51 protein-coding genes and 2 tRNA genes (1 of these 53 running past the window's edge) are annotated in these 57,671 nt (G+C 71.8%); 27 read left to right on the forward strand and 26 right to left on the reverse strand.

Going from position 1 to position 57,671, the window contains the following annotated elements:
- Positions 1-94: 94 nt before the first annotated feature.
- From CRM73_RS00945 to dnaB, 5 genes are all read right to left on the reverse strand, one after another.
- A complete protein-coding gene (locus CRM73_RS00945; RefSeq protein WP_229586473.1) occupies positions 95-841 on the reverse strand; it encodes a gamma-glutamyl-gamma-aminobutyrate hydrolase family protein in 747 nt (248 codons plus the stop codon).
- Between the two features lie 493 nt (positions 842-1,334).
- Complete coding sequence (locus CRM73_RS00950) at positions 1,335-2,372, reverse strand: alcohol dehydrogenase catalytic domain-containing protein (protein ID WP_229586475.1); 1,038 nt, start codon at positions 2,370-2,372, stop codon at positions 1,335-1,337.
- 46 nt (positions 2,373-2,418) lie between these two features.
- A complete protein-coding gene (locus CRM73_RS00955) occupies positions 2,419-3,366 on the reverse strand; it encodes a helix-turn-helix transcriptional regulator (RefSeq protein ID WP_220183433.1) in 948 nt (315 codons plus the stop codon).
- A gap of 185 nt (positions 3,367-3,551) precedes the next feature.
- Positions 3,552-4,292, reverse strand: coding sequence for an alpha/beta fold hydrolase (locus CRM73_RS00960; RefSeq protein WP_017835040.1), 741 nt, complete (start codon positions 4,290-4,292; stop codon positions 3,552-3,554).
- A 172-nt stretch (positions 4,293-4,464) separates the two neighbouring features.
- Positions 4,465-7,065, reverse strand: coding sequence for a replicative DNA helicase (gene dnaB / locus CRM73_RS00965; RefSeq protein ID WP_229586513.1), 2,601 nt, complete (start codon positions 7,063-7,065; stop codon positions 4,465-4,467).
- A gap of 150 nt (positions 7,066-7,215) precedes the next feature.
- Here dnaB and CRM73_RS00970 point away from each other — a divergent pair, with 150 nt between their 5' ends.
- Together CRM73_RS00970 and CRM73_RS00975 are read left to right on the forward strand one after the other, a co-directional pair.
- Positions 7,216-8,646, forward strand: a complete 1,431-nt coding sequence (locus CRM73_RS00970) for an amidase family protein (RefSeq protein WP_229586477.1) — start codon at positions 7,216-7,218, stop codon at positions 8,644-8,646.
- Positions 8,647-8,811: 165 nt separating this feature from the next.
- On the forward strand, positions 8,812-9,786 hold the full coding sequence (locus CRM73_RS00975) for an ABC transporter substrate-binding protein (RefSeq protein WP_095650059.1): 975 nt from the start codon (positions 8,812-8,814) through the stop codon (positions 9,784-9,786).
- On the opposite strand, the gene CRM73_RS00980 is transcribed toward CRM73_RS00975, so the two are convergent.
- Together CRM73_RS00980 and CRM73_RS00985 are read right to left on the reverse strand one after the other, a co-directional pair.
- Positions 9,783-10,874 carry a patatin-like phospholipase family protein gene (locus CRM73_RS00980; protein ID WP_095650058.1) on the reverse strand — a complete coding sequence of 364 codons (1,092 nt, stop codon included), beginning with the start codon at positions 10,872-10,874 and terminating at the stop codon, positions 9,783-9,785. The genes CRM73_RS00975 and CRM73_RS00980 overlap by 4 nt on opposite strands.
- Before the next feature lie 458 nt (positions 10,875-11,332).
- Entirely contained in the window at positions 11,333-11,641 is a 309-nt protein-coding gene (locus CRM73_RS00985; RefSeq protein WP_017835045.1) for a hypothetical protein, read from the reverse strand.
- A gap of 98 nt (positions 11,642-11,739) precedes the next feature.
- Between CRM73_RS00985 and CRM73_RS00990 the strand changes: the two genes are divergently transcribed.
- Positions 11,740-12,357, forward strand: a complete 618-nt coding sequence (locus CRM73_RS00990; RefSeq protein WP_095650057.1) for a bifunctional 2-polyprenyl-6-hydroxyphenol methylase/3-demethylubiquinol 3-O-methyltransferase UbiG — start codon at positions 11,740-11,742, stop codon at positions 12,355-12,357.
- Between the two features lie 105 nt (positions 12,358-12,462).
- Here CRM73_RS00990 and rplI read toward each other — a convergent pair whose 3' ends face one another.
- From rplI to CRM73_RS01015, 5 genes are all read right to left on the reverse strand, one after another.
- Positions 12,463-12,912 carry a 50S ribosomal protein L9 gene (gene rplI, locus CRM73_RS00995; protein ID WP_095650056.1) on the reverse strand — a complete coding sequence of 150 codons (450 nt, stop codon included), beginning with the start codon at positions 12,910-12,912 and terminating at the stop codon, positions 12,463-12,465.
- Between the two features lie 19 nt (positions 12,913-12,931).
- Positions 12,932-13,168, reverse strand: coding sequence for a 30S ribosomal protein S18 (gene rpsR, locus CRM73_RS01000; protein ID WP_017835048.1), 237 nt, complete (start codon positions 13,166-13,168; stop codon positions 12,932-12,934).
- A gap of 78 nt (positions 13,169-13,246) precedes the next feature.
- A complete protein-coding gene (locus CRM73_RS01005) occupies positions 13,247-13,897 on the reverse strand; it encodes a single-stranded DNA-binding protein (RefSeq protein WP_017835049.1) in 651 nt (216 codons plus the stop codon).
- 111 nt (positions 13,898-14,008) lie between these two features.
- Complete coding sequence (gene rpsF, locus CRM73_RS01010) at positions 14,009-14,314, reverse strand: 30S ribosomal protein S6 (protein ID WP_035924389.1); 306 nt, start codon at positions 14,312-14,314, stop codon at positions 14,009-14,011.
- 186 nt (positions 14,315-14,500) lie between these two features.
- Complete coding sequence (locus tag CRM73_RS01015; RefSeq protein ID WP_035924387.1) at positions 14,501-14,923, reverse strand: TM2 domain-containing protein; 423 nt, start codon at positions 14,921-14,923, stop codon at positions 14,501-14,503.
- 247 nt (positions 14,924-15,170) lie between these two features.
- Here CRM73_RS01015 and CRM73_RS01020 point away from each other — a divergent pair, with 247 nt between their 5' ends.
- The 4 genes from CRM73_RS01020 to CRM73_RS01035 are packed head-to-tail and all read left to right on the forward strand — an operon-like array spanning position 15,171 to position 21,650.
- Entirely contained in the window at positions 15,171-16,199 is a 1,029-nt protein-coding gene (locus CRM73_RS01020; protein WP_229586479.1) for an extracellular solute-binding protein, read from the forward strand.
- Positions 16,196-17,887, forward strand: a complete 1,692-nt coding sequence (locus tag CRM73_RS01025; protein WP_229586480.1) for an iron ABC transporter permease — start codon at positions 16,196-16,198, stop codon at positions 17,885-17,887. Before CRM73_RS01020 ends, CRM73_RS01025 begins: the two co-directional genes overlap by 4 nt.
- Positions 17,884-19,068 carry an ABC transporter ATP-binding protein gene (locus CRM73_RS01030; protein ID WP_229586482.1) on the forward strand — a complete coding sequence of 395 codons (1,185 nt, stop codon included), beginning with the start codon at positions 17,884-17,886 and terminating at the stop codon, positions 19,066-19,068. The genes CRM73_RS01025 and CRM73_RS01030 overlap by 4 nt, the downstream gene beginning before the upstream one ends.
- 23 nt (positions 19,069-19,091) lie before the next feature.
- Positions 19,092-21,650 (forward strand): AMP-binding protein, encoded by a 2,559-nt coding sequence (locus CRM73_RS01035; RefSeq protein ID WP_229586484.1) that lies wholly within the window; start codon positions 19,092-19,094, stop codon positions 21,648-21,650.
- Here CRM73_RS01035 and CRM73_RS01040 read toward each other — a convergent pair.
- From CRM73_RS01040 to CRM73_RS01060, 5 genes are all read right to left on the reverse strand, one after another.
- Entirely contained in the window at positions 21,631-22,752 is a 1,122-nt protein-coding gene (locus CRM73_RS01040) for a hypothetical protein (protein ID WP_229586486.1), read from the reverse strand. The genes CRM73_RS01035 and CRM73_RS01040 overlap by 20 nt on opposite strands.
- Positions 22,753-22,867: 115 nt before the next feature.
- Positions 22,868-23,884 (reverse strand): ABC transporter permease subunit, encoded by a 1,017-nt coding sequence (locus CRM73_RS01045; RefSeq protein ID WP_017835056.1) that lies wholly within the window; start codon positions 23,882-23,884, stop codon positions 22,868-22,870.
- Positions 23,881-24,846 (reverse strand): ATP-binding cassette domain-containing protein, encoded by a 966-nt coding sequence (locus CRM73_RS01050; protein ID WP_229586488.1) that lies wholly within the window; start codon positions 24,844-24,846, stop codon positions 23,881-23,883. Before CRM73_RS01050 ends, CRM73_RS01045 begins: the two co-directional genes overlap by 4 nt.
- A gap of 140 nt (positions 24,847-24,986) precedes the next feature.
- Positions 24,987-26,222 carry a glycosyltransferase 87 family protein gene (locus tag CRM73_RS01055; protein WP_229586490.1) on the reverse strand — a complete coding sequence of 412 codons (1,236 nt, stop codon included), beginning with the start codon at positions 26,220-26,222 and terminating at the stop codon, positions 24,987-24,989.
- 145 nt (positions 26,223-26,367) lie between these two features.
- A complete protein-coding gene (locus CRM73_RS01060) occupies positions 26,368-27,780 on the reverse strand; it encodes a CCA tRNA nucleotidyltransferase (RefSeq protein ID WP_035924684.1) in 1,413 nt (470 codons plus the stop codon).
- Positions 27,781-27,904: 124 nt separating this feature from the next.
- Between CRM73_RS01060 and CRM73_RS01065 the strand changes: the two genes are divergently transcribed.
- The 6 genes from CRM73_RS01065 (at position 27,905) to CRM73_RS01090 (ending at position 34,719) form a co-directional block, all read left to right on the forward strand.
- Positions 27,905-28,405, forward strand: a complete 501-nt coding sequence (locus CRM73_RS01065) for an NUDIX domain-containing protein (protein WP_017835060.1) — start codon at positions 27,905-27,907, stop codon at positions 28,403-28,405.
- An 82-nt stretch (positions 28,406-28,487) separates the two neighbouring features.
- Complete coding sequence (gene murJ, locus CRM73_RS01070) at positions 28,488-30,110, forward strand: murein biosynthesis integral membrane protein MurJ (protein ID WP_017835061.1); 1,623 nt, start codon at positions 28,488-28,490, stop codon at positions 30,108-30,110.
- A gap of 207 nt (positions 30,111-30,317) precedes the next feature.
- Entirely contained in the window at positions 30,318-31,760 is a 1,443-nt protein-coding gene (locus CRM73_RS01075; RefSeq protein ID WP_095650049.1) for a hypothetical protein, read from the forward strand.
- Between the two features lie 133 nt (positions 31,761-31,893).
- Positions 31,894-32,925, forward strand: a complete 1,032-nt coding sequence (gene trxB, locus CRM73_RS01080; RefSeq protein ID WP_017835062.1) for a thioredoxin-disulfide reductase — start codon at positions 31,894-31,896, stop codon at positions 32,923-32,925.
- A 135-nt stretch (positions 32,926-33,060) separates the two neighbouring features.
- Positions 33,061-33,396, forward strand: coding sequence for a thioredoxin (trxA, locus tag CRM73_RS01085; protein WP_058873284.1), 336 nt, complete (start codon positions 33,061-33,063; stop codon positions 33,394-33,396).
- 114 nt (positions 33,397-33,510) lie between these two features.
- Positions 33,511-34,719 (forward strand): peptidoglycan-binding protein, encoded by a 1,209-nt coding sequence (locus CRM73_RS01090; RefSeq protein ID WP_115163285.1) that lies wholly within the window; start codon positions 33,511-33,513, stop codon positions 34,717-34,719.
- A gap of 84 nt (positions 34,720-34,803) precedes the next feature.
- Here CRM73_RS01090 and CRM73_RS01095 read toward each other — a convergent pair whose 3' ends face one another.
- The 8 genes from CRM73_RS01095 to rpmH all read right to left on the reverse strand — a co-directional run bounded on the left by CRM73_RS01095 (position 34,804) and on the right by rpmH (position 41,413).
- A complete protein-coding gene (locus CRM73_RS01095) occupies positions 34,804-36,012 on the reverse strand; it encodes a ParB/RepB/Spo0J family partition protein (RefSeq protein WP_370658508.1) in 1,209 nt (402 codons plus the stop codon).
- A gap of 700 nt (positions 36,013-36,712) precedes the next feature.
- A complete protein-coding gene (locus tag CRM73_RS01100) occupies positions 36,713-37,609 on the reverse strand; it encodes a ParA family protein (RefSeq protein ID WP_109268899.1) in 897 nt (298 codons plus the stop codon).
- Between the two features lie 323 nt (positions 37,610-37,932).
- Complete coding sequence (gene rsmG, locus CRM73_RS01105) at positions 37,933-38,604, reverse strand: 16S rRNA (guanine(527)-N(7))-methyltransferase RsmG (protein ID WP_126349599.1); 672 nt, start codon at positions 38,602-38,604, stop codon at positions 37,933-37,935.
- Positions 38,604-39,254: a R3H domain-containing nucleic acid-binding protein gene (locus CRM73_RS01110; protein WP_229586492.1), complete on the reverse strand. Its 651-nt coding sequence runs from the start codon at positions 39,252-39,254 to the stop codon at positions 38,604-38,606. Before CRM73_RS01110 ends, rsmG begins: the two co-directional genes overlap by 1 nt.
- Positions 39,255-39,339: 85 nt before the next feature.
- Entirely contained in the window at positions 39,340-40,326 is a 987-nt protein-coding gene (gene yidC / locus CRM73_RS01115; RefSeq protein WP_035924361.1) for a membrane protein insertase YidC, read from the reverse strand.
- Entirely contained in the window at positions 40,323-40,763 is a 441-nt protein-coding gene (gene yidD / locus CRM73_RS01120; RefSeq protein ID WP_035924359.1) for a membrane protein insertion efficiency factor YidD, read from the reverse strand. Before yidD ends, yidC begins: the two co-directional genes overlap by 4 nt.
- Positions 40,760-41,173 carry a ribonuclease P protein component gene (gene rnpA / locus CRM73_RS01125; RefSeq protein ID WP_017835071.1) on the reverse strand — a complete coding sequence of 138 codons (414 nt, stop codon included), beginning with the start codon at positions 41,171-41,173 and terminating at the stop codon, positions 40,760-40,762. The genes yidD and rnpA overlap by 4 nt, the downstream gene beginning before the upstream one ends.
- Positions 41,174-41,275: 102 nt before the next feature.
- Positions 41,276-41,413, reverse strand: coding sequence for a 50S ribosomal protein L34 (rpmH, locus tag CRM73_RS01130; protein WP_019181680.1), 138 nt, complete (start codon positions 41,411-41,413; stop codon positions 41,276-41,278).
- Positions 41,414-42,082: 669 nt separating this feature from the next.
- On the opposite strand from rpmH, the gene dnaA reads away from it, so the two are divergent.
- The 10 genes from dnaA to CRM73_RS01175 all read left to right on the forward strand — a co-directional run bounded on the left by dnaA (position 42,083) and on the right by CRM73_RS01175 (position 53,602).
- Positions 42,083-43,666 carry a chromosomal replication initiator protein DnaA gene (gene dnaA, locus CRM73_RS01135; RefSeq protein WP_229586519.1) on the forward strand — a complete coding sequence of 528 codons (1,584 nt, stop codon included), beginning with the start codon at positions 42,083-42,085 and terminating at the stop codon, positions 43,664-43,666.
- Positions 43,667-44,296: 630 nt separating this feature from the next.
- Positions 44,297-45,421: a DNA polymerase III subunit beta gene (gene dnaN, locus CRM73_RS01140; protein ID WP_035924354.1), complete on the forward strand. Its 1,125-nt coding sequence runs from the start codon at positions 44,297-44,299 to the stop codon at positions 45,419-45,421.
- 36 nt (positions 45,422-45,457) lie between these two features.
- Positions 45,458-46,678 carry a DNA replication/repair protein RecF gene (recF, locus tag CRM73_RS01145; protein WP_229586494.1) on the forward strand — a complete coding sequence of 407 codons (1,221 nt, stop codon included), beginning with the start codon at positions 45,458-45,460 and terminating at the stop codon, positions 46,676-46,678.
- Positions 46,675-47,340, forward strand: a complete 666-nt coding sequence (locus tag CRM73_RS01150) for a DciA family protein (RefSeq protein ID WP_229586496.1) — start codon at positions 46,675-46,677, stop codon at positions 47,338-47,340. The genes recF and CRM73_RS01150 overlap by 4 nt, the downstream gene beginning before the upstream one ends.
- 351 nt (positions 47,341-47,691) lie before the next feature.
- Positions 47,692-49,779: a DNA topoisomerase (ATP-hydrolyzing) subunit B gene (gene gyrB, locus CRM73_RS01155; protein ID WP_229586498.1), complete on the forward strand. Its 2,088-nt coding sequence runs from the start codon at positions 47,692-47,694 to the stop codon at positions 49,777-49,779.
- Between the two features lie 90 nt (positions 49,780-49,869).
- The gene (gene gyrA / locus CRM73_RS01160) at positions 49,870-52,575 is read left to right on the forward strand and encodes a DNA gyrase subunit A (RefSeq protein ID WP_109243531.1); all 2,706 of its coding nucleotides are present in this window, start codon (positions 49,870-49,872) and stop codon (positions 52,573-52,575) included.
- Positions 52,572-53,186 (forward strand): DUF3566 domain-containing protein, encoded by a 615-nt coding sequence (locus CRM73_RS01165; RefSeq protein ID WP_136341121.1) that lies wholly within the window; start codon positions 52,572-52,574, stop codon positions 53,184-53,186. The genes gyrA and CRM73_RS01165 overlap by 4 nt, the downstream gene beginning before the upstream one ends.
- Positions 53,187-53,283: 97 nt before the next feature.
- Positions 53,284-53,357 (forward strand) — tRNA-Ile (locus CRM73_RS01170).
- A gap of 33 nt (positions 53,358-53,390) precedes the next feature.
- Positions 53,391-53,513, forward strand: coding sequence for a hypothetical protein (locus CRM73_RS19600; RefSeq protein ID WP_255219369.1), 123 nt, complete (start codon positions 53,391-53,393; stop codon positions 53,511-53,513).
- A gap of 13 nt (positions 53,514-53,526) precedes the next feature.
- Positions 53,527-53,602, forward strand: a tRNA-Ala gene (locus CRM73_RS01175).
- A 142-nt stretch (positions 53,603-53,744) separates the two neighbouring features.
- Here the strand turns inward: CRM73_RS01175 and CRM73_RS01180 are convergent.
- On the reverse strand, positions 53,745-54,617 hold the full coding sequence (locus CRM73_RS01180; RefSeq protein WP_126349597.1) for a hypothetical protein: 873 nt from the start codon (positions 54,615-54,617) through the stop codon (positions 53,745-53,747).
- Positions 54,618-54,776: 159 nt separating this feature from the next.
- Between CRM73_RS01180 and CRM73_RS01185 the strand changes: the two genes are divergently transcribed.
- The 4 genes from CRM73_RS01185 to CRM73_RS19835 form a co-directional block, all read left to right on the forward strand.
- Positions 54,777-55,322 (forward strand): peptidylprolyl isomerase, encoded by a 546-nt coding sequence (locus CRM73_RS01185; RefSeq protein ID WP_017835081.1) that lies wholly within the window; start codon positions 54,777-54,779, stop codon positions 55,320-55,322.
- A gap of 162 nt (positions 55,323-55,484) precedes the next feature.
- Complete coding sequence (locus tag CRM73_RS19830; RefSeq protein ID WP_109221585.1) at positions 55,485-56,285, forward strand: rhomboid family intramembrane serine protease; 801 nt, start codon at positions 55,485-55,487, stop codon at positions 56,283-56,285.
- A 341-nt stretch (positions 56,286-56,626) separates the two neighbouring features.
- A complete protein-coding gene (locus CRM73_RS01195; protein ID WP_017835083.1) occupies positions 56,627-57,319 on the forward strand; it encodes a response regulator transcription factor in 693 nt (230 codons plus the stop codon).
- On the forward strand, positions 57,316-57,671 hold the beginning of the coding sequence (locus tag CRM73_RS19835) for an ATP-binding protein (protein ID WP_126349595.1). Its footprint extends 1,093 nt past the window's final position; 356 of the gene's 1,449 nt are visible here — the first part of the coding sequence; it begins with the start codon at positions 57,316-57,318; the stop codon falls past the right edge of the window. Before CRM73_RS01195 ends, CRM73_RS19835 begins: the two co-directional genes overlap by 4 nt.

The following is a 57,671-nucleotide window of genomic DNA, read 5'->3' on the forward strand; positions in this document are numbered from 1 at the left end:
TCGAGCAGGCCCACCCGCCCGGGCTCCGGCCGCCGCCCCTCCGGTCCGCGCCGCGGCGCGGCGCTCCGCGGCGCGGACCGGAAGACGGACCGGCTCACGCGGCCAGCACGCGCGACCTGGGGGCGCGGCGCCGCCCGGACCCGGCCTGCTCCACGAACGCGGAGAACAGCCGCCCCCGGTCCGCGGCCGAGCCGTGGGAGTCCTCCGGGTGCCACTGCACCCCGACGGCCCAGGTGCGGTCCAGGTGCTCCGTCGCCTCGACCACGCCGTCCTCGGCCACGGCGGTGACGCGCAGCTCGGGGGCCACGACCCCCAGGGCCTGGTGGTGGTCCGACCGGACGGTGAGCCGCCGGGCGCCGAAGACGGCGGCCAGCCTGCTCCCGGGCTCCAGGGCGACCTCCTCCTCGGGGCACACCAGGTCCCCCGGCGCACCGCGGTGTCCGTGGCCGGTGCCGAGATCGGGGACGAGAGTTCCCCCGCAGGCCAGGTTGAGCAGCTGGGCCCCCCGTCCGATCGCCAGCAGCGGGGCGTCGCGGTCGAGGCTCTGCACGAGGAGGTCCACGGTGTAGAGATCGGCGCGCCGGTCGACCCCGTACCCGTTCGGCACGGGCCCGCCCGCCCCGTAGAGGGCAGGGTCGACATCCCCTCCTCCGAGCACCAGCACCGCGTCCGCGGAGGCGGTGACGGCGGGGTCGGGCAGCTCCCGGGCACTGGAGTCGACCAGGATCGGCCGGGCACCGGTGTTGACCAGGCACTGCAGCGCGGTGCGGGTGCGGCGGCGCATCAGATCCCGGGTCTGCGGGGTGAGGCCCGGGAAGTTCAGCGACACCACGGTCGCCACGGTGGGCGCTTTGGCACGGAGGCTCCACAGTCCTACGGGAGTCACCTCGTGCGCATTCAGATGAACGGCCTGTCGGTTCATGCTGTCATCTCCTGTTCGATCATGAGGTCCTCGCTCCGTGCCGGGTGGCGGGCGCACGCGGCGCCGCCGGACCGGCCGGAGGGAGGAGTTCAGGCCCGAAGCGTTTTCGGGGGCACCTGGTGAGTTGTTGCGGAGCTGGACGGTGGCGGTGGAGCCGACCGGGATGGGAGCGGCGGACACCAGGGTGAACGGCGGTCGCCCTTCACGCGATGCACCGGGGAAGTTCGCGTCCCCCGAGTGGTGCAGATCACTCTGCCCGAGCCGCAAGGGGGTGCGCCCCTCTTTTCTGGAAGAACATTGCCGATTCTTCTCGATCGACGAAAATCGGCTGTCGGAATGCGGGGACGGGGCCCGGGCAGCGGCGGGCGGTCCCCGGCGCCGGGGTCGGTCCGCTCGCCGCCTCCGAGCGGGTCTACAACCCGGGATCGATCATCGTCATGCCGGCGACCGTCGCGGTGTCGAACACCGGCAGCAGCGCCGCCGCCTCGTCGAGCCCGATGGTGCGCTCGATGAGCTTCTGGGGATGCAGTGCGCCCTGCTCGATGAGCGCCATCATGGCCGGATAGTCGGCCGCGGCCATGCCGTGGCTGCCGAGCAGGTCCAGCTCCCAGCCGATGACCCGCGCCATCGGCACGCGCGGATGGCCCTCGACCGGCGGCAGCAGGCCGATCTGGACGTGCCGGCCCCGCCGGCGCAGGCTGAGGACCGCGTCGGCGCAGGTCTGCTCGCTGCCCACGGCGTCGACGGCGACGTGGCCGCCCCCGCCGGTGAGGGCGGCGACCGCCGCGGGGACGTCGCGCCCGTCCGCGCGCAGCGTGTGCTCCGCGCCGAGCTCGCGGGCGAGGGCGAGCGCCTCCGGGTTGCGGTCGACCGCGATCACGCGTCCGCCCAGTGCCCGGGCGATCATCACCGTGCTGAGCCCCACCCCGCCGGCTCCGACCACGGTGACCCACTCCCCCTCGGCGAGGCGCGCCCGGTCGGCCAGGGCCCGGTACGCCGTGGCGAACCGGCACCCCAGCGCGGCCGCGGTGGCGAGGTCGACGTGCTCGGGGACGGCCACGAGGTTCGTGTCGGCCCCGTGCAGGGCGACGTACTCGGCGAAGGACCCCCAGTGGGTGAACCCCGGCTGCTGCTGATCGGGGCAGACCTGCGCGTTGCCGGAACGGCACCACTCGCACCGGCCGCAGCCGCAGACGAAGGGGACGGTCACCCGGTCCCCGGTGCTCCACCGGCGCACGCCCGCCCCCACCGCGACGACCACCCCGGCCAGCTCGTGCCCCGGGACGTGGGGCAGCGCGATCTCGTCGTGCCCGGCCCAGGCGTGCCAGTCGCTGCGGCACAGGCCCGTGGCCTCCACGCGGACGACCACCCCGTCGGGCGGTGCCGTGGGCTCGGCGACGTCACGGACCTCCGGCCGGCCCCGGACAGCATCGATCACCACTGCGCGCATGCCCCCACTCTCCCACGCCCGTGCGGCACCGGTCGGCGGTCAGCGGTCAGCGGTCCAGGGTGCGGCTCGGTGTCGTCCCGTAGACCTGCCGGTAGTACTGCGCGAAGCGTCCCGCATGGGTGAAGCCCCACCGGGCGGCGATCCCCTTCACGGTGTCCCCGCGAGCCGGGTCGCCGTCCTGCAGGTCCCGGTGGGCGGCGTCCATCCGCGTCCGGCGCAGGTACTGGGCCGGGGTCAGTCCCAGGGGATGGTTGGCCCGGAACGCCCGCACCAGGACCTTCGTGGTCGTCCGGGCGGCGCGGGCGGCGTCCTCCACGGTGATCGGGTCCGAGGCGTGGTCGTCGAAGAACTGTGCCGCGATCCGGTAGCGGCGGGACTGGGCCTCCATGGACAGGTACCGCGCCTCCCGGTCCCCGAGCAGCGGGAAGCACTCCAGCAGGCCCACGGCCAGGTGGCGGGTCAGGTCGGCGCGCACCATGGGCTCCTCGAAGACCGTCGACCCCAGCATGTCGGCACCACGGCGCACGAGGCCCGCCCAGTACTCGCCGAGCCGGGCGCTGACCGGGGCGGACGAGCTGAAGTCCACCGGGGTCTCGTGGCCGTAGACGGTGTCGGCCGTGGCCTGCACCAGGTCCACCGGCAGGTGCGCCATGGTCACGTCGACGTCCTGCGCCACCACCAGGGACGGGTGCTCGGGGCGGAACAGCACCGATGAGCCCGCAGCCGCGGCGCCGATCTCCGCACGGATCTGCCAGTCGTACCGGACCCCTCGCACGTGGGCCACCGTGAAGACCTCGGTGTCCCCCCACAGGGACATCGTTCCGCCCACGTGCACCGTCGACAGGGCGACCTGGCCGTCCCCGGCCCTCGACAACCGGTAGGAGAACCCCGGATCGGTGGAGCTGTAGCCGAAGCGCATGCCGGTCCGCTCGCCGAGCGCGGGCAGCACCTCGGGATCCAGGATCGTGAGCTCGTGGCGGAACATCTCACCCATGAGTCAGCACCGCCTCCCGCCCAGGGCCCACCCCACGGGGGCTCTGCTCCGAAGGACCATTCTCCAGATCTGCCGGAGGGCCCGCACCATTGTGACCCGACACTTCGACGACCCGCTCGCCCATGCCGCCCAGTTCGCCCCGGACGGCGACGAGGAGCCGGCCTCCGGGATGCCTGCTTCTCGCGTCAGCGCGCTGCGGCCAGGAAGCGGTGGAGCACCTCGTTGTAGGGCGCCCCGGTGCGCTGAACGCTGTGGCCGGCACCGGGCACAACGGCCCGCTGGGCCTCGAGCTCGCGCTCGAGGACGTCGCAGACGGCGTCGAAGACCGGGCTGTGACCGCCGGAGACGACCAGCTTCGGAAAGGGCGCCTCCCGCAGGGCGCCCAGCGGGATCCGGGCCTCGTCGGTGAGGCGTTCGTGCCGGAGGATCTGCGCGTTCTGCAGCAGCGCGGGCGGCAGCGGGTTCGGCGGGGTGACGGCGCTGCCGACGTAGCCGATGAACGCGTGCAGGAACGCGGTGGGGTCGGCCGGGCCCTGGTCCCACAGCTCCCGCAGCCCCCGGGCGTAGTCGCGCACGATCGGGTCGTCGGGCAGCAGGCCGAAGGCCGGCGGTTCGTTGACGGTCAGGGACCGGACCATCCCGGGGCGCTGAGCCGCCGCCAGCAGGGCCACGACGCCGCCGTAGGAGTGCCCGACCAGGTGCATGGGCTCGGTGAGCAGCTCGGCGACGTCCCCGGCGTCGACCTCGAAGTCCTCGACCTCGGCCGGCGGGTTGGGGAAGTAGCCGCGCCGGTCCACCACGATCAGATGCCAGTGCTGGGCCAGGGGGCGCTGGGCGTCCCAGGTCATCGCCCCGCCGGTGACACTGCCGTGGACCAGCAGCACGGGCGGACCGGCGCCCCAGTGCTCGACGTGGATGCTCGGCATGGCAGGCTCCTCGTCTCCGAGATCCGACACCACTATGGTCCCCCCGGCCGGCAGCCCCGACAACGTCCGTTGGGCGATCGTTGGGGACCGATCCCGCGGAGCAGCACGGCCGCGCCGCTCCGCGGGCACCCCGAGGCGAGCAGCCGGGAGCACTCCTCGGCCTGTGTGCGGGTCAGAGCCCCTCGTGCGCCATGTTCGCGAACCGGGAGTAGTGGCCCTGGAACGCCACCACGATCGTCTTGGTGGGACCGTTGCGGTGCTTGGCCACGATCACGTCGGCCTCACCGGCACGCGGCGACTCCTTGTCGTAGACGTCGTCGCGGTGCAGCAGGATCACCATGTCCGCGTCCTGCTCGATGGATCCACTTTCACGAAGATCGGACACCATCGGCTTCTTGTCCTGGCGCTGCTCGGAGCCACGGTTCAGCTGCGACAGCGCGATGACCGGGACCTCGAGCTCCTTGGCCAGCAGCTTCAGGGCACGGGAGAACTCCGAGACCTCCTGCTGGCGGGACTCGACCTTCTTGCCGGAGCTCATGAGCTGGAGGTAGTCGAGCACCACGAGCTTGAGATCGTGCTTCTGCTTGAGCCGGCGGCACTTCGCCCGGATCTCCATGAGGGACATGTTCGGGGAGTCGTCGATGAACAGCGGAGCGGAGTCCATCTTGCCCATCGTGGTGGCGATCTTGGCCCACTGCTCGTCCTGCAGCCGGCCCTTGCGCAGGTCCTGCATGTTCAGCGTGGCCTCGGCGGAGAGCAGGCGCATGGCGATCTCGTTGCGGCTCATCTCGAGGGAGAAGATCACCGTGGTCTGGTTGTGCTTGATCGCCGCGGACCGCGCGACGTCGAGGGCCAGCGTCGAGTTGTGCGTGGGGATGAACGTCCGGCCGGCCAGATACAGGTGCGAGGGATGGTCGATCTCGATGCACCGCACCGGCACGGAGTCGATCGGCTCGACCGAGGTGATGAAGCGCTGAGAGCGTTTCGGCGTAGCCCGCGCGTCTCGCTCCTTGTGCATGATTTGTTTACGACTCAGGCCGAACACCTGATCGGACGTCGAGAACGTCAGAAGATAGGCGGTGGATGAGGCCTCGCTTCGCCCATTGACTCTCTTCTCGGCCCAACCTGATCGGTACCCCAGTGAATGGACCAGTTCACGCACGTCCTGTGCCAGCCGTCGGTTTGTCACCGCGAACTGTACGCATCCTGCATTGGTCACGGTCCCGTCGGTGTCCAACAATCCAGCAAGCAGTTCTCGGCGCTGAGTTTCACTGGCTCGCAGGTACGACATGGGGATGTGCTTGTCGCCGAGCACGCCCAGAGCACGCAGGCGGCCTTGGAAAGATGCCTTTTCCTGGTGACAGACCATGCACCGCAGACCTCCGGTACAGGTACCACCGCAGTCAATGCACGTGGCTCGCACCTTGGTCGCCAGCTCGCCCTTGAGCTTGCCGCCGCAAGTCTTGGAGCACGTTCGGACGTTCCTGTCCGTGTGAGTGAAGGGCTGATCGCAGATTTCGCACCGACCATGCAGAACCCGCTCTTCCGGAGGAAGGCCGATGGCATGAGTTATCCCTGCAACAGGATGAAGCTCGTACCCCTCCGCAGAGACACGCATGAGGATCTCCTCATCGGCGCTGGTGATACGTGCCGCCCTCGAGTGACCGTCACCGAGCCACGCGCCGAGCGTGTACGGCCCAACAGCCAACTCCTGTGGAGCCAACTGCAATGCCGTGACGTTCCTTACGCTGTGGTTGAGCCTGGCTTCCTTGGTGGTGCATCGCAATGTCGAACGAATGTCAGCCGTCGTCCGGATCGCGGCAAAGGTCTGCTGGTTCTTCGCCCGGCCGTAATTGGCGATTGCGGCCTGGGCCGATCTCCGGGACGAGCGTGTATCGGTCAGCCACTGGTGCTGCTCGTCGGCGACGATCTCGGAGCCGTCGTCGAAGCTCACGCGGTAGCAGGGACGTTCGGTCATGACCTCGGTGGCCGCGACCACACGGGACGGCGTGCCGTCCGCGGCGATAACTTCGTCCCCCACCTGGACCTCGCCCATGGTGGTCCACCCCGTGGGAGTGGGAATCGCAGTGTCCAGCGCGAGCGCCTTGCCCATGGCCGGCCTCGCCGCGATGACGATCATCTGACCGCCCTGGAAGCCCTGGGTCAGCTCGTCGAGCTCGATGAAGCCGGTGGGCACGCCGCGCATGCCCTCGCCCCGGGAGCCGGCGGCCTCGATCTCGTCGACCGTGGACTCGATGACCTCCTTGAGCACCGTGTAGTCCTCGGAGGAGCGGCGCTCGGCCACCTGGTAGATCTCGGCCTGGGCGGCGTTGACGATGTCGTCGACCTCGCCGTCGGAGCTGTAGCCGAGCTGCACGATCTTGGTGCCGGCCTCCACGAGCCGGCGCAGCACGCCGCGCTCGCGCACGATCTCGGCGTAGAAGCCCGCGTTGGCCGCGGTGGGCACGGAGGAGATGAGGGTGTGCAGGTACGCGGGACCGCCGACGCGCTCGATCTCGCCGCGCTTGGTCAGCTCGTCCGCCACGGTGATGGCGTCCGCGGGCTCGCCGCGCCCGTACAGGGAGATCACGGCCTCGTAGATGGACTCGTGGGCGGGCTTGTAGAAGTCGACGCCGCGCAGGGCCTCCACCACGTCCGCGATCGCGTCCTTGGACAGCATCATCCCGCCGAGCACGGACTGCTCCGCGACGTTGTCCTGCGGCGGGGTCCGGCCGTACTCCCGGTCGCTCCCGGACGAGCGCTCCGACACCATCGACACCTGGTCCACCTCTCCCCGCGCACCCCGCGGACAGCGGAGCGCGCACACGACGACGCCGCCCCGATCTTCCGGGCAGCCCCTCCATTCTCGCACCGACCGCGGACACCGCTTGCCGCCCGGGCCCGTCCGTGGACACCATGGATCATGACGCTCACCACAGACCTCAGCGGCCCCTGTTCGTGGGACATCAGGACCACCCGGGCGGAGCTGGCCGCGGGCCGGATCAGCCACGTGGAGCACCTCGACGCCCTGCTGGAGCGCCTGCCCACGGCGCAGCGGCTGGGCGCGGTGATCAGCGCGGACCCGGAGCTGGCCCGGGCCTTCGCCCACGCGCTGGACCGCCGGGAGACGCGGGGCCCGCTGACGGGGATCCCGCTGGCGGTCAAGGACATCGTGGACGTCGCGGGGTTCCCCACCACCGGCGGGACCCGGTCGCTCGAGCACGACGTGGTGGCGCGGGACGCCCCCGCGGTGGCCCGCCTGCGCGAGGCCGGGGCCCTTTTCGCCCTGAAGACCAACCTGCACGAGCTGTCCTTCGGCATCACCTCCAACAACGGCGCGTACGGGCCGGTGCGCCACCCCGCCGACCCGGCGCTCAGCCCCGGCGGCAGCAGCGGTGGCTCGGCGGTGGCCGTGGCGGTGGGCCTGGTCCCGGCCGCGGTCGCCGCGGACACCGGGGGCTCGGCCCGCATCCCCGCCGCCCTGTGCGGGATCGTGGGCTTCCGGCCCACACTGGGCCGCTACCCGTCGTCGGGCGTCCTGCCGATCGCCCACTCGCGGGACACGATCGGCCCCATGGCCCGGACCGTGGACGACATCGTGCTGCTGGACGCCCTGCTCGCGGGCGAGCACCCGCTGGGCGCGCCCGGCGCGCGGCACCTGGAGTTCGACGACGAGGGCCCCGGCCCGCTCCACGGCGTCCGGCTCGGCGTGCCCGAGCTGTTCCTCGAGGACCTGGAGCCGGGCGTGGACACGGTCTTCGGCGCGGGCCTGCGAGCGCTGGAGGCGGCCGGCGCGGAGCTCGTGCCGGTCGACGTCCGCCCCGCCCGGGAGCTGGCCGCCACGGCCGGCATGACGATCGCCCTCCACGAGTTCCTGCCCGACCTCCAGGCCTATCTGGAGGCGCGCGGCACGGGGCGCTCCCTCGACGAGGTGCGGGACGGGATCGGCAGCCCGGACGTGCGGCGGATCTGGGAGCTGGCGCAGGTGTTCCGCGCCGCCGACGACGACTACCGCGCGGCCCAGGAGGACCGCCGGCTCGCCCTGCGGCTGTACACGGGGGCGATGCAGGCCCAGGGGGTGACGGCCCTGGTGCAGCCGACGTGCCCGCTGACGGCCCGGCCGATCGGCGACGACGAGACCGTCGAGCTCAACGGCCGGCGCGTGCCCACCTTCGACACCTTCACCCGCCACTCCGACCTCGCCGGCATCATCGGCACCCCGGGGATCAGCCTCCCCGCCGGGCGCACCGCGAAGGGCCTGCCGGTGGGCCTGGAGCTCGCGGCGGGACCGGGGGCGGACGCCGTGCTGCTGGACCTCGCCCGCACCGTGGAGGCGCTGCTGCGCGACCAGTGAGCCGCCGTGGTGCTTTTCGGGGACAGCGCAACGATTCAGAGCGACAACCGTTGACGAATCCAACGGTCGCCCTCTACCGTGAGGTCACCGATGTGCGTGATGCATCTCACAGCGGCTTCGCCGGTGCCGGGCGCCGGCAGGACCGACCCGAGGAAGAGGACCCCCATGAAGCACCCGTTCGCCAGAGCAGCCGCCGTCGGAACCGTCCTGACGTTCGCCCTGACCGCCTGCGGCGGCGGGGGGACCACCGGCGGCGGAGGGGGCGGCGAGGAGCTGCAGCCGCTCACCATCGGCGTCATCCCCATCGCACCCTCCGCGCCCGTGCAGCTCGCCCTCGACGAGGGCATCTTCGAGAAGCACGGCCTGGACGTCACGATCGAGACCGCCCAGGGCGGCGCCGCCATGCTCCCGGCAGTCTCAGGCGGCTCCATGGACATCGGCGTGGGCAACCCGCTCTCGGTCATCCTCGCCAAGGACCAGGGCCTCGACATGAAGATCCTCAGCGGCTACAGCAGCTCCATGGCCGAGGGCGAGGACATCACCGGCGTGGCCGCCAACCAGGACGCCGGCATCGCGTCCTGGTCCGACCTGGCCGGCAAGCGGGTCGCGGTGAACACGATCAACGGCCAGGGCGACCTCACCATCAAGGAGGCCGTGAGCAAGGCCGGCGGCGATCCCGACGCCGTGAACTTCGTGGAGATGCCCTTCCAGGACATGCCGGCCCAGCTGGAGCGCGGGGAGATCGACGCCGCCTGGGTCCCGGAGCCCTTCCTGACCCAGCTGATCAACGGCGAGCAGACCGCCCTGGTCGGCTACAACTACCAGGACACCGTCCCGGGCCTGGACACCATGGTCACCTTCAGCAGCACGGCGTTCACCGAGGAGAACCCGGAGGTCCTCGAGGACTACAACGCCGCGATCGACGAGGCGCTCCAGTTCGCCCAGGAGAACCCCGACCGGGTGCGCGAGACCATCGTGAGCTTCCTCAACATGCCGGAGGAGGTCGCCACCGACCTGCGGCTGGAGGAGTTCGACGCGGAGGTGGACCGCGACGAGCTCGAGACGCTCGCCGAGCTGATGCTCAAGTACGACGTGATCGAGACCGAGGCGAACCTGGACGAGATCGTCCAGGCCGACTAGGACCGCGGCCGCGCCGGCGGGAACTCGTCGGCGCGGTCGATGGCCTCCTCGGTCATCCGCCGGCCGAGCTCGATGAGCTCCCCGGCGCGGTGGAAGTCCAGCAGCCGCCCGGCGCTCTTCGGCACGGTGATGAGCAGGTCGGGCGGGTAGCCGGCCAGCCGGTAGCGCAGCACCATGGACTGCAGCACCTCGAGGGAGAGCTGCATGACGTCGAGCGTGCGCAGCCCCGCCGGCAGGGCGCCGAAGCCGTCCTGGGCGAGCTCCTCCGCGGTCTCCTCGGCGGCGTCCACGAGCGCGTCCCGGACGGCGTCCTGGACGAGGGCCTCGGCGGCGTCCACCGGGGCCGACCCGGCGGGACGCAGGAACCGGGACGGGGTGCTGCGGCCGCGCGTCTCCGCGAAGCGCTCCAGGACGCTGCGCGTCAGCTCGCGGTCCAGGACGTGGGAGGCGCTGCGCCGGAACCGCTCCGCCCACTCCTCGGACGGCCGCACAGCGGACGTCTCGTGGGCCGGGACTCTGCCCTCCCCGGACTGCTGCCCCCCGGACAGGGAGACCGCCACTGTCACGTCCGCGCGGGTGGCGACGGTCGCGGCGATGGGCACGGGGTTCATGATCCCCCCGTCGGCGAGCAGCCGGCCGTTGAGCATGACGGGGGTGATGATGCTCGGCAGGGCGATCGACGCGCGGACGGCCACGTCCACCGGGCCCTCCTGGAACCAGACCTCCTTGCGGGCGAGCAGGTCCGTGGCCACCGCCGTGAAGGGGATGGGCAGGTCCTCGATGAGCCGGCCGGCGAGCAGCTCGCGCACCTTCGCCATGATCTTCTCCGCGCGGATCACCCCGGGCGCCGAGGGGGACGGGTCCAGCAGCCGCAGCACGTCCCGCTGGCTCAGACCCAGCACCCATTGCGCGTACGCCTCCAGCTGCCCGGCGGCGTGGAGGCCGCCCACGAGCGCCCCCATCGAGCTCCCCGCCACGGTCACGATGTCGTAGCCGCGCTCCTCGAGCACCTCGATCACGCCGATGTGGGCGTAGCCGCGGGCACCGCCGCTGCCCAGCGCCAGGGCCACGCGCGTGCGTGGGGACATCCGCCGCTCCTCTCCCGCCGGGGACCGGCCACTGGACCGGCCGGGTGCCCCGAGCCTAACCCGCCGGCCACGGAGGGCGACTCCCCGACCGGGTGCCGGACCAGCTCGGGAAGGACGGAAGACCCTATCAGCCGACGGGGTTTTCCACCCTGTGGACAACCGGTGGAAAACGCCGTGGACGGCTGTGCACAGGTTGGGGAGAACCCTGTGGAAAGTTATGCACAGGGTGCCACAAATCTTCCTCTGACCAGGAGCGATGGTGATACACACCCTGTGCAGGGCGGACCCGGACAGCACCGGTGCCGTCCACAGCACCGTGTTCTCCGACTCGTGTTCCGGCCCACGTCGGAGGCCGGTCCGTCAGGAGCACCGCACACCCCGGACCGCCCCGAGCACCACGTGGACGCGACGGACCGGCACGCCCTGTCCCTGGAGCCGGAGGAGGCCTCCGCCCGCCCTCAGGACACCGAGGCGAGCAGCGCCAGCCACAGCAGCGGGTGGCAGAGCACCGACAGCCCCAGCAGCACCAGGAACCGGACCCGGTCGGACGCGAACCCGATGGCCCCCGCGAGGGCCACCACCGCCGTCACGGTGGCCCCCACCGCCGCCGCGACGAAGCCGATCACGAAGAACGCCATGGAGGTCTCGGGCCCTGCGGAGTTCCCGCCCAGGAACGCCACGACAAAAGCCAGTACGGTGAAGAGCAGGCACCCCACGCCGAACCAGTACAGGGCGGACGGCGAGACACGGGAGATCAGGGACGGCATGCACCCATTGTCCCCCGGGGAACCCGACAGCACCGCCGCACCGGCCCGCGGGTGCCCGAACGCCCGGCCGACGCACCCGACCCCTCCAGGAGATCCCCGTGGACGACAACCAGCGCATGTGGGAGGACCGGTACGCCTCCGGGGGGTCCTCCCCCGACGGCGCCCAGCCGCACCCCGAGGTGGCCGCCCTCCTGGACCGGCCGGCCCGGGAGCGCGCGGGCGGCCCGCCGACCGCCCTCGACCTCGGCGCGGGCACCGGCCGCCACACCCTGGCCCTGGCGGCGGCCGGCTACGACCCCACCGCCGTGGACTTCTCCCCCAGTGCCGTGCGGACGATCACCGGGGCGCTGGCGGAGCGCGGCCTGCCGGGCCGCGCCCTGGTCGCCGACCTGCGGACCTGGACGCCCGAGCAGGAGCAGCGCTCCGGGCCCGATGCCGTGCCCCCGCAGTTCGACCTGATCGTCGCCGCGTACTTCCAGCACGACCTGGCACTGCTGCGCCGCGCCGCCGAGTGGCTCGTCCCCGGCGGCCGGCTGCTGTGGATCACCCACGCCCCCGGCAGCGTCGAGGGCCCGCCCCCGACCGTGCCCCGGCCGACCCTCCAGGAGACCGTCGCCGTGCTCGAGGGCAAGGGACTGGACCTGCTGCGCGCCGAGCAGGTGCGCACCACCGACACCGCGCTCGACGTCGTCGTCGAGGCCCTCCGGCCCCGCTGAACGATCCGGCCGGCCGATCCCGCTGAAGACGCCGGACATGCGGAAAGGGCCCCCGCGGCGCACCGCGGGGGCCCTTTCCGTGCTTGCACGGACCGGAGGAACCGGTCAGGCGGGGACGACCTCGAACTCGACGTTCGCGTTGACGTCCTCGTGCAGACGCACGGAGGCCTGGTACACACCGGTGGTCTTGATGTGCTGGTTGAGCTCGACCTTGCGCTTGTCCACGGAGCCGAGGCCGGCGGCCTCGACGGCCTTGGCCACGTCCTCGGCCTTGACGGTGCCGAAGAGGCGACCCTCGGAGCCGGCCTTGACCGGGATGGTCACGGTGGCCGAGGTCAGCTTCTGCGCCAGGACCTGGGCGTCCTCGAGCGAGGCGACCTCGCGCGCGGCGCGGGCGGCCTTGATGCTCTCGATCTGCTTCTGTCCGCCGCGCGACCACGGGGTCGCGAAGCCGCGCGGGAAGAGGTAGTTGCGGGCGTACCCGTTCTTGACCTCGACCACGTCACCGGCAGCGCCGAGACCCGTGACCTCGGTCGTCAGGATGATCTTTGCCATGAGTGTCTGTCCTCTCTGATCAGCGGCCGGCGCCGGAGTAGGGCAGCAGCGCGACCTCGCGGGCGTTCTTGATCGCCAGGGCGATCTTGCGCTGCTCCTGCACGGTCACACCGGTGACGCGGCGGGCGCGGATCTTGCCGCGATCGGAGATGAACTTGCGCAGCAGCGCAACGTCCTTGTAGTCGATCTCAGTGACTTTGGCAGCCTTGAGCGGGTTCTGCTTTGGTTTGGGCTTACGGAGTTCAGCCTTGGCCATCGTGGTGCTCCTTGTTCTTCGAGTGGAGCCCGCGGCTTGTCACCGCGGGATGGGGTGGATGGGAAAAGTGCGGAAGGTCTAGAACGGCGGTTCGTCGTCCTGGCCGCTGCCCCAGTCGTAGTTCCCGCCGGAGGACTGGCTCCAGGGGTCGCTCTGGGGTGCGGCCTGCGGAGCGGGCTGGCGTCCGCCGCCGGAGCGGCCGCCCTGGCCGAAGCCGGAGCCGCCGCCCTGCTGGCCGCCGCCACCGCCGCCGAACCCGGAGTCGCCCCCGAATCCGCCGCCGGCCGGGGCGCCGGCGCCGAAGCCGCCGCCCTGCTGACCGCCGCCCTGCTGGCCGCCGAAGCCGCCGCCCTGCCCGCCGGAGCGGGCGTTGCGGTTGACCTTCGCGGAGGCGTAGCGCAGGGAAGGACCGACCTCGTCGACGTCGAGCTCGGTGACGGTGCGCCGCTCGCCTTCCTTGGTGTCGTAGGACCGCGACTTGAGCCGACCCTGGACGATGACGCGCATGCCCTTCTGCAGCGACTCCGCCACGTTCTCGGCCGCCTCGCGCCACACGGAGCAGCGGAGGAACAGGGTCTCCCCGTCCTTCCACTCGTTGGACTGGCGGTCGAAGGTGCGGGGCGTGGACGCAACGGTGAAGTTGGCCACCGCCGCACCCGACGGGGTGAAGCGCAGCTCGGGGTCAGCGGTCAGGTTGCCGATTACGGTGATGACGGTGTCACCAGCCATGTGGACCTCCCGGGTCGAGGATGTTCGCGGTCGTGCGGGACGTGCTGGGATCTCTCAAGCATCTCACCGGGGGCCCGGTCGGGGCGCCCTCGGTGATCAGTTGTGAAGTCCTTACTCGGCGGAGATCTTCTGCTCTTCCGGGCGGATGATCTTGGTGCGCATGATGGCCTCGTTGAGGTTCAGGACGCGGTCGAGCTCCTGGGTGGTCTGCGGGGTCGCGGTGAAGCGGACGACCGCGTAGATGCCCTCGGTCTTCTTCTGGATCTCGTAGGCGAGGCGACGACGGCCCCAGATGTCGACGTTGTCGACGGTCCCGTTGTCCTTGGTGACGACCTCGAGGAACTTCTTGAGAGTCGGCTCCACGGCACGATCCTCGACCTCGGGGTTGATGATCACCATCAGTTCGTACTCACGCATGTTCGAACCCACCTCCTTCGGGCTGAGCGGCTGCGGTCCTTCCGCAGCAGGAGGTTCTGTAGCGTCGTCCGCGCGCCGGCACCGCACGTCGGGCGGCGGGCACACAGACCTCACAACACTACTACACCCGCGGCTCCGCGCCCAACGGGGCGGGCGCGGTCACCGCGGTGGTCAGGGAACGGGGGCTCAGTACCGGTAGGCGCTGCGGGCGATCGAGGCGTTCACGAGGGCCGTGCGGAACGGCATGGTGAAGACGTCCACGAACATCAGCAGCATCCACGGGATCAGGAACAGGATCCCGACGCCGACCCCCGCGAGGGTCCAGCCCAGGCCGCCGAGGAACAGGTAGATCAGGCCCCAGATCGGCTGGCGCAGATAGAACTTGTGGATGCCCAGCCAGCCCAGGAAGAGCCACAGGACGTAGGCGAGGACCACGGACTTCCCGCCCACCACGTTGACCACGGGCGGCCCGGGGTACGGGGCGCCGCGCCCGCCCCCGCCGAAGGGCTGCCCGCCGAACGGCTGCCCGTGGGGCGCCCGGGAGTACCCGGCGCGGCCGGGGTCGTTGTTCAGCGGGACGGGGCGGTAGTACTCGGGCTCGGGAGCCACGCGGATCCTTTCGGGGCGGAGGGGTCTCGACGGGTGCCGTCCACGGTCAACGGCCCGACCAGTGCAACGGCCCGTCCGGGACGGCTATTCCGGTGCGGGCCGCCACGGGCGGCGAGCTGCACAGGGTGCCGCGGCGGCGGTGCCCCGCCCACCGGGAGCGACCCGAGGGGTCCGATTAGGATACGCTTTCGTTGCCAAATGATCGTCGCGCGGTCCCCGAGCGCCGCGCCCTCCGGAAGAGGCCCCGATGCGTCGTCGTTCCCTGTACGTCACCACCGGCATCCTGACCGCGCTGACGACCCTGGTCACGGGGTGCGGCACGCTCGGTCTGGGTGAGCAGCCCGCCGACCTGCAGATCTACTCGGCACGCCACTACGACCTCGAGGGCGCCTTCGGCGATTTCACCGACGAGACCGGCATCAGCGTCGAGTTCATCACCGGTGACGACGCCGAACTCCTCGAACGCCTCAAGGCCGAGGGGGACGACAGCCCCGCGGACGTGTTCATGACCGTGGACGCGGGCAATCTCTGGAACGCCGCCCGGCAGGACGAGCTGGCCGCACTGGACTCCGCGACCCTCGACGAGGCGGTCCCGGAGGACCTGCGCGATCCCCAGGGCAGGTGGTACGGCCTGGCGATGCGCGCGCGCACCGTGACCTACAACCCGGACAACGTCGACACCGCGGAGTTCGACCCCGAGGAGACCTACGCGGGACTGGCCGACCCGAAGTGGCAGGACCGGCTGTGCATGCGGGACGCCACCTCGGCCTACACCCAGTCCCTCGTGGCGAGTCTGATCGACCTGCACGGCCGGGAGCGGGCGCTCGAGATCGTCGAGGGCTGGGTCGACAACGGCGTGCAGATCATGAGCAACGACATCCTCCTGCTCGAGGCGATCGACGCCGGGACCTGCGACGTGGGCATCAACAACCACTACTACCTGGCGCGCACCGTCGAGGAGAACCCGGACCTGAAGGTCGACCTCTTCTGGGCCAGCCAGGAGGGTGCCGGGACGCACGTGAACATCTCCGGGGCCGGCGTGGTCGAGGGCTCCGACAACGCCGAGGACGCCCAGCGGCTGATCGAGTGGCTCGCGACCGACGGCCAGAACGCGTTCGTGGACGCGAACCACGAGTTCCCGGTCAACCCCTCCGTGGAGCCCGCCCCCTCCATCGCGGCCTTCGGCGAGTTCGAGCGGATGCCCCTGAACGCCGAGGCCTACGGGGACCTCAACGCCGAGGCCGTGGACCTGCTGGCCGAAGCCGGGTATCAGTGACCGAACCCGCCGTCCTCGCACCGACGAGGGCATCGGCCCGCCGACCACGCCGGGCGCCCGGTTCGGGGCGCCCGGCGTGGTCGGCGCTCGTGGTCCTCGTCGCCGTGGTGGTGGCCACCCCGGTCCTGGCGGTGGTCGTGGACGGCCTGGGAAGCCTGGGCTCCGCCGCCCCGCCCCGCGACCTGGGCCGGATGGTGCTCACCACGCTCCTGCTGATGCTGGGCGTGGGCGCGGGCACCCTCGTGGTGGGCGGCGGGCTCGCCTGGCTCGTGACGGCCTTCCGCTTCCCCCTGCGGGACGTCCTGGTCTGGCTGCTGGTCCTGCCCCTGGCCATGCCGGCCTACATCCTCGGGTTCGTGTTCCTCTCCGTCTTCGACGTGGCCGGACCGGTGCAGGGGGCCCTGCGCTCCGTCCTGGGGCCGGACGTGTGGGTGCCCGAGGTCCGCTCGCTGCCCGCAGCCGTGCTCGTGATGTCCCTGACGCTCTACCCGTACGTCTACCTCCTGGCGCGCTCCGCGCTGGTCGAGCAGACCACCGGGACCTACGACGCCGCGCGCACCTTGGGCGCCGGCCGGGGGCGCGCACTCGGGCGGGTCCTGATCCCCCTGGCCCGGCCCTCGCTCGCGGCGGGGCTCGCGCTCGTGATGATGGAGACGCTCACGGACTTCGCCACGGTGCAGTACTTCAACGTGCAGACGGTCTCCGTGGGGGTCTACCTCGTGTGGAAGGGCACCTTCGACTTCCACTCCGCCACCCAGCTCGCCGTGCTCGTGCTGCTGTTCGCCGTGGCCGTGCTGACCGGCGAGCGGCTGCTCCGGGGAAGGGCCCGGTTCCACCAGCGGGGCGGCCGCGGCCAGGGCCTCCAGCCGCAGCGGCTCGCCGGGTGGCGCGCCTGGGGCGCCACCCTGCTCTGCCTCGCCGCCCTCTCCGCCGGGTTCCTCGTGCCCGTGCTGCAGCTGCTCGTGTGGGCCGTCGGGGAGGCCGTCGGCAACCCCGCCTCCCTCTCGGACCCGCGCTTCGCGCAGTACCTCGGCAACAGCCTCGTGGTCGCCGGGATCGCCGCCGTGGCCTGCGTGGCGCTCTCGCTCGCCGTCGCCCACGGGGTGCGGATGGGCGGCGGCCGGACGGTGGCCCTCGCGGCGCAGCTCACGACCTTCGGCTACGCCGTTCCCGGGGCCGTGGTGGGCATCGGCGTCCTCATCGCCTTCGCCGGGCTGGACACGGTGCTGGAACGGGCGGGCGTGCCCGGGGGCACGGGTCTGCTGGTGACGGGTTCGGTGCTCGGCATCCTCTACGCCTACGTGATCCGCTTCCTCGCCCCGGCCTACCAGGCCGTGGACGCGAGCCTCGCCAAGATCTCCCCCACCGTCACCTTCTCCGCGCAGAGCCTCGGCGCGTCCCCGCTCCGCGTCCTCACCCGCGTGCACCTGCCCATCGCCCGCCCGGGGGTCGCCACGGCCCTCGTCCTCGTGATGATCGACGCCGTCAAGGAGCTGCCCATCGTGCTGCTGCTGCGCCCGTTCGGCTTCACGACGGCCTCCGTGTGGGTCTACGAGCTGGCGCGCGAGAACTTCTGGGAGAAGGCCGCCCTGCCGGCGCTCGTGATCGTGGCGGCGGCGGTGGTGCCCGTGTTCTTCCTCGTCCGGCAGGCCCACCGGGCGGACCGCCGTGGAAAGGTGTCCTCATGACCGTGCAGACCACGAGCCCTCTGACCGCGTCCGGCAGCGACGGCGCGGTGCCCGCCCTGGTCCTGGAGGCGCTGAGCAAGCACTACGGGTCCTCCGTGGGCGTCAGCGGACTGGAGCTGACGGTCCCGCCCGGCGAGCTGGTGACGCTCATCGGCCCCTCCGGCTGCGGCAAGTCCACCACGCTGCGCCTCGTGGCGGGCCTCGAACGGCCGGACGAGGGCACGATCCGGATCGCCGGGGACGTGGTGGCGGGCCGGCACCGCTTCCAGGAGCCCGAGCGGCGGAGGGTGGGTCTCGTCTTCCAGGACCACGCCCTGTTCCCGCACCTGACGGTCGCCAAGAACGTGGCCTTCGGCCTGGACCGGCTCCCGCGCGCCGAACGGAGGACCCGCGTGGGCGAGGTCCTCGAGCTCGTGCGGCTGGGACACCTCGCCCACCGCTATCCCCACGAGCTCTCCGGGGGCGAGCAGCAGCGCGTGGCACTGGCCCGGGCGCTGGCCCCCCGCCCCGCCGTCGTGCTCCTCGACGAGCCGTTCTCGAGCCTCGATGAGTCGCTGCGTGCGCAGGTGCGCCGGGACACCGTGGCCACGCTGCGCGAGACCGGGACCACCGCCGTGCTGGTCACCCACGACCAGACGGAGGCCCTCTCGGTCGGCCACCGCGTGGTGGTCATGCACGACGGGGTGATCGAGCAGTCCGACACCCCGGAGCAGGTCTTCGAGCAGCCCGCCACCCGGTTCGTGGCGTCCTTCATGGGGGACGCCGACTTCCTGCCCGCCCGCGTCCACCGTGCGCTGCTCACGTGCGAGATCGGCATCGTCTCCACCGTGCCGGGATGGGCCAACAGCGACGTGGACGTCGACGTCGTGCTGCGACCCCACGAGGTGGCGCTGGAGCCGGACCCCGAGTCCCCGGCGCGGGTCAGTGCGGTCGAGTACCACGGCGCGTTCGTGCTGCACCACGTCCGGCTGGCCTCCGGCCGCACGCTGCGCTCCTGGCAGCCCCACAACGTGCGCCACCCCGTGGGGACCCCCGTCGCCGTGACGGTCACGCCCGGGACCACCCCCACGCTGCTCGTCGACGACCGGGCCGTCACCGCCCCGCCCCCGCGGTCCGCCGACGGGACGTCGAACCGGCGATCCCGCATGTCGGACGAATTAGGCAATACTTTCCTTCGCTAAAGATCTTCTCTACCGTAGTGCGGGTGAGCCTTCAACCTGACCTTGCCCGGGTCGCCTTCGCCGCCGATCTCGCCCGCCACGGGGACCGCCCCGCCGTCCTCACGGGCGAGCACGTCCTGAGCTACCGGGAACTGGCGGCCCGGGTCGAGGACCTGGCCGCGCGTCTCGGCACGGAGCGCCGGCTGGCCGTGCTCGCCGCGTCCAACGACGTCGACTCCCTCGTGGCCTACCTCGCGGCCCTCACGGCCGGTCACCCGCTCCTGCTGGTCCCGGCGGACAAGCCGGCAGCCGTCGAGGCGCTGGTGGCGGCCTACGACCCCGACGTCCTGCTGCGGAGCGCCGGGAACGGGACCCCGGTCGTCGAGGAACGGCGACCGGGCACCCGGCACGAGCTGCACCCCGACCTCGCCCTGCTGCTGAGCACCTCCGGCTCGACGGGCTCCCCGAAGCTCGTGCGGCTCTCGCACGAGAACCTGGCGGCCAACGCCGAGGCGATCGCCCAGTACCTCGGCATCGGCCCCGACGACCGCGCCGCGACCACGCTGCCGATGTCCTACTGCTACGGGCTGTCGGTGCTCAACAGCCACCTCTGCCGTGGCGCCGCGGTGGTGCTGACGGACCACTCCGTGGTCGATCCCTGCTTCTGGGACCTCGTCCGCGCCCACCGGGCCACGTCCTTCGCGGCCGTGCCCTACACCTTCGAGCTGCTGGAGCGCGTCGGCTTCGCGGAGATGGACCTGCCGCACCTGCGCTGCGTCACGCAGGCGGGTGGACGGCTCGCCCCGGAGAAGGTCCGCCACTGGGCCGGAGCCGGCGAGCGGGCCGGCTGGGACCTGGTCGTGATGTACGGGGCCACGGAGGCCACCGCCCGGATGGCCTACCTGCCCCCCGGGCTGGCGGCCGAGCGGGCCGGGACGATCGGGGTGCCGATCCCGGGCGGGGAGTTCCGCATCGAGCCCGTGGACGGGCTGCCGGACGGCGAGCTCGTGTACAGCGGGCCCAACGTCATGCTCGGCTACGCGGAGCGCCCGGAGGACCTCGCCGCCGGGCGCACGGTCGAGGACCTGCGCACCGGGGACCTCGCCCGCCGCCACCCCGACGGGCTCTACGAGGTGGTGGGGCGGCGCAGCCGGTTCGTCAAGATCGTGGGCCTGCGCGTGGACCTCGGGCAGGTCGAACGGATCCTCGCCGAGCTCGGCGTGAGCGCGGCCGCCGCGGGCTCCGACGAGCGCGTGGTCGTGGCCGCCGAGGGCGAGCAGGACACGGCCCTGCTCGCCAAGGTCGTGGCCGGGAGCATCGGCCTGCCCCGCCCTGCCGTCGAGGTGCACCCCGTGGAGGAGCTGCCCCGGCTGGGCACGGGCAAGGTGGACTACCCGGCGGTCCTGGCGCTCGGCACACCGCCCCCCGTCGCCGAGGCGGTGCCGCGCCGGGCGGAGGGACCCGAGGACGTCCGGCGGATCTTCGCCGACGTGCTCGACCGCCCCGACGTCGGCGACGACGACACGTTCGTCTCCCTCGACGGGGACTCGCTGTCCTACGTGGCGGCCTCCGTCCGTCTCGAGCAGGCCCTGGGGCACCTCCCCACGGACTGGCACCTCACCTCCGTCCGCGACCTGGCGGCCCGGGCCGCCCCCCGGCGGCGGCGGCTCGTGTCGTTCCTGGAGACCGGCATCGTGCTGCGGGCCGTGGCCATCGTGCTGATCGTGATGACGCACGTGGAGCTCTTCACGCTCCAGACCGCCCATGTGCTCTTCGCCGTGGCCGGCTACAACTTCGCCCGGTTCCAGCTCCACGGCGAACGGCTCCCGCGCCTGCGGCGCCAGCTGCGCAGCCTCGGACGGATCGTGCTGCCCTCCGCGGCGTTCATCGCCCTGGCGCACCTGCTCACCGACGACTACACCTGGGCGAACGTCCTCCTGCTCAACGGCATCGTGGGGCCGCAGCACTTGACGACGCAGTGGCACTTCTGGTTCGTGGAGATGCTCGTCTACGTGCTCGTGGCCGTCACGGCGCTCATGGCGCTGCCGTGGGCGGACCGCGCCGAACGGCGCTTCCCGCTGGCGTTCCCGCTCGCGCTGCTCGCGATCGGGCTGCTCAGCCGGTACGACATCGTGGACCCGGGGCTGCCGAAGCCCGCCCCGGTCTTCTGGCTCTTCGCGCTCGGCTGGGCCGCCGCCCGGACACGGACGGTCCTGGAACGGTCTCTCGTCACTCTCCTGACCCTCCTGACGGTGCCGGGGTACTTCGACAGCACCGTGCGGGAGGTCACGGTGATCACCGGTGTCCTCCTGCTGCTGTGGGTGACCGCGCTGCCCGTTCCGGCCGGCCTGCGGCGCGTCACGGGATGGCTGGCCGCGGCCTCCCTGTACGTCTACCTCACCCACTGGCTGGTCTATCCCGCTCTGCTGCCGGTCTCGCCCGTCCTGGCCGTGGTCGCCTCCCTCGTGGCAGGGGTGGCCTACTGGGTGCTGGCCGACCGGGTGCTGGGGGGTCTCCGGCGCGCGCCCGCGCGCACGGCGGCGCCCGTCGAGGCGACGCCCGCCGAGGCGGCGCCGCCCGCGACTACTCCAGGCCCACGCTGATCTCGGCGCTCTGGCCGGTGGAGCGCACGGCGGCGCGGACGGGGAACTCGATCCGCTCCGTGACGGTCTCCCCGTCCTCCTCGTAGCTCAGCCGCGCCTCCGCGGGCCGGTGCGCGTCCGCCGTCCAGCGCAGCGGGTCCGCCGGGTCCGGGACCAGGACCAGGGCGGGCCGGGAGACCAGCCGCCACCGGACGCCGGTGATCTCCGGGTCCGGCGTCCCGGTCGCCGCCGCGGACGGCTCGAGCGGCTCCTGCGGGGCCGCCCAGCGCCGGGACGAGGGGCAGTCCTCGGGGGACAGCTCGTCCGAGGCGGTGCAGCTCTCCAGCCATTCCTCGATCCGGTCGTCGACCTCCTGCCACATCCTCGGGGAGGGCTCGATCCGCAGCGCCACCGAGGCCGGTGCCGGATCCCGGAACGCCACGGTGTGCGGCTCCAGGGGCGGGTCCGCCGTGTAGTAGGAGTTCCCGGGCAGTCCGATCGCGTAGTTCCCGGGCAGGGCCTCGAAGCGCCAGGTGCCGCCGGGGCCCTCGGGGTCGGGCACCCGGTCGTCCGGGTCCGGGCGGACGGTCTCCCCGTTGACGGAGAGCTCGTCGAGGGGGGCGGGCAGGTGGATCGAGAAGGGGGCCGCGTCCGGGGCGTCGAGCTGCCACTGGTCGTTGAAGGGACCGCTGCGCCGCACCTGGTGCACCCCGTAGACGTGGACCTCTTCCCGGTCCCGGGCGCCGTCGGGTCCGTCCCACCACACGCGCGCCCGGATCTCGGCGCGGCTCCCGCGGCGGTCCACGCCCAGGATCTCGTAGCCGCCGATCCGCCCCGCGGCGTTGCGGTACACGCGGTTCGAGAAGATGTTCAGGGTGGGGTCCGCCACGACGGCCTCGGTGCGGGACAGCAGCTGCCGCGAGCGCCCGTTCTCGAGCCCCCCGAGCCACGTGGCCACAGGGTCCTGCGGCTCCCGGTCCACGAAGACCCAGTTGACCACGGAGCTGAACACGGTCACGAGGACCACCACGACCGTCAGCCAGTGCAGCAGGGTCCGCCGCAGGCCCCGGGCGTCGACCGCGGAGAGGGCCTCGCCGGCCTCCCGCTCCCGTGACACCGACACCGCAGCTCCCGTTCCCCAGGGGTCCGTCCGGCACTCGGCCCGGACGGTGCGGGCCGCGTCCCGGCCCACCAGCTCACATCGTAGGGCCGGCGTCGCCGCCGGGACGGAAGAACCGCTAGAGCGCGCGCCTCCGGGTGGCCAGGATCCCGGCCGCGACGAGCACCAGGCCCCAGGCGCCGTAGACGAGGCCGGACTCCACGTGGGTGAGCACCGGGTCGGCGGACTGGTACATCGTGGTCAGCTGGGTGCCGGCCGCCCCCGGGGAGTACGGCTTGACGTCCTCGAGCCACTCGAAGGACAGCGCGAACAGCACGATCTCCAGGACCATCACCAGCACCACGAGCACCACGATCCCCCACGTCGTGGACTTCAGCAGGGCCCCGAGCCCGAAGCCCAGCCACGCGGTGACCATGTAGAAGACGCCCACCGCCAGGACGTTGAGCAGGACGGGCTCCTGCCACACGTCGTAGCCGAGGTCCCCGCCCGCCAGGACCGGCTGGACGACGAGGTGGCACAGGAGCCCGCTGAGCACCCCGAAGAGGAACGCGACCACGGAGAGCACCACGGTCTTGGCGAGCATCACCGGGGTGCGCCGCGGCACCGCCGTCATGGTGGTGCGGATGGCGCCGGTGGCGTACTCGGAGCCGATGAACAGCACGGCCAGCGCTCCCAGGAGCAGCATGACGAGCTGCAGGCCGCTGTTGGCGCTGGTCATGGCCAGGTACTCGCTGAAGCCCATCCCGTCCGGCAGGGCAATGTCGGACTGCGCGGCGATCTGCTGGTCCGACTCGGCGGCGAACGCGTCCTGCTGCTGCTGGACCTCCTCCTCGGTGAGCCCGAGCTCCTCCGGGGACCGTCCGTCCAGCGACTCGTCGACCTGCTCCTGCGCGGCCTGCTCGTTGAAGCTCTGCAGCGACGTGGTGCTCCAGGCGCCCAGCGCTGCGAAGCCGAGGGAGAGGAGCAGGGCGACGCCGAGCAGGATCCAGTGCGAGCGCAGGGAGCGGAACTTGATCCACTCGGAGTGCAGGACCCGGCCGAAGCCCAGCCGCACCCGGGACGCGGGGTCGGACGGCCCGGTGCGCTCCGGGGTACCGGTCTGCGGGTGGGGGGCGGTCGAGGTGCTGGTGCTCATGCTCGGTCTCCGGTTCGTGCGTCGGCGCCCGCCCAGGGCGCCGGGTCGGTCGGTGCGGGAGCGCCGCCGGAGCGGTACTCGACCTCGTTCTGGGTCATGGCCATGTACACGTCCTCGAGGGTTTCCGTGAGGGGGGTGAGCTCGTGGACCAGCACCCCGTGGGAGAGGGCGGCCTCGGCGATGCGCCGCGGCTCCGGCCCCGTGACCAGGAGTCCGTCGTCGTCGAACTCCGTGATGCCGGCGTCCGTGCCCTGCAGGGCGCGGCGCATCGCCTCCCGGTCGGTGGCGCGCAGCCGGGTGCGCGTGCGGCCCCCGGCGAGGATCTGCTGGATCGGCGCGTCCGCGAGGATCCGGCCCCGGCCGATCACCACGAGGTGGTCGGCGGTCTGCGCCATCTCGGACATGAGGTGGGAGGACAGGAAGACCGTGCGGCCCTCCGAGGCGAGGAACTTGGCGAGGTGGCGCACCCACACCACGCCCTCGGGGTCCAGTCCGTTGACGGGCTCGTCGAGGATCACGGTGTGCGGGTCGCCGATCAGCGCCCCGGCGATCCCGAGGCGCTGGCCCATGCCGAGGGAGAAGCCTCCCACCCGCTTGTCGGCCGCGGCCCCGAGCCCGGTGAGGTCCACGACCTCCTGGACGCGGGACTTCGCGATGCCGTGGGTCGCGGCGAGCGCCGAGAGGTGTGCGCGCGCGGTGCGCCGGGGGTGGACCGCCTTCGCGTCCAGCAGCACCCCGACCTCCGCGAGCGGCGCCCGGTGCTGGGCGTACGGCCTGCCGTTGACGCGGGTGTGGCCCCGGGTCGCGGACTCCAGCCCGACGACGAGGCGCATCGTGGTCGACTTGCCGGCCCCGTTGGGCCCCAGGAACCCGGTCACCTTGCCGGGGCGGACGGTGAAGCTGACGTCGTCCACCGCCGTCTTGCCGCCGTAGGTCTTCGTCAGGTTCTCGATCTCGATCACCGGCGCTCCTCCCGAGCACTCGTCTGTTCTTCTCCGCCACCAACCTACGGGAGAGCCGGCGCGGGACGGCACCGCCGTCAGGATGAACCCGTGCGGGCGTGGCGGCCGCCGGTCTCCCCCTCCCGGCGGAGCCGGGACGCTCAACCGGCCTCGGAGAGCCCGATCCGCCGCGCCTGACCGCCCCGCAGGACGTCGACCGCGACCGCGACCACCAGGAGGACGAGGAGCAGCACGCGCACCGCCGCGAGCAGGTCCTGCGCGTCCCAGCCGATCAGGCCGAGCCCGGGCAGCACCGGCCAGGTCGGCTCGGGCAGGACCAGGGTGGTCCACCACAGGACCTCGACGAGCTGCCAGGCGGCGAACTCGAGCCAGTTGCGCCGGCTGAGCACCACGAGGGGCGCCAGCCAGAGCACGTGGACGAGGGAATAGGCGGGACCGGAGAGCACGAGCACGGCCAGCAGGAGGAACGCGATCTGGACGACGCTGGGCTCCTGCCGGGTGAGCAGGGTCAGCACGAGCACCACCACGAGACCCAGCACGAGGGCCAGGAGCACCCACTGCCCCGCCCCCGCCGGGTCCGGGGCCGCACCCGTGCGCGCCTGCTCCACCCGGGCCCAGACGCCCCAGGAGGAGGAGCCCCCCACGGGCCCGTCCCAGGGCAGGCGGAGCTGCCGGACCCACCGGTCCGGGGCGGAGAGCAGGAACGGCCCGTTGACCAGCGCCCAGGTGAGCAGCGTCCCGGCCAGGACCACCGCGAAGTCCCGGAACTGCCGGTACCGCACGGCCAGGAGCAGCACGGCCAGGAGGACCACCAGGGGGAACAGCGCCACGGACGCCGCGAGACCCAGCAGGATCCCCGCCGGCACGGGGCTGCCCCGGACGTGGAAGAGCAGCGCCAGCATCATCAGCAGCACGGCCCACAGGTCCCACGTGCCGAAGCCCACCAGGACCGCCACCGGTGCGAGCGCCAGCACGAACGCGTCCGCGCCGCGCCTGCCGGAGAGCGCGGAGACCGCGGCCACCGTGCCGATCCACACCAGGGCCAGCAGCAGCACGGAGAGGTCGGCGAACACGCCCCGGTCCACGTCCGTCCCGAACAGCGCGGAGAGGCGGGCCGCGAACCAGCCGACCACCGTGGTGATCATCCCGACCAGGGCGGGCTGGTCCCCCGCGGGCCCGCCCGTGAAGAACCCGCCCGCCCCGGACGCCTCGCCGGGCGCGATCTCGGAGGCGCACAGCGCGGGCAGGCTCTCCGCGGCGCCCCAGCCGGGCACCCGGCAGGGCAGCCGCAGCAGCCAGGCCGTCATGACCGCGTAGAGGCTCAGGCCGACGAGCAGCGCCCGGTGGCCGCCCCGGGACCCGCCCAGGGGGCTCACGGCCCCTCCCGCCGTCCGCGCAGCACGCCCGCCCCGATCCCGGCCCGAAGGACCGCGGTGAGGTCGGAAGATATGCCTTCACCGATATATGCACTCCGGGGGCAGCAGAGGGCGTTCCCGGCGGCGCCGGCGCCGGACCGGGGGCTCACAGGGTGTCCGCGGCCCAGGCCCGCAGCCGCCGCTCGGCCTCCTCCGGCCCCAGCTCCCCCTCGTCCAGGCGCAGGTCCAGCAGGAACTTGTAGGCCCGGCCCACCGCCGGCCCCGGCGGGATGCCGAGCACCGCCATGATCCGCTCGCCGTCCAGCTCCGGCCGCACGGCGTCGAGCTCCTCGCGCGCGGAGAGCTCCTCGATCCGCGCCTCGAGGTCGTCGTAGGCGGCGGCGAGCCGTGCCACCTTCCGCCGGTTCCGGGAGGTCACGTCCGCCCGCGTGAGCCGGTGCAGCCGCTCCAGGCACTCCCCGGCGTCCCGGACGTAGCGGCGCACGGCGGAGTCGGTCCACTCGGCGTCCCCGTAGCCGTAGAAGCGCATGTGCAGCTCGACCAGCCGGCCCACCGTCCTGATCGTGTCGTTGTCGAAGCGCAGGGCCCGCATCCGCTTGGCCGTGAGCTTCGCGCCCACCACCTCGTGGTGGCGGAAGCTCACGGCACCGGACTCCTCGAAGCGCCGGGTCGCGGGCTTGCCGACGTCGTGCATGAGCGCGGCGAAGCGCAGCGCGAAGTCGGGCCCGGGCACGGGGCCGTCCGGACCGGACTCCAGGGCCGCGGCCTGCTCCATGACGGTCAGGGAGTGCTGGTAGACGTCCTTGTGCCGGTGGTGCTCGTCCGTCTCGAGCTGGAGCGCGGGCACCTCGGGCAGCACGACCTCGGCGAGCCCCGTGCTCACCAGGAGGTCGATGCCGCGGCGGGGCCGGCGCCCGCAGACCAGCTTGACGAGCTCCTCGCGCACGCGCTCGGCCGAGACGATCGCGATGCGCTCCGCCATGCCGGTCATGGCCGCGCGCACCTCGGGCGCCACCTCGACGTCGAGCTGGGACGCGAAGCGGGCGGCGCGCATCATGCGCAGGGGGTCGTCCGAGAAGGAGTCCTCCGGGGCGCCCGGGGTGCGCAGCGCCCGGGCGTGCAGGTCCTTGATCCCGCCGTGCGGGTCCACGAGCTCCAGGCCGGGCAGCCGCAGCGCCATGGCGTTGATGGTGAAGTCGCGGCGGAACAGGTCGTCCTCGAGGGAGTCGCCGAAGGCCACCTGCGGCTTGCGCGAGTCCGCGTCGTAGGCCTCGGCCCGGTAGGTGGTCACCTCCAGCTGGACGTCGCCGCGGCGCATCCCGATGGTCCCGAAGGCGCGGCCGATCTCCCACACCGCGTCCGCCCACCCCGTGACCACGGCGAGCGTCTCCTCGGGCGTCGCGTCGGTGGTGAAGTCCAGGTCGAGGGCGGGCCGGCCGAGGAAGAGGTCCCGCACGGGCCCGCCCACGAGGGAGAGCTCGTGGCCGGCGGCGGAGAACCGCCGCCCCAGGTCGAGGGCGGCGGGGTGGATCGCGTGGGCGTCGGGGAGCTGCGTCATGGTGCCGCCCATTGTTCCAGACCCCGGGGCGCGGACCCGGCCGCCGCGGCCCCGCCGGAACCGGCCGCCGGTGCCCCTCCCCCGCTCCGGCGGGAGCCCGGGCGATTGTGGCAAGGTAGGAGACATGGCTTTCCCCGTACCCAGCGCACCGAAGAAGCGGCCGACCGCGCCGGCCGCTGCGCTGCCCACGGTCGAGGAAGTCTCCGCCGGCGGGATCGTCGTCGACCTCGGCGCGCCCTCCCACCCGGTGGCCATCATCGCCCGGATCAACCGCGGCGGGCGCCTCGAGTGGTGCCTGCCCAAGGGCCACCCCGAGGGCGAGGAGTCCAACGAGGAAGCCGCGATCCGCGAGATCGAGGAGGAGACCGGCATCGCCGGTGAGGTGCTGAGCCCGCTGGGCAGCATCGACTACTGGTTCACGGTCTCCGGGCACCGCGTGCACAAGACGGTGCACCACTTCCTGCTGCGCGCCACGGGCGGTCACCTCACCACGGACAACGACCCCGACCACGAGGCCGTGGACGTCGCCTGGGTGAACATCGACGACCTCGGCCGGAAGCTGTCCTTCCCCAACGAACGGCGCATCGCCGACATCGCCCGTGAATACATCATCCACCAGCTCTGAGACCGCGGAGCCCTCCGGGCCGGCCGGGAAGGGCACCCCGGCGGCCCCGGCCCGCCGCTCGGGCGCGGCCTCCAGCGCCATCATGGCCTCGGGCACGCTCGTCTCCCGCGCGCTGGGGTTCGTCAAGACGGTCCTCATCACGGTGGCGATCGGCTCCATCACGACCGTCTCCGACGTCTTCGAGCTCGCGAACACGCTGCCGAACCTGATCTACGTCCTCGTGGCGGGCGGCATCTTCAACGCCGTCCTGGTGCCGCAGATCATCAAGGCCTCCAGGACCGCCGACGACGGCGGGGCCGACTACATCGCCCGCCTGCTCACCCTCGCCGTGCTCGCCCTGCTGGGGGTCACGGCGGTCGTGGTGCTGCTGGCGGGACCCATCATCCGGACCATGGGCACCGACTGGACCGAGGAGCAGCTCTCGCTCGGGCTGACGTTCGCGCTGTTCACGTTCCCGCAGATCTTCTTCTACGGCCTCTACACCGTGGTGGGGCAGGTCCTGAACGCCCGCGGCGCCTTCGGCTGGTACATGTGGGCGCCGGTGGTCAACAACGTGGTGGCCATCGCCGCGCTGCTCGTGTTCGTCCAGCAGTTCGGGGCGTACGCCGAGACGGTGCACACCCTCGAGAACTGGTCCCCGGCCAAGACCTTCTGGCTGGCGGCCATGGCCACGGTGGGCGTCGCGGCCCAGGCCCTCGTGCTGTTCTGGCCGCTGCGCCGGCTCGGGCTGGGACTGCGCCCGAAGTTCGGCTGGCGCGGCATCGGCCTCTCCACCGCGGCGCGGCTCGCGGGCTGGACCCTCGCCACCGGGGTCCTCGCCAACCTGGCGTTCCTGACCCTGACCAAGGTCGCGGCGATCCCCACCGGCTACCGCCCGGAGTACCTCGCGATGGACCCGCCGCAGCAGATCGCGGGCGTGGCGGCCCTCAACCAGGCCTCGATGCTGTACTCCCTCCCGCACGGGGTGATCGGGCTGTCCATCGCCACGGTGCTGTTCAACCGGATGGCCGCCGCCTCGACGGACGGGGACCGGGCCGGGATGGTCGCGTCCCTGTCCTCGAGCCTGCGCATCACCGGGGTGGCGACCGTCTTCGCCACCGTCGCCCTGGTGGTCTTCGCCGGCCCCCTCGGCATGCTCTTCAGCGGCGGCGTCCCCTCCGCGGGGGCCGTGGTCGGCCAGGTGATCACGGTGATCGCGATCGGCGCGCCCTTCATGTCGGTGTCCTTCATGCTCGGCCGGGCGTTCTACGCGCAGGAGGACGCCCGCACCCCGTTCCTCGTGCAGGTCGGCGTCGCCCTCTTCACCGTGGTCTCGGCGCTGCTGATCTGGTCGTTCGTCCCGCCGGACCTCATCGTCTTCGCGGTCGCCGCGTGCTACGCGGCCCAGAACGTCCTGAGCGCGCTGATCTACCACGTGGTCCTGGTCCGCCGGATCGGGGACTACGACGTGGCCCGGATCGTGGACTCCCACGCCCGGATCCTCGTGGCGTCCCTGCTCGCCGGCGCGGTGGGTGCCGTGGCCCTGTTCCTGCTCGGCGGATACGACCCCGCCGGCTTCCCCTGGACCAACCAGCTGACGGCGATCGCGACCGTCGCCGCGGGCGGGACCGTCATGGGGATCGCCTACCTGGGCGCCCTCAAGCTCTGCCGCGTCCGGGAGCTCGACAGCCTCGTGCGCCCGCTCCTCGCGCGCCTCGGCCGCTGACCGCCCCGACCGCCCCGACCGGGCGGAGCGAGCGGAGCGAGCGCCCGGACCGGCCGTGTGACGAGGCTCTCGGCCGCGGGAGGCCGGGACCGGTAAAGTGCTGAGTGGTCGGTGACGTGGGTCAGGAACACCCCTTCTGCCCCGCCGGCCACCCCCGCCCGCGAATTCCGGCCCCCGCCGCGGATTCCCGACCCCCAGGGAGCCAACGTGCCCGCACCGATGAAGCTCGGTTCCGTCCTCGGCGGCCGCTACAAGGTCGTCACCGACGTGCTGGCCACCGCCGAGGGCGACCGCGTGCTCGAGGGACAGGACCAGATCCTCGGCCGCCGCGTGTCGATCCTGCTGCCCGCGGAGCGGCACACGTCCCTGCTCGTGGAGAACGCCCGCTCCATGGCCAACGGCAGCATCGGCGCCCCCTTCCAGATCCTGGACCTGGGCCAGGCGGAGGCGCACACCTACCTCGTGACCTCGCACACCCCGGCCGCGGACATGCTGGACTCCCTGCTCGTGGAGCCGGACGACGTCGAGGACGAGTCCCTCAGCGACGACATCTTCGGCGCCCCGCGCGGCAGCGGCCCCGGGTCCTACGTGTACGACGAGCCGGACCCCACCAGCCCGACCCCCGTGGTCGCGACCGAGGCCTCCGACGACCTCGGCGGCGCGGCCCCCCAGCCCAAGGTCACCCGGTGGCGGGACGACGACTCGTACGACGACGCCGCGCCCGCCCCCTCGGTGCGCACCCGTCTCGGCCGGCCGGTGCGGGTCAGCGCCACCTCGACCCGCTCGACCCTCTTCGACCGCGCGGCGGCGAGCGGCACGGCGGCCTCGGCCGTCCGCACGGCCGGGACGGACATCGACCCGGGCTACGACGGCGACAACCGCTACGACAGCTACGACGACTACGACGACGGGCACCCGGACACGCCCCACGGGCCGGAGGAGGCGGCCGCGGCCGCGCCGCCGCGCCGGGAGGCGACCGCGGACCGGCCGCAGAAGGGCGGCCGGGGCCTGCTGCTGCTCCTGCTCCTGCTCCTGGCCCTGCTGATCGGTGCCGTGGTGTTCAGTTTCGACCGGCTGGGCGGACTCTTCGCCGGGTCGGACAGCCCTGAGCCCGCCGTGAGCGCGCCGGCCGAGGAGCAGGCCGGGGCGGAGCAGGTGCAGCCCAGCCCCGAGCCGGAGGCCCCGGCCGCCGAGCCGGAGCCCCGCGCCGTCACCCGGGTGGTGCCGACCGACCCGGGCTTCATGGCCGACCAGGACGCGCAGCTGGGCCAGATCGTCGACGGCAACCCGTCCACCTACTGGATCAGCTACGGGTTCTCCGACCCGAACTTCGGCAACCGGACGCCGAGCGTCGGCCTCGCCGTGCAGCTCGAGGAGCCCGCGCCCGTGGAGACGCTCAGGCTCAGCCAGTCGGCCGGCTCGGGCGGGATGTTCGACGTGTACGTCAACGACACCCCGAGCCTGGACGGCGCCGACCAAGTGGCCTCCGGCTCCTTCACGGGCCCGGAGATCACGGTTCCGCTCGCCGCGGCCGCCCAGGACGAGGACCAGCAGTACGTGATCGTGAACTGGACGCAGCTGCCGCAGCTGACGAACCCCATCGCCGGGTTCAACCACGGCCTGCGGATCGGCGAGATCCAGCTCGACTGAGGGCCCCGCTCCCCCCGCCGGACCCGCCGGGGCGGGTCCGGCACCGGAATATCCGCCGCGCGCGCCCCGTTGTGCCAGTGGTCCCTGCGGTCGGCGTGCCCGGCCGCTCCCTGTACGGAAGGTCTGCAGAACAGTGAGCCCCGACTTCGGTCCCGTGATCAACGCCCTCAACCTCGTCCCCTCGACCGGCGAGCCGAAGGCCGGCGCGGACGACGAGACCGTCCACGAGGTGATCATCGTGGGATCCGGCCCCGCCGGGTACACCGCGGCCGTCTACGCGGCGCGCGCCAACCTGCACCCCATCGTCTTCGCCGGGTCCGTGACCGCGGGCGGTGAGCTGATGAACACGACCGAGGTGGAGAACTACCCCGGGTTCATCGACGGGATCCAGGGCCCGGAGCTGATGTCCAACATGCAGCAACAGGCGGAGCGCTTCGGCGCCGACATCCGCTACGAGGACGTCGTCGCCCTCGAGCTCGAGGGCGAGGTGAAGACCGTGACCCTCGAGGACGGCTCCGTGCACCGGGCCCACGCCGTGATCCTCGCGACGGGCTCCGCGTACCGGGAGCTCGGCCTGCCGGACGAGAAGCGGCTCTCCGGCCACGGGGTGAGCTGGTGCGCCACCTGCGACGGCTTCTTCTTCAAGGAGCAGCACATCGCGGTGGTCGGCGGCGGCGACTCCGCCCTCGAGGAGGCCACGTTCCTCTCCCGCTTCGCCTCCAAGGTCACGATCATCCACCGGCGGGACAGCTTCCGCGCCTCCGAGATCATGCAACAGCGCGCCTTCGACGACCCCAAGATCGAGGTCCTGTGGAACGCCGAGGTCGTGGGCATCAACGGCGAGGACAAGGTCCGCTCCGTCACCGTCCGTGACACGGAGTCCCACCAGACCTCGGAGCTGCCCGTGACGGGGCTGTTCGTCGCCATCGGCTCCGACCCCCGCACCGCCCTGGTCAAGGACCAGCTCGAGCTCACCGTGGACGGCACCATCGCCGTGGACGGCCGCAGCTCCACCACGAGCCTCGCCGGGGTCTTCGCGGCGGGCGACGTCGTGGACGCCACCTACCGCCAGGCCATCACGGCGGCGGGCTCCGGATGCGTCGCCGCCGTCGACACCGAGCACTACCTCGCCGCCCTGCACGACCGCTCGGTCCTGCACAGCTGAGCCGTCCCGGTCCGGGCGCCGCCGGCGCCCGGACCGGCATGGGCCATAATCGAACCAGATCCGCCTTCCGCACCACGTCACCCAGAGCGGTCCGGGCACGCCGACCGCGTGCCCGGCACCCGGACAAGGAGAAACATGAGCGCCGCCAAGAACGTCACCGACGCCGACTTCCGCACCGAGGTCCTCGAATCGGACAAGCCCGTCATCGTGGACTTCTGGGCCGAGTGGTGCGGCCCCTGCCGCATGGTCGGCCCGGTCCTCGACGCGATCGCCGCCGAGCACGCCGACGCCGTCGAGGTCGTGAAGCTGAACGTGGACGAGAACCCCGCCGTGGCGTCCCAGTACGGCATCACGTCCATCCCGGCCATCTACCTCTTCTCCGGCGGCGAGGTGGTCAAGAAGGCCATCGGCGCGAAGCCGAAGAGCGCCCTCGAGAAGGAGTTCGCCGACTACCTCGTCGCCGGGAACTGAGCGGACCCCCGACATCCGCGACACCCCGGGCTCGTCCGCCCCTCCCCCGCCGGGGAGGGGCGGACGAGCCGCTGTCCTGGCACCACGCCGACCCCTCCGACCCGTGGGACACCCGTGAACAACGACGACACCGAACCGATGCTGCGCCGGACCATGACGAGCCGGCGGGTGGTCAGCCTGCGGGAGCGGCTGCTCCGGGCCGGCGTCACCGTGGCCTACCTCGCCCCGCAGGACGTCAACAACCCCTCCTACTTCGACGACCACGTCGACGCCGCCGTGCGCGCCTTCCAGCAGGAGCGCGGGCTCATCGTGGACGGCCTGGTGGGCCCGGAGACGGACCGGTGCCTCAACGAGGCGCAGTACGCCCTCGGTGACCGCCCGCTCTACGCCGACGACGACCGCCCGCTCCGGGGCGACGACGTCAGCATGCTGCAGCACAACCTCTCCCGGTTGGGTTTCTACTACGGACACCTGAACGGGGTGTTCGGCAGCAGCACGCACCACGCGGTCATGGAGCTCCAGCAGAGTCTGGGTCTCGGGGCCACCGGAGTGGTGGACCGCGAGACCATCGCCGCTCTCGCCCGGATCAACAAGAACATCACGTCCTCCAAGGCCTTCTCGCTGCGCGAGTACCACCGCCTGGAACGGGCCACCTCCGCCCTGCGCGGCCGCTCCGTGGTGCTGGTCCCGTCCGGGGCAGCAGGTCAGCAGCCGCCGGCCTCGGCGGCGCCGGACTTCCGCGACCGCGCCGACGAGGTGACCCGGGACGTCGCCGTCCGCGCCTCCGAGCTGCTGCACGAGATCGGCGCCGACCCCTCGGTGGTCTCGCCCGGGCGGAAGCTCCACGACCGCCGCGGCGCGCCCGTGCGGACCGCCGACTCCACCCGGGAGGCCGTCACCGGGAGCCGGACGGACTCCGTGGTGGTCACCCTGCACTGCGACTGGAACGCCTCCCCCGCCGCCGGCGGTGTCGCCTCCTACTACTGGGGCGAGCAGGACCGCTCCGAGATCTACTCCCCCATCGGCGAACGGGCCGCGGTGCTCGTGCTCAAGGAGATGGTCGCCCGGACCGGGGCGCTCGACCTCGGCACCCACGCCCGGCAGTGGGACCTGTTGCGCTCCCAGGACGCGCCGACCATCTGGCTCGACCTCGGCTACCTGTCCAGCCCTGCCGACCGGGCCGCCCTCGCCGATCCCGAGCACCGGAACCACCTTGCCGAGGCCGTCGTCTTCGGTCTGCAGCGCATGTTCCTGCTCGCGGAGGACGACGTGCCCACGGGCACCATGAGCGTCGACGACGTCGCCGAGTACAACGGACGCTGAACCACCCCGCCGGGCGGACCCGGCGCACGGAAGAGCCCCGGTGTTTCACGTGAAACACCGGGGCTCTTCCGTGCGATCGGTGGTCTAGGTGCGGTCCATCCCGGGGTCCAGCACCTCGATGATGCGGTTCAGGTCCTCCACCGAGGCGAACTCGATGGTCATCTTGCCCTTGCGGGCGCCCAGGGCGATCCGCACGCTCGTGTCCAGGCGGTCGGAGAACGCCTCCGCGATGTAGTCGAGCCGCTCCTTGTTCCGCCCGGCCGGGGCGGCCGCCCGCTGCGGCTTGCGCTCCCCCGTCTCCGTCAGCTGCACGGCCTCCTCCGTGGCCCGCACCGAGAGCCCCTCCGCCACGATCCGCTGCGCGAGTCGTTCCATCTGCGCGGGGTCGGCCAGGGACAGCAGGGCGCGGGCGTGCCCCGAGGACAGCACGCCGGCGGCCACGCGTCGCTGGACGAGCGGCGGCAGGCGAAGCAGACGGATCGTGTTGCTGATCTGGGGGCGGGAGCGACCGATGCGCCGGGACAGCTCCTCCTGCGTGGCGCCGAACTCCTCCAGCAGCTGCTGGTATGCCGCGGCCTCCTCGAGCGGGTTCAGCTGGCTGCGGTGCAGGTTCTCGAGCAGGGCGTCCCGGAGCAGGTCGTCGTCCGCCGTCTCGCGGACGATCGCCGGGATGGTCGGCAGCCCGGCGCGCTGGGTCGCGCGCCACCGCCGCTCGCCCATGACCAGTTCGTACGCCTGCTCCCCGTCCTCGCGGGTGGGTCGCACCACGATCGGTTGCAGCACACCGAGCTCGCCGATCGAGTACGCGAGCTCCGCGAGCTCCTCCTCGTCGAACACCTGACGGGGCTGCTTGCGGTTGGGGTGGATGGCCGCGACCGGGATCTCGGCGAACGTAGCACCGGGCACCGCCGCCAGCTCCTCGACCGCTGCGTCCGTTTCACGTGAAACATCGCCCGCGGACGTATCGGAAGCGCGACGGTCCGTCACGGCGGTCGCCTCGGTCGCCTCTCCCGCGCCGGAATCATCTGTCGCCTCCGGCGCATCGCCCGCGGCGGCGGGGCCGGCCGGGGAGACATCGAGTCGCTGCTGCTCCGGCTCCGCCGCGGTCCGGCTGCGCCCCCCGGACGGGGCCTCGACGACCTCCGCGGACGGGCGAGTCTCCTTCGGACGCGATGTTTCACGTGAAACGCCGGCCCGGTTCCCCGGACCGGGTTCCGTCGTCGTCGACGACGTCTCCCCGGAGTCATCCGCCGGCGCGGCGTCAGGGGCACCGGCCGATGGCAGGAAGAACATGTCCGAGGGTCGGCTGACAAGTGTGGTGTTGCGCAGGGCCTCGCCCATGTCCATCCGCGCTTTCATGGCCTTCTGCCGAGCGGCAGGGCTGACAGTCCTGCTCCGTCCCCCGGCAGCCGACCGCTTCGCCGGCTCGGCGGACCCGGGCTGCTCGGGGACGTCATCTGCGTCTGCGGTCCCGCCAGCGGGACGCGCGGCGGCCTTCGACGTGCTCGGGGTACTAGTGGCTGGCTCTCCGCCGGCTGAGGGCCGGTGCGTCGGGGTCCCGGTTGCTGCGTCTGGCTGGTCGGTCGAATTCTCAGCACGTGCGGGTGCGGCTTCAGCGGACGTCGATTCACGTGAAACATCCGTGCGGGGCGCGTCCTTCCGGGACGTGTCCTCTGCGCTCGTCGACGGCACCGGAGCCGGGCCGACGTCCGCGCCCTGTTCCTCCTTCACCGGGGCCTCGGCAGCGGGTGCACTCGGAATGAGTGCTCCCAGACCTCGGCCCAGTCCACGTCGTCGTTCGCTCACGATGTTCCTCTCCCTCGCCCGGCAATCCGGACAATTCTAGCCGAGCCACGCGTTCCGACGTGCCGTTTCACGTGGAACGGTGGGTCACTTGCGCGCGGCGCGGGACGGGAACAGCAGGACGCCCGCCTCCAGAAGGAGACGGGCGTCGGGCGGGGGAGTGGCCGGGAAATGGCCAGGGGCCGCTCCGTCAGCGCTGGGCGCGCTGGGCGATCTCGGCCGCCGCCTCCAGGTAGGACAGCGCCCCCGTGGAACTGGGGTCGTAGCTGATGACGCTCTGCTGGTAGCTCGGCGCCTCCGAGATGCGCACCGAGCGGGGGATCATGGTCTCCAGGACCTCGGCGGGGAAGTGGTTGCGCACCTCTTCGGCCACCTGCGACGCGAGGTTGGTGCGACCGTCGTACATGGTGAGCAGGATCGTCGACACCGACAGCTCGGGGTTCAGGTGCTTCTGGATCATCTCGATGTTCTTGAGCAGCTGGCTGAGCCCCTCGAGCGCGTAGTACTCGCACTGGATGGGGATCAGCACCTCGGTGGCCGCGACGAACGCGTTGAGGGTCAGCAGCCCGAGACTCGGCGGGCAGTCAATGAAGACGTAGTCGAGCCGCTCCAGACCGTCGGCCTCGCGCTGCTTCGCGTACGCCTCGAGCGCCCGGCGGAGCCGGTGCTCGCGCGCCACCATGGACACCAGCTCGATCTCCGCGCCGGCCAGATCGATGGTGGCCGGGACGACCCAGAGGTTGTCCGCCTCGGCGGACGGCTTCACCGCGTCAGCGATGGGCATCTCGTCGATGAGCACGTCGTAGGTGCTGTCGACCTCGGAGTGGTGCTCCACGCCGAGGGCCGTCGACGCGTTGCCCTGGGGATCGTTGTCGATGACGAGGACGTTCTGCCCCTGTCGGGCGAGGGCCACCGCGATGTTCACCGATGTGCTCGTCTTGCCCACGCCGCCCTTCTGGTTGCTGATCGTGAAGATCCGCGTTGCGGCGGGCTTCTCCAGCTGGACCTTCTTCAGCCTGGCGCGTCGCCTGGTCTCCTCCACGAGCTTCCTCCCCAGCGGCGTGTCCTCCGCCATCGTTGTGGTCATTTTGGGCAGCTGTCCGTCCGTTTCACGTGAAACACGAGTACCCCGATCAGGAACAACCTTGATCGATTGATCAAGCGGATCGGGGGGGAACTCGGCGTCGAAGCCTCGCGGACTTCCCGCGCCGTCGTCGATCGGCATCTGACTGCGCACCTTCCCGGTTCGTCTCGAACTCGTTCCGTCGGAGCACGCCTCCCGCGGGGGAGGGGTGCCTGGCACCGCGCCGCAGGTCAGGTTGCCGTCGACCCGTGGCCGAGCTCGGCGCACCGACCGTGGCACACTCCTCCCAGCCTACCGCCGACACCGCGCGGAGCAGGCGGCGGTGCTCAGAGCCGGACCCGCACCACCGTGGTGGGCTCCTCGAGCAGGTCGGCCCCGGCCGGGACGATCTCGGTGGACCGGGCGCCGAGCCGGTCCAGCTTCTTCTGCGCCTTGCGCACCTCGTCCGCCGCGGAACGGCCCTTGAGGGCGAGCAGCTCTCCGGTGCCGCGCAGCAGCGGCAGGGTGATGTCCACGAGGCCCACCAGGGCCGAGACCGCGCGGGCGGTGACCACGTCCACCTCTCCGACCTCGTCCCGGGCCTGCTCCGCCCGGGCCCGCAGCACACGCACGTTCGTGAGCCCGAGGTCGGCCACGACCTCGTCCAGCCACTGCACGCGCCGCTCCAGCGGCTCGATGAGCGTGATCCGCAGGTCGGGCCGGGCCAGGGCGAGGCACAGCCCGGGCAGACCTGCGCCCGATCCGACGTCGGCCACGCGGGCGCCGGTCGAGATGAGCTCCTCGACCACGGCGCAGTTGAGCACGTGCCGGCTCCACAGCCGGGGCACCTCCCGCGGGCCGATGAGCCCCCGGACGATGCCGGACGACGCCAGGTGCGCCACGTAGCGCTCCGCCAGCGGCAGCCGCTCGCCGAACAGCCGCTCGGCGGCGCGCCGCTCCTGCTCGTCCGGGACCGGCGGGTCCTGCGGAGCGGGGGAGGGGCGCGGCTCCTCGGCCATCAGCCCTGCGGAACGGACACGACGATGTGCCGTGCCGCCCCTTCGCCCTCGGACTCGCTGACGAGACCCTGCTCGGCGACCACGTCGTGCACGATCTTGCGCTCGTAGGCGGACAGGGGGTCGAGGTGCACGCGCTCCCCGGTCTCCTGTGCCTCTCGCACGGCCGCCAGGGCCAGGTCCTGGAGCTGACCGGCCCGGCGGAGCCGGTAGCCGCCGATGCCGAGCACCAGGCGGGAGCGCCGGTCGGTGGCGGCCAGCACGGAGAGGCGCAGGAGCTCCTGGAGGGCCTCCAGGACCTCGCCGTCCTCGCCGACCAGCGCCGACAGGCCTTCGACGTCGTCCCCGTCGGCGACGACCGACAGGTAGGTGCGACCGTCGCGGACCTCGATGTCGATGTCGCCGTCGAGGTCCGCCGTGTCCAGCAGCTCCTCGAGGTAGTCGGCCGCGATCTCGCCCTCCTCCTCGAGCGGATCGACGGCGGCGGTCTCTGCGGCAGCGGTCTCCGCGGCCGGGGGCTCCGCGGCCGGGGTTTCCGCGGCCGGGGTCTCCGCGGCGGGGGCTCCCGCCCCGGCGCCGCGGTCGGCGTCGGCGCGCGGCGCGGGGGGCTGCACGTCGTCGGCGTCCTGGGTGGTCTGCCGGATGTCGGTCATGTCGTCTCCTGGGGCCGTGGAAGCACGGGGCCGGGCGCGCCGGCCCCGTGCGGGGAGGGGGTCGAGCCGGGTCGGCCGGCCGCGGTCATCGCGCCTGTTTCCGCTTCGCCTGCTGCCTCTGGCGCTTCTTGCCGACCGGCTGCTGACGCTGCCCGGCGGCGGCGCGGGCACGCTGCTCCTCGATGTCGGCCTCGTGCTCCTCCACGGTCTTGCCGACCGGGGGGAGCCCCTTCGCGGCGCGGCGCTCGTTGAGCTCCTGCTCGGCCTGCGAGCCCGGGGTCGGGTTGTTGCGGATGACCCACCACTGCTGGCCCATGGACCAGACGTTGGAGACGGTCCAGTAGATGAGGACGCCGATGGGGAAGTTGATGCCGCCGATCGCGAAGACCAGGGGGAACAGGTACAGCATCATCTGCTGCTGGCGGTACATGGGGGAGGCCTTCGCGGCCTCGCTCATGTTCTTGGCCGTCAGCTGCTTCTGGGTGAAGAACTGCGAGGCGGACATCGCGACGATCATCACGATCGCCAGGAGGATCGTGGCCACGTGGTTGCCGTCGCCGGGGTTGAGCAGCGTGGAGAACAGCGGGGCGCCGAAGAACGTGGCCTCGTTGAAGGACTGCACGGTGGCCGCGTTCAGGACGTGCACGCCCTCGCCGGCGGCCGCGGACCCGGGCACGCCGTTGAGGACCTGGAACAGCCCGAAGAAGATGGGCATCTGCACCAGGATGGGCAGGCAGGCGGAGAACGGGTTGGAGCCGTGGCTCTTGTACAGCTCCATCTGCTCCTGGGCCATGGCCTGCCGGGACAGCTGGTCCTTCTTGCCCTTGTACTTGGCCTGGAGCTTGGCCATCTCCGGCTGCAGCTCCTGCATGCCGCGCATGGACTTGATCTGCTTGAGGAACAGCGGGATGGTCAGCGTGCGCATGACCAGGGTCAGGCCCACGATGCACAGCACCCAGGTGATGCCCGCGGCGGGGTCCATCCCGAGGGCCGTCAGCATCTCGTGGAACACCCACAGCACGGCGGAGACGACCCACCTGAAGGGGAAGAGGATCATTTCGAACAGGTTCATGGGGAAGGCTCTCCTTGGGCCGCGGGACCGGTGGCCCCGGCGGGGTGGTGCTGGTGGCGCTCAGCAAGGGTGGGATGGTTCAGCAGGACGATCCGGGGAAGGGACGCGAAGTCGGGGAAGACCCGGCCCCCGTCCGGGACCCTGTCGATCCCACCCGCCGCCCAGGGGTGGCAGCGGAGGAGCCTGCGGACGCTGAGGCCCAGCCCGCGCACGGCGCCGTGCACCGTGACGGACTCGAGGGCGTAGGCCGAGCAGGAGGGGAAGTACCGGCAGACGTCCCCGTACAGGGGGGAGACGATGGTCCGGTAGAGCTTGAGACCCGCGATGAGCGCGTTCTGGGGCAGGAACCACAGGACCTGCCACGCGGACGCCGGGCGGACGAACTCGTGGGGAGCCGCCGCGAGGAGGTCCTCGGGCGCGTGAGCGTGCTCGCTCATGACTCCGGCTCCTCCCGTGCGGGTCGTCGGTCTGCTGCGGTGGTCGTCGTCCCGGCGGTCCCGGGAGCCCCGGCCCGCGCGGACGCCGTCCGCCACGCCTTCGCGTAGTCGGCGGCCAGCTCCGCCCAGTCCGCGCGGGAGGCGGGCGGCAGCGCGCGCACCACGACGTCGTAACCGTACGGGGCCTGCCTGACCGTGGTCTGGGCGAGCTCCCGGAGGCGTCGCTTCACCTTGTTGCGGCGCACGGCGTTGCCCACGGCCTTCGAGACGACGAAGCCGAACCGGGCCGGGTGCTCCTCGCCGGTGGGACGCACATAGACGACGACGTTCCGGCGCCCGTTGCGGGCGCCGGAACGCGTGGTGGCCGAGAACTGGGCCGAGGTCCGGATCCGGTGCTGTTCAGGCAGCACGGTCCCGCTCCTGCACGGTCGGCGGCTCGGGCGGCTCCGGCACGACGAGGAGCGCCCGTCGCGGGGCGGTCCTCGGAAGCGCCGGTGCCGACACGGACCGGCTCAGGCGGAGAGCTCGGTGCGGCCCTTGCTGCGGCGGGCGGCGAGGATGGCGCGGCCGGCGCGGGTGCGCATCCGGGCACGGAAGCCGTGCTTCTTGGCGCGACGGCGGTTATTCGGCTGAAAAGTCCGCTTGCTCACTGGTTACTCCAAAGGCGTCAGGGTGTGCGCCCGTCCTCGGGCTCACCGCACCGGGTTCGGCGCGGAGGAGAGGGACGGTCACAGCGGTGCTGGTGGATGCGTCCGAGCATGCGGATGGGCATGACAGTGGACACAAAAGACTACTTCACCCTAGACAACGGGCAGGGGGTGGTCAAATCAGCGACGGGTGGCCGAGGGCCCCGGTGCCGCCGGCGCAGGAGCGGGGCGGCCGGGGCGGAACCGGATCGAACGGTGGTCGGGTGCTGGACCGGGCACCGGGAGACCCGGTGCCGCTGTGCAGTTCACATCCTACCCACAGCTGTGCACGGATCTTCATCACATCCTGTGGAAAACCTGCCCGGCCGGAGCCGCGGAACCACGCGGATCGGGGGTCGAACTACACGTCTGTAGTTCCCGGAGCCCCCGGAAAACGGCTATGAACACGTTCGGCGCATGTTCTAGGCTGGCACTCGCGGCTGGCCCCCGACAGCTTTTCCACCGTTGTGAACAACGCTGTGGACAAGATCCCCGGCGAGGGGCCGGGACGACTCGTCCACCGCCTCGTCATCCCGACGACAGCTCGATGACATCTCGACGACAGCAGGAGTACGCGTGGGCACGCAGGACAATCAGGCGCTCAGCGCGCAGTGGGCCGAATGCGTGCAGTACATGTACGAGGACCCGATGACCACGGGGCGCTACCGGGGGTTCATCTCCCTGGCCCAGCCCCAGGGCCTCATCGGCACCACGCTGCTCGTCGCGGTCCCGAACGAGCTCACCCGCGAGTTCTTCCAGAACCAGATGGCGTCCGTGCTCCGGTCCTCCGTGGGCCGGGCCTTCAGCCCCGAGACGCTCGTGGCGTTCGTGGTGGACGCCGACCTCGAGACCGCTCCCGCACCGGAGGCGGGCGCCTCGACGCCCACCGCGGCCCTGCCCCCGATCAGCGAGCTCGAGGCGGAGCGCAACCGCACCGACCTGCCCGCACGGGTCGACCACGCCGACACCGCCGACGCGGTGGAGGTCGACCGGCGGACGGCCGGCCTCGACCGGCAGTCCGCCGGGCTCATGGCGCCGCCCCCGGAGCCGGCGCACCGCTCCGAGATGGGCGGGGCCGACCGGACCCTGCCGCCGCCGCGGGACCCGCAGGCCGCCCCGCCCCGCCGCCCCGTCCAGGACACCGGCACCGCTCCCGCCGTGGTGGGGGAGTGGGACAGCTCCGCGCGGCTGAACCCCAAGTACGTCTTCGACTCCTTCGTGATCGGCCAGTCCAACCGGTTCGCCCACGCCGCGGCCTTCGCGGTGGCCGAGACCCCGGCCAAGGCCTACAACCCCCTGTTCATCTACGGGGAGTCCGGGCTGGGCAAGACGCACCTGCTGCACGCGATCGGCCACTACGCCAAGCGTCTCTACCCCCAGGTGCGGGTGCGCTACGTGAACTCGGAGGAGTTCACCAACGACTTCATCAACTCGATCCGCGACGACGAGGGCTCCTCCTTCAAGGAGATCTACCGCAACGTGGACATGCTGCTGATCGACGACATCCAGTTCCTGGCGGGCAAGGAGCACACGCAGGAGGAGTTCTTCCACACCTTCAACGCGCTGCACAACCACGAGAAGCAGATCGTGATCACCTCCGACATGCCGCCCAAGCAGCTCACCGGCTTCGCCGAGCGGATGCGGTCCCGCTTCGAGTGGGGCCTGATCACCGACGTGCAGCCGCCGGAGCTGGAGACGCGCATCGCGATCCTGCGCAAGAAGGCCACGAGCGAGGGCATGGACGCCCCCGACGACGTGCTGGAGTACATCGCCTCCCACATCTCCACCAACATCCGCGAGCTCGAGGGCGCCCTGATCCGGGTCACCGCGTTCGCCTCCCTGAACAAGCAGTCGGTGGACCTGCCCCTGGCCGAGCTGGTGCTCAAGGACCTCATCACCGACGACGGCGCGCAGGAGATCACCGCGGCCTCGATCCTGGCCCAGACCGCGGTGTACTTCGACATCAGCCTCGAGGAGCTCAAGAGCAAGTCCCGCACGCGCACCCTGGTCACCGCCCGGCAGATCGCGATGTACCTGCTGCGCGAGCTCACCGACATGTCCCTGCCGAAGATCGGCCAGGAGCTCGGCGGCCGCGACCACACCACGGTGATGCACGCCGACCGCAAGATCCGCACGCTGATGGCCGAGCGCCGGCAGATCTTCAACCAGGTCACGGAGCTCACCAACCGGATCAAGCAGCAGCAGCGCGAGGGCTGAACCCGGCCCCACCCCTCCCCGAAGGCCCCGGCGGAGCACCGCCGGGGCCTTTTCGTGTAGTTCGTCCACAGGCTCCGCCCGCGGGATCCCGGGCCCGGGGGCCCCCTCCTGCACAGGATGTCGGCGCTTGTGGAGCGCCTGTGCACAGGACAGAACCCACACCTGTGGATAAAATTGTGGAATTCTCCGTCCGACCGGTGGAGAACCTCGGTACAACTCGGTGGAGGGCTGTGGAACCCGCGGAACCACGCGGATCTCGTCCACCGGCAGCACGCGTTCCGGTGGACCCCGAACCACAGGAACTCAACAGGCCGCCACCGCCCGGGTGCTGGCCGAGGGGCAGTTATCCACAGATTCCACAGCGGTTATTAACACTCCCATCCTTAAAGAGACATCTGGCCAAACAACAAGAATCCTGGAGCGCCGACCCCGTCCGGGACCTCCCGGGCCCCGGATCACCCGGACGCCGCCACGGAGCGGCCGAATGGCCGTCCTGTGAAACGGACCGATACGATGCAGAGGGCGAAGACCCTGTTCGCACCGCTGCACCCCGCGGCGCGGCCCGCACCGGACCCTGTCCGGGACCGTGGCTCCGCCGTCCTTGCTCAGACTGAAAGGCAGCAACCTCTCGTGAAGTTCTCCGTCGAACGCGATGTTCTCGCCGAGGCCGTCACCTGGACCGCTCGGTCCCTCTCTCCTCGGCCCCCGGTCCCCGTGCTGTCCGGTCTGCTCATCCGTGCGGAGGGCGGTCAGCTGTCCATCGCGAGCTTCGACTACGAGATCTCCGCGCGGCTGTCGATCAGCGCCGACGTCCAGGAGGAGGGCACCACCCTCGTCTCCGGCCGTCTGCTCGCGGACATCTGCCGCTCCCTGCCCTCCGCCCCGGTCGAGGTGCACGCCGACGAGGGGAAGGTCACCCTGACCTGCCGCTCCTCGCGCTTCAACCTCGCGGCCATGCCGGTCGGCGACTACCCGGAGCTGCCCGCGCTGCCGGACGTCTCCGGCGTGGTGGCCGGCGACGAGTTCGCCCACGCCGTGGCGCAGGTGAACATCGCCGCGAGCAAGGACGACACCCTGCCCATCCTCACAGGCGTCCGCGTGGAGATCGAGGGCGAGAAGATGACGCTGCTCGCCACGGACCGCTACCGGCTCGCGATGCGCGAGCTCACCTGGCGGCCCAGCACCCAGGACATCTCCACGGCCGCGCTGATCAAGGCGCGCACCCTCAACGACATCGCCAAGACCCTCGGCCCGGCGGGTGACATCAACATCGCCCTGTCCGACTCCGCGGAGCTCGTCGGCTTCGAGTCCGGCGGCCGCCGCACCACGAGCCTGCTCATCGACGGCGAGTACCCCAAGATCCGGTCGCTGTTCCCGGAGCACACGCCGATCACCGCGGCGGTGCGGACCACCGAGCTCGTCGAGGCCGTCCGGCGCGTCTCGCTCGTGGCCGAGCGCAACACCCCCGTGCGCCTGGCCTTCACCCAGGGGCAGGTGGCCCTGGACGCCGGGACCGGCGAGGACGCCCAGGCCTCCGAGGTCCTCGACGCGCACCTCACCGGTGACGACATCACGGTGGCCTTCAACCCGACGTACCTCTCGGAGGGCCTGCACGCCTTCGCCTCCGACTACGTCCGGTTCTCCTTCACCGCCCCGCCCAAGCCGGCCGTGCTCTCCGCCCAGGCCGAGCCCGAGGGCGAGGACAAGGACGACTACAAGTACCTGCTGATGCCGGTGCGGCTCCCCAGCCAGTGACCGGCCGGCCCGGAACCGGAAGCTGCTGATCCCGGCGTGTTCGTCGACCACCTCTCCCTGCTCGACTACCGGACGTATGCCCATCTGGACATACGTCTCGCTCCCGGGACCACCGTGTTCCTCGGGCCGAACGGCGTGGGCAAGACGAACATCGTCGAGGCCCTCGACTACACGGCGGGCCTGTCCTCGCACCGGGTGTCCTCCGACGGCCCGCTGATCCGCTTCGGCGCCGACCGCGCGATCGTCCGCGTCCGGGTGCGGCGGGGCGGGCAGCAGACCGTCCTGGAGCTCGAGCTCAACGACGGCCGCGCCAACCGGGTGCGCATCAACCGGGCCTCCCCGGTGCGGGCCCGGGACGCGCTCGGCATCGTGCGGACCGTCCTGTTCTCGCCGGAGGACCTGGCGCTGGTGAAGGGGGACCCCTCCCACCGCCGGCGCTTCCTCGACGACCTCGCGAAGTCCATGCGCCCGGTCCTCGCGGGCACCCTGGCCGACTACGAGAAGGTGCTCCGGCAGCGCAACGCGCTGCTGAAGTCGGCCCGCCGGAGCGGCCGGTTCACGGACACCCACCGGTCGACCCTGGCGGCGTGGAACGACCAGTTCGCCCGCGCCGGGGCCGGCATCCTGCACGCGCGCCTGCAGCTCATCGACGCCCTGGCGCCCCAGGTGGCGACCGCCTACGGCCAGCTCACGGACGGGACCAAGGAGACGACCCTGCGCTACGTGTCCTCGGTGCTGCCCGAGAGCGCGGCCGGGGACGCCGAGCGGCTGCGCGGGTTCACGCCCGCGGACCTGCACCAGCTGATCTTCGACGCGTGCGAGGCCTCGGAGCAGCGGGAGCTCGAGCGGGGACTGACCCTCGTGGGCCCGCACCGCGACGAGCTCGAGCTGCTGCTCGGGACGGCGCCGGCCCGGGGCTACGCCTCCCACGGCGAGACCTGGTCCTACGCCCTCGCGCTCCGCCTCGGCTCCTGGTACGTCCACCTGGCGGACGACCCCACGGAGGGCGCCGCGCCGATCCTCGTCCTGGACGACGTGTTCGCGGAGCTCGACGCCCGCCGCCGCAGCCGTCTCGCCGCGATCGTGGCCTCCGCGGAGCAGGTGCTCGTGACCGCCGCGGTCGAGGAGGACCTCCCGGCCGAGCTCGTGGCCGGTCCGCACGACGTGGTGCGGGTGGGTCCCGGCACCGCCGTCCGGGACGACGAGCAGGCGCCCGCCGGGACCGGTCCGGAGCCGGAGGAGGCGTCGTCGTCGTGACCGGGCCGCGGCGCGAGGACGACCCGCTCCCCGCCGGGGAGCCCCAGGAGCCCTCTGTCCCCGAGGCGAACGTCGTGCGGATCGAGGACGAGATCGACGCGCCGGCGGCGCTGCTCACCCGGATGCGCCACGCGGCGGAGGCGCGCGGGGACGGGCGGCTCTACGGGGCGGCCGCCCGGCGCAACCTCAAGGGCTTCGGCGCCGCCATGGAGGCGGCCACCGCGTCGGCCGCCGAGCGCCTGGGCCGCCGCGGCAACGACGTCGACCCGCGGGCGCTCGGCGGGTACTCCGGGGCGGGCCGCTCCGCCCGCGACCCCCGGGGGGTCGGCACGGTGCTGGACGGGCTCGTGTCCGGGCGCGGCTGGAAGGCGCCGGTCGCCGTGGGCTCGGTGCTGGCCCGCTGGGACGACCTCGTGGGCCCGGGCATCGCCGGGCACTGCCGGCCGGAGAGCTTCGACGAGACCGTGGTGCGGGTCCGGTGCGACTCCACCGCCTACGCCGCGAACCTGCGCCTCATGGTGCCGCAGCTGCTGCGCATGTTCGACGAGCACCTGGGGGAGGGCATCGTCACCCGGATCGAGATCCTCGGTCCCACGGCCCCGAGCTGGAAGCGCGGCCGCCGCTCCGTGCAGGGCCGGGGGCCCCGCGACACCTACGGCTGAGGCCGGTGGTCCGGACCGCTGAGCGGCCTCGTGGCGCGCTGCGGCCCCCCGGTGGCGTCCCGGGGGTGGCGGAGCGGAGGAAAAGTGGTCCTGAGGCCCTTTCCCGGCCGCTCAGAGGGACCTGTGAGCACCCCGAGCCCACGGTTTTCCGATAGAATCGGTTCCAGACAGCAATCGACGGACCGGGCCCCCACGGCCGATCGCGACCACCTCGCCCGCGGCGCGGGCACCCGGAGTCGTCGACCCGTTCCGACCCCGCACGAGCCGATGAGCCGCCCGAACGTCTCATCGGCGTTCTCTTGTGCCGTCCGGAGCGGGACCGGTGTGCCCAACAGGAGGAGCCAGGAACCCGTGGCAACAGAGGATCCGCAGAAGCGCGAGTACGGTGCCGGTGACATCACCGTCCTGGAAGGTCTCGAGGCCGTCCGGAAGCGACCCGGCATGTACATCGGCTCGACCGGCCCGCGGGGGCTGCACCACCTCGTGTACGAGGTGGTCGACAACTCGGTCGACGAGGCCCTGGCGGGCTACTGCGACCACATCGAGATCACCCTGCAGGCCGACGGCGGCGTCAAGGTCGTGGACAACGGCCGCGGCATCCCCGTGGACATCCACCCGACCGAGGGCCGGCCCACGGTCGAGGTCGTCATGACGATCCTGCACGCGGGCGGCAAGTTCGGCGGCGGCGGCTACGCCGTCTCGGGCGGGCTGCACGGCGTGGGCATCTCCGTGGTCAACGCGCTGTCCCGGCGCGTCGAGACCGAGGTGCGGCGCCAGGGCCACGTCTGGCGGATGGTCTTCGCCGACGGCGGCATGCCCCAGGGCGAGCTCGTCCGGGGTGAGGAGACCTCGGAGACCGGCACCACCCAGATCTTCTACCCGGACCCCGACATCTTCGAGACCGTCGACTTCGACTTCGAGACGCTGCGGGCCCGCTTCCAGCAGATGGCGTTCCTCAACAAGGGTTTGCGGATCACCCTCACGGACGAGCGGGCGCCGGAGGAGTCCGGCGAGGAGATCGCCGGATCCGCCTCGGACCGCACCGCCGTCCACGCGGACGCCGAGCCGGTCGAGGGCCGCGACGGCGGCACCGACGTCGCCCGGCTCAACCACGAGGACGAGGACGGCGCCGGCCACCGCCGGGTCGTCTACAAGTACGACCACGGCCTGCTGGACTACGTGACGTTCCTGAACACGTCCAAGAAGGCCGACCTCGTCCACGACGACGTCATCGCGCTCGAGTCCGAGGACACGGAGCGCAAGATGTCCCTCGAGCTCGCCATGCAGTGGACCACGGCCTACACCGAGTCCGTGCACACGTACGCGAACACGATCAACACCCACGAGGGCGGCACCCACGAGGAGGGCTTCCGCTCGGCGATGACGTCCCTCGTGAACCGCTACGCCCGGGAGAATAAGCTGCTCCGGGACAAGGACGAGAACCTCACCGGCGACGACGTCCGCGAGGGCCTCACGGCCGTCATCTCGATCAAGCTCGCCGAGCCCCAGTTCGAGGGCCAGACCAAGACGAAGCTCGGCAACTCCGAGGCGAAGACCTTCGTCCAGCGCGAGGTGAACAACCGGTTCGGCGACTGGCTCGAGCGCAACCCGGCCGCGGCACGGGAGATCATCCGCAAGGCGATCAACGCCTCGCAGGCGCGGCTCGCGGCCCGCAAGGCGCGCGAGACCACCCGGCGCAAGGGCCTGCTCGAGTCGGGCGGGATGCCCGGCAAGCTCAAGGACTGCTCCTCCAAGGACCCCTCCCTGTCCGAGATCTACATCGTGGAGGGCGACTCCGCGGGCGGCTCGGCGGTGCAGGGCCGGGACCCCGCGCACCAGGCGATCCTGCCGCTGCGCGGCAAGATCCTCAACGTGGAGCGCGCGCGGCTGGACCGGGCGCTGTCCAACACCGAGGTGCAGTCGATGATCACCGCGTTCGGCGCCGGCATCGGCGACGACTTCGACATCGAGAAGGCGCGGTACCACAAGATCGTGCTGATGGCCGACGCCGACGTGGACGGCCAGCACATCACCACGCTGCTGCTGACGCTGCTGTTCCGGTTCATGCGCCCGCTGATCGAGCACGGCTTCGTCTACCTGGCCCAGCCGCCGCTGTACCGGATCAAGTGGTCCAACGCCCCGCACGACTACGTCTACACGGACGCCGAGCGGGACGAGGCGCTGGCGCGCGGGCTCGCCAACAACCAGCGCATCCCCAAGGACAACGGCATCCAGCGCTACAAGGGCCTCGGCGAGATGGACTACACCGAGCTGTGGGACACCACGATGGACCCCGACCACCGCACCCTGCTGCAGGTGACCATGGAGGACGCGGCCGCCGCCGACCAGATCTTCTCCGTGCTCATGGGCGAGGACGTCGAGTCCCGCCGCGAGTTCATCCAGCAGAACGCCAAGGACATCCGGTTCCTCGACATCTGATCCGCGACATATGTCCCGCTCGGCATGCAATGACCGGGGGCGGGACCTGCGCAGGACCACGAGGACGAGCAGACAGAACGGAAAGACCGCATGAGTGACGAGACCCAGGACGGACCGACCCCGGAGGACGCCGGCCTCGCCGGCGACCTCGAGCACACCCCCGTGCTGACCGACCGCGTGGAGCAGGTGGACCTGCAGACCGAGATGCAGCGGTCCTACCTCGACTACGCGATGGCTGTCATCGTGGGCCGCGCCCTGCCGGACGTCCGGGACGGGCTCAAGCCGGTGCACCGGCGCGTGCTGTACGCGATGTACGACGGCGGCTACCGCCCCGACCGCTCCTTCAACAAGTGCGCCCGCGTGGTGGGCGAGGTCATGGGCCAGTACCACCCGCACGGCGACTCCGCGATCTACGACGCCCTCGTGCGGCTGATCCAGGGCTGGGTGATGCGCTATCCGCTCGCCCTGGGGCAGGGCAACTTCGGCTCCCCGGGCAACGACGGCGCGGCCGCCCCGCGGTACACCGAGACCAAGATGGCGCCCATCGCCATGGAGATGGTCCGGGACATCCACGAGGAGACCGTCGACTTCCAGGACAACTACGACGGCAAGAACCAGGAGCCGTCGGTGCTGCCGTCCCGGTTCCCCAACCTGCTGGTCAACGGCTCGTCCGGCATCGCGGTGGGCATGGCCACCAACATCCCGCCGCACAACCTGCGCGAGGTCGCGGACGGCGTGCAGTGGTACCTCCAGCACCCGGACGTCTCCAACGAGACGCTGCTCGAGGAGCTGCTGCAGCGGATCAAGGGCCCGGACTTCCCGACCGGCGCGCAGATCCTCGGGCACAAGGGCATCGAGGACGCCTACCGCACCGGCCGCGGCTCGATCTCCATGCGCGCCGTGGTCAGCGTCGAGGAGATCCACAACCGCACCTGCCTGGTGGTCACCGAGCTGCCCTACCAGGCGAACCCGGACAACCTCGCGATGAAGATCGCGGACCTCGTCAAGGACGGCCGCATCACCGGCATCGCCGACATCCGGGACGAGACCTCCGGGCGCACCGGGCAGCGGCTGGTGATCGTGCTCAAGCGCGACGCGGTGGCCAAGGTGGTGCTCAACAACCTCTACAAGCACACGCAGCTGCAGGACAACTTCTCCGCCAACATGCTCGCGCTCGTGGACGGGGTGCCCCGCACGCTGAGCCTCGACGCGTTCATCCGGCACTGGGTCACCCACCAGATGGACGTCATCGTCCGCCGCACCGAGTACCGCCTGCGGCAGGCCGAGGCGGAGGCCCACATCCTGCGGGGTCTGCTCAAGGCGCTCGACGCCCTCGACGAGGTCATCGCGCTCATCCGCCGCTCCCCGACGGCCGACGACGCCCGCAGCGGGCTCATGGAGCTGCTGCAGATCGACGAGGACCAGGCGCAGGCCATCCTCAACATGCAGCTGCGCCGGCTCGCGGCCCTCGAACGGCAGAAGATCCAGGACCGGCACGCGGAGCTCGAGCGGCTCATCGCCGAGTACACCGAGATCATCGCCTCGGAGGAGCGCCAGCGCGGCATCATCTCCTCGGAGCTCGACGAGATCGTGGGCCGCTACGGCGACGACCGCCGCTCCGAGATCATGTACGGCTACGACGGCGACATGTCGATGGAGGACCTGATCCCCGAGGAGGAGATGGTCGTGACCATCACCCGCGGCGGATACGTCAAGCGCACGCGCTCCGACCAGTACCGCTCCCAGCGGCGCGGCGGCAAGGGCGTGAAGGGCGCGCAGCTGCGCGGGGACGACGTCGTGGAGCACTTCTTCGTCACCACCACCCACAACTGGATCCTGTTCTTCACGAACCTGGGCCGGGTCTACCGCACCAAGGCGTACGAGCTGCTGGAGGCGGGCCGGGACTCCAAGGGCCAGCACGTGGCGAACCTGATGGCCTTCCAGCCGGGGGAGCGGATCGCCCAGGTCATGGAGCTGCGCTCGTACAGCGACGCCCCGTACCTGGTGCTCGCCACCCGCAGGGGCCTGATCAAGAAGTCCCGGCTGATGGACTACGACACCAACCGCACGGCCGGGGTGATCGCGATCAACCTGCGCGACGACGACGAGCTCGTCTCGGCCCAGCTGGCGTCCGCGCAGGACGACCTGCTCCTGGTCTCCCGCAACGGGATGTCCCTGCGCTTCACCGCGAGCGACGAGGTGCTGCGTCCCATGGGGCGGGCGACCTCCGGGGTCACCGGCATGAAGTTCCGGGACGGCGACGAGCTGCTCTCCGCCAACGTGGTCACCGACGACGCCTACGTCTTCGTGGTCACCGAGGGCGGCTACGCCAAGCGCACCAAGGTGGAGGAGTACCGGGTGCAGGGCCGCGGCGGCATCGGCATCAAGGTGGCCAAGCTCGCGGAGCAGCGCGGCCGGCTGGTCGGCGGGATCATCGTGGGCGAGGAGGACGAGGTCCTCGTGGTCATGGAGTCCGGCAAGGTCGTGCGCACCGGCGCCTCCGAGGTCCCGGCCAAGGGCCGCGACACGATGGGCGTGATCTTCGCGAAGCCCGCCCAGGGCGACACGATCACCGGGGTGGCCCGCAACGCCGACCGGGAGATCGCCGAGGAGGTCGACGCCGAGGCCGTGGCCGAGGTCGACGTCCAGCTCGACGAGACGATGGAGACGGCCGACGTCCTGGACACGGGCGAGGTCGACGGAGAGGCCGACGAGCTCGGTCCGGTCCCCGGTTCCGGGGACACGACGGAGGATGAAGTAGCGTTGGACCCGAACAACAACGGAGGTAACGCATGAGCTCGAGTTCCGGCTCCAACACCGCCGGCCGGTCCGGACGCTCCCCGCTGGCGTCCGCACCCCGCCCCGGGAACGGGTCGCCGTCCGGGACGGCGAGGCCCTCGACGAGCGCCCGGACCGCGCCGAAGCCGGCGAAGTCGGGTTCGGGTCCCGCGAAGCCGAGCGCCACCCGGTCCGGCTCCGGCCCGGCGAAGAGCGCCCGGCCCGCGAGCTCGACGAAGGGCCTGGTCCGCCCGGCCCCGCGGCCGCGGGTGCGCCGGGCGCGGCTCGTGGTCTCGAAGGTGGACACCTGGTCGGTGCTCAAGCTCGCGTTCCTGCTGTCGGTCGCGCTGGGGATCATCACCGTGGTCGCCGCGGTCGTGCTGTGGATCGTCCTGGACCTCACGGGCCTGTTCGACGGGATCAACGAGCTGCTCGGGATGCTGGGCGGCGCGGGCGGGGCCCTGAACATCAAGGACTTCCTGTCCCTGGGGCAGATCGCGATCTTCGCGACCATCGTGTCCGTGGTCAACGTCATCCTGCTGACCGCCCTGTCTGTGCTCGCCGCCCTGCTGTACAACATCGCGGCGGCCCTCGTGGGCGGGATCGGGCTCACCCTCACGGACGACTGATCCGGCGCGGTTCCGGGGAGTCCGGCCCGGCCGGGGCGATTTGGCACGGGTCGGCAACTCCGGTATCGTTTCTTCTCGGTCCGCAAGGGCCGTGAGAGGGCGTATAGCTCAGACGGTTAGAGCGCTTCGCTGATAACGAAGAGGTCCCAGGTTCAATTCCTGGTACGCCCACGGTTTCCCTTTTCCGCAGCTCAGGAGGCAGGCGTGAACAGGAAGATGGCTGCGGCTCTCGCCCTGGTCGGCGCGTCGGTCGCGGTGCTCACCAAGCTGCGGGAGGCCGACGCCGACAGGAATGCCTGGGCGGACGCCACCGACGAGGTGGAGTAGCCCGGTACACCGCGGGGACGTGGCGCAATTGGTAGCGCATCTGCTTTGCAAGCAGAGGGTTAGGGGTTCGAGTCCCCTCGTCTCCACCACATCGGATCCCGATCGAGCAGACGCTCGGTCGGGATCTTTTCGTTCCCGGCCGCATCCCGGCCGCATCCCCGCGCGCCGCCGCAACGGCAGAGGCCCCCGCTCCCGGCCGGGAGCGGGGGCCTCTGCCCGAACGGGCGGGGGTCAGGCCTCGTTCTCGTCCTTCTTGCCCTGGATCTGCTCCTTGACCTCGTGGATCGTGGTCTTGGCGTCCTCGCCGACGGTCTTGGCGCTGTCCTTGACCTCGGCGGCGGCCTCCGAGACACCACCGGACTGACCGGCCGGGGTGGTCGCGTCCTTGACGTCGTCGACCTGCACACCGGTGCCGGCGGCCACGGTGGACTGCTGGGCCACCGGGGAGGCGGTCACGCGCGGGGACGTGGCCGCCGGGGTCTTCCAGGGGTCCTCGACCGGGCGCGAGGCCTTCCAGGCGGCCACGCCGGCCGCACCGCCGGCCACGAGCAGGCCCAGCAGCAGGAGACCCTTGTGGGACTTCTCGGCCTTCTTCTGCTGCCTGGCGTAGTCCTTGGCGACCTTCGAGGCGGCCTTTTTCGCGTTGGCCACGGCCTTCTTGTCACCGGTCAGCTTCGCGACGATCGCCTCGAGCTGCTCGGGGGTGTCCGCGTCGGCGAACTTGCCCGCGAGCAGGGCGGCGGCACCGGCGTACTTCGCCTGCATCGCGGCCCGGCTCTCGGAGGCCCGGTCCGCGGCCTTCGCGGCCACGGGGCCGGCGGTCTTCGCGGCCTTGGCCGCGACCGGCGCGGTCACCGCGGCCGCCTTCAGCTTGGCGGAGCCGGAGAGGTCGTGGGCGCGGCCCAGACCCTCCTGGACCTTGGGGCCTGCAGTCGCGACGCCACCGGCGAGGGCCGCGGCGCCCGCCTCGACGCTGTGCTGGAGCCGGGGCGCGAGGTCGCCGATCTCCTTGGACGCCCACTTGCCGGCGTCCAGGACCTTGCTCTCCGCGGCCTTCTGCGCCGCGACGGCCTTCTTCTCGCTCTTGGTCTTCTTGAAGCTCATGAATCCATCCCTCCTCGGGTCGTGACAATCCACTGTCAGCATACGGGCAGAGCCGTCGGGGCAGGAGGGTGCGCCGCGCAATCCCGGGCCTTTTCACTGTGCGCTGAACCCCGCTGCCCCACCGGGAAGGGCCTCCGGGGACCGTGCAAGAATGGGCGCATGACTTCTGCCATCCCCACCGCCAAGGCGACCATCCACACGAACCACGGCGACATCGTCGTGAACCTGTTCGGCAACCACGCCCCGAAGACCGTCAAGAACTTCATCGGCCTCTCGGACGGCACCCAGGAGTGGAGCGACCCGCGCACCGGTGAGAAGCAGACCGGTCCCCTCTACAAGGACGTGGTCTTCCACCGCATCATCAAGGACTTCATGATCCAGGGCGGGGACCCCCTGGGCCAGGGCATCGGCGGACCGGGCTACGAGTTCGACGACGAGATCCACCCCGAGCTCGACTTCAACGAGCCCTACATCCTGGCGATGGCCAACGCCGGCAAGCGCAACGGCAAGGGCACCAACGGGTCCCAGTTCTTCATCACCACCGCCCCGACCACCTGGCTGCAGGGCAAGCACACCATCTTCGGCGAGGTGGCCGACGACGCGTCGCGGAAGGTCGTGGACGAGCTGAACAGCGTCCGCACCGGCGGCATGGACCGTCCGGTCGAGGACTGCGTGGTCACCTCGATCGACATCGAGCAGCTCTAGATCCGAGCAGTCTCCCCGTCCCGGCACCGCCGGGACGGGGACCAGCGGCGCAGGCCCGTCCGGAGCGATTCGGACGGGCCTGCGCCGTTGCCGTCCCGTCCGCCCCAGTCCATCCCGTCCAGCGAACCGGGCCCGCGGAGAAGCGGCCCAGGAGGAGTCCCAGTGAGCGGCGAGCGACCGCAGTACGGCGCGTCCACCGGGGGAGACGTCCCGGTGTGCCCGCGCCACCCCGACCGGCCGGCGTACGTGCGGTGCCAGCGGTGCGGCCGGCCGACGTGCCCGGAGTGCCAGCGCACGGCCGCGGTGGGCGTCCACTGCGTCGACTGCGTGCAGGAGGCGACGCGCTCGCGCCCCGCCGTCCGCACGAGCCTCGGCGGCCGCGCGGCCCAGGGCTCCCCGATGCTCGTCACCTGGTGGCTCGTCGGCATCAACGCGGTGGTCTACGCGCTGCAGTGGCTCGGGCAGGCGGCGGGCGTGAGCCTGCTGCAGATGTTCGCCTACGCCCCCGTGACCACGACCTCCGAGCCGTGGCGGATGCTCACGAGCGGTTTCCTGCACTCGATGTCCAGTCCGCTGCACCTGATCCTGAACATGTACATGCTCTACCTGTTCGGGCGGATGCTCGAGCCGGCGCTGGGTCGCGGCCGGTTCCTGCTGCTGTTCCTGCTCTCCGTCCTGGGCGGATCCGTGGGCGTCCTGCTCCTGTCGCACCCGCTCAGCCTCGTGGTCGGCGCGTCCGGGGGCGTCTTCGGCCTCTTCGGCGCCCTGTTCGTGCTGCAGCGCCACCTGGGGCAGTCCATCACGCCCATCGCGGTGCTGATCGGCGTGAACGTCGTCTTCGGCTTCCTCTTCCCCGGCATCGCCTGGCAGGCGCACCTCGGCGGACTCGTCACGGGAGCCATCGTCGCCTTCGGCTACACGGCCGCCAGCCGCCGGCGCCGGGGTGCCGGCGGCCGCCGGTGACGCCGGCCGCAGCCCGTCCCCGAGCACTCGCGCGCCGGCGGACGACCGTGTTCTCCACAGGGGTTGTCCCCACCTGTCGACAAGTTACACCGGTGGAATTCCACACCTGTGAGCAACGGTGTGGACAGGGCCGGGGCGGCTTCCACAGCTGTTAATAACGCTGTGGAGAGCGAGCTGTGCACACAGTTCTCCACACCTGTGGACAACGTTGTGCACCGGTTGGGGAGAAGGGGCACGACCGTGCCGGCCGGGACGCCGTCCTCATCGGATCCTCAGGCGGCGTGCGGAAGACTGGAGGGGTGCGGATCCCGCCGCGCCCACGGAGGAGAACGGGAGGACACGTGCGCGTGCTGCTGGTGGAGGACGAGGTGGACCTCGCGGAGTCGCTGCGCCGCGGGCTCACGAACGAGGGCTTCGTCGTCGACGTCGCCCACGACGGCATCACCGGGGGGTGGCTGGCCGGCGAGAACCCCTACGACGTCGTGGTCCTGGACCTGATGCTGCCCGGCAGGAACGGCTACGCGGTGCTCGAGGGGCTGCGCGCCGCCGAGAACTGGGTCCCCGTCCTGATGCTCACCGCCAAGGACGGCGAGTACGACCAGACCGACGCCTTCGACCTCGGCGCCGACGACTACCTCACCAAGCCCTTCAGCTTCCTCGTGCTCGTGGCGCGGCTGCGCGCCCTCATCCGCCGGGGGGCGCCCGAGCGGCCCGTGGTGCTCACGGTCGGGTCCCTGCAGCTCGACCCCGTCCGCCGGACCGTGACCCGCCGGGGGACGGCGCTCGAGCTCACCGCGAAGGAGTACGTCATCCTCCAGTACCTGATGCAGAACGCGGAGAAGGTCGTCTCGAAGCTGGAGATCATGGACAACGCGTGGGACGCCGGCTTCGAGGGCTCCGAGAACATCGTCGAGGTCTACGTGGGCTATCTCCGGAAGAAGATCGACGCGCCCTTCGGCCTCTCCACCCTGCAGACGGTCCGCGGCATGGGCTACCGGCTGGTCCCGGACGAGCCCGGGGCGCCGGCGTCGTGACCTCCGCCAGGAGGGGGCTCCTCGACCGGTGGGGGGTGCGGGAGCGCAGCACCGCCGCCGCGGCGCTGCTCATCCTCCTGGTGATGGCCGTGGCCGGAGCCGTGCTGCTCGAGGTCCTCAGCCGCGCGGCCGTGGGGGCCGCCCACGACCAGGCCGTGGCCCGGCAGACGGAGATCCTCCAGGACCTGGGGCTCCCGTGGGGCCCGCGCAGCGCCGGGGGCGCGGCGGGGGAGACGGCCGTGTTCACGCAGGCCGGGCTCGGCGAGCTGATGCTGCGGCTCGGCCGCCCGGGGGTCATCGTGCAGCTCCAGGACGCCGACGGACAGGTGGTGGCCGCGTCCCCCGCCAGCGC

The sequence above is a fragment of the Kocuria sp. CCUG 69068 genome (assembly GCF_020833785.1).
Classification (GTDB): domain Bacteria; phylum Actinomycetota; class Actinomycetes; order Actinomycetales; family Micrococcaceae; genus Kocuria; species Kocuria rosea.

Coding starts and splice junctions, on each gene's coding strand:
- CRM73_RS01110 (WP_229586492.1), bottom strand. CDS start 39,254: ATGACCGACATCCGGCAGACCACCCAGGACGCCGACGACGTGCAGCCC.
- CRM73_RS01185 (WP_017835081.1), top strand. CDS start 54,777: ATGACTTCTGCCATCCCCACCGCCAAGGCGACCATCCACACGAACCAC.
- CRM73_RS00950 (WP_229586475.1), bottom strand. CDS start 2,372: ATGCGCGCAGTGGTGATCGATGCTGTCCGGGGCCGGCCGGAGGTCCGT.
- CRM73_RS00970 (WP_229586477.1), top strand. CDS start 7,216: ATGACGCTCACCACAGACCTCAGCGGCCCCTGTTCGTGGGACATCAGG.
- CRM73_RS01020 (WP_229586479.1), top strand. CDS start 15,171: ATGCGTCGTCGTTCCCTGTACGTCACCACCGGCATCCTGACCGCGCTG.
- CRM73_RS00960 (WP_017835040.1), bottom strand. CDS start 4,292: ATGCCGAGCATCCACGTCGAGCACTGGGGCGCCGGTCCGCCCGTGCTG.
- yidC (WP_035924361.1), bottom strand. CDS start 40,326: ATGAACCTGTTCGAAATGATCCTCTTCCCCTTCAGGTGGGTCGTCTCC.
- CRM73_RS01165 (WP_136341121.1), top strand. CDS start 52,572: ATGAGCTCGAGTTCCGGCTCCAACACCGCCGGCCGGTCCGGACGCTCC.
- CRM73_RS00975 (WP_095650059.1), top strand. CDS start 8,812: ATGAAGCACCCGTTCGCCAGAGCAGCCGCCGTCGGAACCGTCCTGACG.
- murJ (WP_017835061.1), top strand. CDS start 28,488: ATGGCCTCGGGCACGCTCGTCTCCCGCGCGCTGGGGTTCGTCAAGACG.
- CRM73_RS01180 (WP_126349597.1), bottom strand. CDS start 54,617: ATGAGCTTCAAGAAGACCAAGAGCGAGAAGAAGGCCGTCGCGGCGCAG.
- gyrA (WP_109243531.1), top strand. CDS start 49,870: ATGAGTGACGAGACCCAGGACGGACCGACCCCGGAGGACGCCGGCCTC.
- CRM73_RS01030 (WP_229586482.1), top strand. CDS start 17,884: ATGACCGTGCAGACCACGAGCCCTCTGACCGCGTCCGGCAGCGACGGC.
- dnaA (WP_229586519.1), top strand. CDS start 42,083: ATGTACGAGGACCCGATGACCACGGGGCGCTACCGGGGGTTCATCTCC.
- rsmG (WP_126349599.1), bottom strand. CDS start 38,604: ATGGCCGAGGAGCCGCGCCCCTCCCCCGCTCCGCAGGACCCGCCGGTC.
- rpsF (WP_035924389.1), bottom strand. CDS start 14,314: ATGCGTGAGTACGAACTGATGGTGATCATCAACCCCGAGGTCGAGGAT.
- CRM73_RS01100 (WP_109268899.1), bottom strand. CDS start 37,609: ATGACCACAACGATGGCGGAGGACACGCCGCTGGGGAGGAAGCTCGTG.
- CRM73_RS01095 (WP_370658508.1), bottom strand. CDS start 36,012: ATGTTCTTCCTGCCATCGGCCGGTGCCCCTGACGCCGCGCCGGCGGAT.
- dnaB (WP_229586513.1), bottom strand. CDS start 7,065: ATGGTGTCGGAGCGCTCGTCCGGGAGCGACCGGGAGTACGGCCGGACC.
- CRM73_RS01060 (WP_035924684.1), bottom strand. CDS start 27,780: ATGACGCAGCTCCCCGACGCCCACGCGATCCACCCCGCCGCCCTCGAC.
- rpsR (WP_017835048.1), bottom strand. CDS start 13,168: ATGGCCAAGGCTGAACTCCGTAAGCCCAAACCAAAGCAGAACCCGCTC.
- trxA (WP_058873284.1), top strand. CDS start 33,061: ATGAGCGCCGCCAAGAACGTCACCGACGCCGACTTCCGCACCGAGGTC.
- yidD (WP_035924359.1), bottom strand. CDS start 40,763: ATGAGCGAGCACGCTCACGCGCCCGAGGACCTCCTCGCGGCGGCTCCC.
- CRM73_RS00985 (WP_017835045.1), bottom strand. CDS start 11,641: ATGCCGTCCCTGATCTCCCGTGTCTCGCCGTCCGCCCTGTACTGGTTC.
- CRM73_RS01065 (WP_017835060.1), top strand. CDS start 27,905: ATGGCTTTCCCCGTACCCAGCGCACCGAAGAAGCGGCCGACCGCGCCG.
- CRM73_RS01045 (WP_017835056.1), bottom strand. CDS start 23,884: ATGAGCACCAGCACCTCGACCGCCCCCCACCCGCAGACCGGTACCCCG.
- CRM73_RS00980 (WP_095650058.1), bottom strand. CDS start 10,874: ATGTCCCCACGCACGCGCGTGGCCCTGGCGCTGGGCAGCGGCGGTGCC.
- CRM73_RS00955 (WP_220183433.1), bottom strand. CDS start 3,366: ATGGGTGAGATGTTCCGCCACGAGCTCACGATCCTGGATCCCGAGGTG.
- CRM73_RS01005 (WP_017835049.1), bottom strand. CDS start 13,897: ATGGCTGGTGACACCGTCATCACCGTAATCGGCAACCTGACCGCTGAC.
- rplI (WP_095650056.1), bottom strand. CDS start 12,912: ATGGCAAAGATCATCCTGACGACCGAGGTCACGGGTCTCGGCGCTGCC.